The 55443-nt window shown below is 38.8% G+C and carries 73 protein-coding genes and 1 riboswitch (2 of these 74 running past the window's edge); of the genes, 48 read left to right on the forward strand and 25 right to left on the reverse strand.

Features of this window, described 5'->3' with window-relative positions; all coding sequences use genetic code 11:
* From GN105_RS09085 to GN105_RS09120, 8 genes are all read right to left on the reverse strand, one after another.
* Window positions 1-199 carry the start of a thiamine phosphate synthase gene (locus tag GN105_RS09085; RefSeq protein WP_155285086.1) on the reverse strand. It extends 434 nt beyond the left edge of the window, so 199 of the gene's 633 nt are visible here — the first part of the coding sequence; its start codon is at window positions 197-199; the stop codon falls past the left edge of the window.
* A 2-nt stretch (window positions 200-201) separates the two neighbouring features.
* Window positions 202-933 (reverse strand): hydroxymethylpyrimidine/phosphomethylpyrimidine kinase, encoded by a 732-nt coding sequence (locus GN105_RS09090; protein WP_155285087.1) that lies wholly within the window; start codon window positions 931-933, stop codon window positions 202-204.
* A complete protein-coding gene (locus tag GN105_RS09095) occupies window positions 909-1508 on the reverse strand; it encodes a thiamine phosphate synthase (RefSeq protein ID WP_155285088.1) in 600 nt (199 codons plus the stop codon). Before GN105_RS09095 ends, GN105_RS09090 begins: the two co-directional genes overlap by 25 nt.
* Before the next feature lie 11 nt (window positions 1509-1519).
* Window positions 1520-3364 (reverse strand): phosphomethylpyrimidine synthase ThiC, encoded by a 1845-nt coding sequence (thiC, locus tag GN105_RS09100; protein ID WP_173014991.1) that lies wholly within the window; start codon window positions 3362-3364, stop codon window positions 1520-1522.
* 230 nt (window positions 3365-3594) lie between these two features.
* Complete coding sequence (thiS, locus tag GN105_RS09105) at window positions 3595-3798, reverse strand: sulfur carrier protein ThiS (protein WP_155285089.1); 204 nt, start codon at window positions 3796-3798, stop codon at window positions 3595-3597.
* Window positions 3799-3885: 87 nt separating this feature from the next.
* Window positions 3886-3985: riboswitch (TPP riboswitch) on the reverse strand.
* Between the two features lie 265 nt (window positions 3986-4250).
* Complete coding sequence (locus tag GN105_RS09110; protein WP_155285090.1) at window positions 4251-4676, reverse strand: hypothetical protein; 426 nt, start codon at window positions 4674-4676, stop codon at window positions 4251-4253.
* A gap of 242 nt (window positions 4677-4918) precedes the next feature.
* Window positions 4919-5752: a hypothetical protein gene (locus tag GN105_RS09115; protein WP_155285091.1), complete on the reverse strand. Its 834-nt coding sequence runs from the start codon at window positions 5750-5752 to the stop codon at window positions 4919-4921.
* 100 nt (window positions 5753-5852) lie between these two features.
* Window positions 5853-6422, reverse strand: a complete 570-nt coding sequence (locus GN105_RS09120) for a Crp/Fnr family transcriptional regulator (RefSeq protein ID WP_155285092.1) — start codon at window positions 6420-6422, stop codon at window positions 5853-5855.
* 349 nt (window positions 6423-6771) lie between these two features.
* On the opposite strand from GN105_RS09120, the gene GN105_RS09125 reads away from it, so the two are divergent.
* The 4 genes from GN105_RS09125 (at window position 6772) to GN105_RS09140 (ending at window position 9295) form a co-directional block, all read left to right on the forward strand.
* Entirely contained in the window at window positions 6772-7686 is a 915-nt protein-coding gene (locus GN105_RS09125; RefSeq protein ID WP_155285093.1) for a cation diffusion facilitator family transporter, read from the forward strand.
* Between the two features lie 137 nt (window positions 7687-7823).
* On the forward strand, window positions 7824-7901 hold the full coding sequence (locus tag GN105_RS13120; RefSeq protein WP_227977361.1) for a PoNe immunity protein domain-containing protein: 78 nt from the start codon (window positions 7824-7826) through the stop codon (window positions 7899-7901).
* Window positions 7902-7921: 20 nt separating this feature from the next.
* The gene (locus GN105_RS09135) at window positions 7922-8344 is read left to right on the forward strand and encodes an SMI1/KNR4 family protein (RefSeq protein ID WP_155285094.1); all 423 of its coding nucleotides are present in this window, start codon (window positions 7922-7924) and stop codon (window positions 8342-8344) included.
* Between the two features lie 381 nt (window positions 8345-8725).
* Window positions 8726-9295: a hypothetical protein gene (locus GN105_RS09140; protein WP_155285095.1), complete on the forward strand. Its 570-nt coding sequence runs from the start codon at window positions 8726-8728 to the stop codon at window positions 9293-9295.
* Window positions 9296-9851: 556 nt separating this feature from the next.
* On the opposite strand, the gene GN105_RS09145 is transcribed toward GN105_RS09140, so the two are convergent.
* A complete protein-coding gene (locus GN105_RS09145) occupies window positions 9852-10682 on the reverse strand; it encodes a S24 family peptidase (protein ID WP_155285096.1) in 831 nt (276 codons plus the stop codon).
* Between the two features lie 89 nt (window positions 10683-10771).
* Here GN105_RS09145 and GN105_RS09150 point away from each other — a divergent pair, with 89 nt between their 5' ends.
* A complete protein-coding gene (locus tag GN105_RS09150; RefSeq protein ID WP_155285097.1) occupies window positions 10772-10987 on the forward strand; it encodes a hypothetical protein in 216 nt (71 codons plus the stop codon).
* 3 nt (window positions 10988-10990) lie between these two features.
* The gene (locus GN105_RS09155) at window positions 10991-11413 is read left to right on the forward strand and encodes a hypothetical protein (protein WP_155285098.1); all 423 of its coding nucleotides are present in this window, start codon (window positions 10991-10993) and stop codon (window positions 11411-11413) included.
* Here the strand turns inward: GN105_RS09155 and GN105_RS09160 are convergent.
* On the reverse strand, window positions 11382-11573 hold the full coding sequence (locus GN105_RS09160; RefSeq protein ID WP_082021027.1) for a KTSC domain-containing protein: 192 nt from the start codon (window positions 11571-11573) through the stop codon (window positions 11382-11384). The two genes, GN105_RS09155 and GN105_RS09160, sit on opposite strands and share 32 nt — an antisense overlap.
* A 173-nt stretch (window positions 11574-11746) precedes the next feature.
* On the opposite strand from GN105_RS09160, the gene GN105_RS09165 reads away from it, so the two are divergent.
* The 17 genes from GN105_RS09165 (at window position 11747) to GN105_RS09245 (ending at window position 20498) form a co-directional block, all read left to right on the forward strand.
* A complete protein-coding gene (locus tag GN105_RS09165; RefSeq protein WP_155285099.1) occupies window positions 11747-13816 on the forward strand; it encodes a DDE-type integrase/transposase/recombinase in 2070 nt (689 codons plus the stop codon).
* A 53-nt stretch (window positions 13817-13869) separates the two neighbouring features.
* Window positions 13870-14742 carry an AAA family ATPase gene (locus tag GN105_RS09170; RefSeq protein ID WP_155285100.1) on the forward strand — a complete coding sequence of 291 codons (873 nt, stop codon included), beginning with the start codon at window positions 13870-13872 and terminating at the stop codon, window positions 14740-14742.
* 31 nt (window positions 14743-14773) lie between these two features.
* On the forward strand, window positions 14774-15415 hold the full coding sequence (locus GN105_RS09175) for a P-loop NTPase family protein (RefSeq protein ID WP_155285101.1): 642 nt from the start codon (window positions 14774-14776) through the stop codon (window positions 15413-15415).
* Between the two features lie 17 nt (window positions 15416-15432).
* Complete coding sequence (locus tag GN105_RS09180) at window positions 15433-15813, forward strand: hypothetical protein (protein ID WP_155285102.1); 381 nt, start codon at window positions 15433-15435, stop codon at window positions 15811-15813.
* On the forward strand, window positions 15788-15988 hold the full coding sequence (locus GN105_RS09185) for a hypothetical protein (RefSeq protein ID WP_155285103.1): 201 nt from the start codon (window positions 15788-15790) through the stop codon (window positions 15986-15988). Before GN105_RS09180 ends, GN105_RS09185 begins: the two co-directional genes overlap by 26 nt.
* Window positions 15989-16134: 146 nt before the next feature.
* Window positions 16135-16416 carry a hypothetical protein gene (locus GN105_RS09190; RefSeq protein WP_155285104.1) on the forward strand — a complete coding sequence of 94 codons (282 nt, stop codon included), beginning with the start codon at window positions 16135-16137 and terminating at the stop codon, window positions 16414-16416.
* Window positions 16417-16435: 19 nt separating this feature from the next.
* Window positions 16436-16612 (forward strand): hypothetical protein, encoded by a 177-nt coding sequence (locus GN105_RS09195; protein WP_155285105.1) that lies wholly within the window; start codon window positions 16436-16438, stop codon window positions 16610-16612.
* A 10-nt stretch (window positions 16613-16622) separates the two neighbouring features.
* Window positions 16623-17315 (forward strand): DUF3164 family protein, encoded by a 693-nt coding sequence (locus GN105_RS09200; protein ID WP_155285106.1) that lies wholly within the window; start codon window positions 16623-16625, stop codon window positions 17313-17315.
* Window positions 17316-17328: 13 nt separating this feature from the next.
* Window positions 17329-17526, forward strand: coding sequence for a hypothetical protein (locus GN105_RS09205; RefSeq protein WP_155285107.1), 198 nt, complete (start codon window positions 17329-17331; stop codon window positions 17524-17526).
* A gap of 120 nt (window positions 17527-17646) precedes the next feature.
* Window positions 17647-17868 (forward strand): hypothetical protein, encoded by a 222-nt coding sequence (locus GN105_RS09210; protein WP_155285108.1) that lies wholly within the window; start codon window positions 17647-17649, stop codon window positions 17866-17868.
* Window positions 17865-18122 (forward strand): hypothetical protein, encoded by a 258-nt coding sequence (locus GN105_RS09215; protein WP_155285109.1) that lies wholly within the window; start codon window positions 17865-17867, stop codon window positions 18120-18122. Before GN105_RS09210 ends, GN105_RS09215 begins: the two co-directional genes overlap by 4 nt.
* A complete protein-coding gene (locus GN105_RS09220) occupies window positions 18073-18498 on the forward strand; it encodes a hypothetical protein (RefSeq protein ID WP_155285110.1) in 426 nt (141 codons plus the stop codon). The genes GN105_RS09215 and GN105_RS09220 overlap by 50 nt, the downstream gene beginning before the upstream one ends.
* Entirely contained in the window at window positions 18495-18677 is a 183-nt protein-coding gene (locus tag GN105_RS09225; protein ID WP_155285111.1) for a hypothetical protein, read from the forward strand. Before GN105_RS09220 ends, GN105_RS09225 begins: the two co-directional genes overlap by 4 nt.
* A 17-nt stretch (window positions 18678-18694) precedes the next feature.
* A complete protein-coding gene (locus GN105_RS09230) occupies window positions 18695-19195 on the forward strand; it encodes a hypothetical protein (RefSeq protein ID WP_155285112.1) in 501 nt (166 codons plus the stop codon).
* Complete coding sequence (locus tag GN105_RS09235; protein WP_155285113.1) at window positions 19192-19509, forward strand: hypothetical protein; 318 nt, start codon at window positions 19192-19194, stop codon at window positions 19507-19509. Before GN105_RS09230 ends, GN105_RS09235 begins: the two co-directional genes overlap by 4 nt.
* Before the next feature lie 66 nt (window positions 19510-19575).
* Entirely contained in the window at window positions 19576-20022 is a 447-nt protein-coding gene (locus GN105_RS09240) for an LvrA C-terminal domain-related protein (RefSeq protein ID WP_155285114.1), read from the forward strand.
* A 59-nt stretch (window positions 20023-20081) separates the two neighbouring features.
* Window positions 20082-20498 carry a hypothetical protein gene (locus tag GN105_RS09245; protein ID WP_155285115.1) on the forward strand — a complete coding sequence of 139 codons (417 nt, stop codon included), beginning with the start codon at window positions 20082-20084 and terminating at the stop codon, window positions 20496-20498.
* A 265-nt stretch (window positions 20499-20763) separates the two neighbouring features.
* Here the strand turns inward: GN105_RS09245 and GN105_RS09250 are convergent, their stop codons facing one another.
* The 6 genes from GN105_RS09250 to GN105_RS09275 all read right to left on the reverse strand — a co-directional run bounded on the left by GN105_RS09250 (window position 20764) and on the right by GN105_RS09275 (window position 31210).
* A complete protein-coding gene (locus GN105_RS09250) occupies window positions 20764-21192 on the reverse strand; it encodes a hypothetical protein (protein WP_155285116.1) in 429 nt (142 codons plus the stop codon).
* Window position 21193: 1 nt separating this feature from the next.
* On the reverse strand, window positions 21194-24937 hold the full coding sequence (locus GN105_RS09255) for a phage tail family protein (protein WP_155285117.1): 3744 nt from the start codon (window positions 24935-24937) through the stop codon (window positions 21194-21196).
* A 96-nt stretch (window positions 24938-25033) separates the two neighbouring features.
* Window positions 25034-25447: a hypothetical protein gene (locus tag GN105_RS09260; RefSeq protein ID WP_155285118.1), complete on the reverse strand. Its 414-nt coding sequence runs from the start codon at window positions 25445-25447 to the stop codon at window positions 25034-25036.
* Window positions 25448-25539: 92 nt separating this feature from the next.
* On the reverse strand, window positions 25540-29250 hold the full coding sequence (locus GN105_RS09265; protein WP_155285119.1) for a hypothetical protein: 3711 nt from the start codon (window positions 29248-29250) through the stop codon (window positions 25540-25542).
* On the reverse strand, window positions 29250-30749 hold the full coding sequence (locus GN105_RS09270; protein WP_155285120.1) for a hypothetical protein: 1500 nt from the start codon (window positions 30747-30749) through the stop codon (window positions 29250-29252). The genes GN105_RS09265 and GN105_RS09270 overlap by 1 nt, the downstream gene beginning before the upstream one ends.
* 2 nt (window positions 30750-30751) lie before the next feature.
* The gene (locus GN105_RS09275) at window positions 30752-31210 is read right to left on the reverse strand and encodes a transcriptional regulator (RefSeq protein WP_155285121.1); all 459 of its coding nucleotides are present in this window, start codon (window positions 31208-31210) and stop codon (window positions 30752-30754) included.
* Between the two features lie 254 nt (window positions 31211-31464).
* Here GN105_RS09275 and GN105_RS09280 point away from each other — a divergent pair, with 254 nt between their 5' ends.
* The 19 genes from GN105_RS09280 (at window position 31465) to GN105_RS09360 (ending at window position 43637) form a co-directional block, all read left to right on the forward strand.
* Entirely contained in the window at window positions 31465-32433 is a 969-nt protein-coding gene (locus GN105_RS09280) for an HK97 family phage prohead protease (RefSeq protein ID WP_155285122.1), read from the forward strand.
* Window positions 32434-32575: 142 nt separating this feature from the next.
* Window positions 32576-33478, forward strand: coding sequence for a phage capsid protein (locus tag GN105_RS09285; protein WP_155285123.1), 903 nt, complete (start codon window positions 32576-32578; stop codon window positions 33476-33478).
* Between the two features lie 92 nt (window positions 33479-33570).
* Window positions 33571-34056: an N-acetylmuramoyl-L-alanine amidase gene (locus tag GN105_RS09290; protein WP_155285124.1), complete on the forward strand. Its 486-nt coding sequence runs from the start codon at window positions 33571-33573 to the stop codon at window positions 34054-34056.
* 58 nt (window positions 34057-34114) lie between these two features.
* Window positions 34115-34444: a hypothetical protein gene (locus tag GN105_RS09295; RefSeq protein WP_155285125.1), complete on the forward strand. Its 330-nt coding sequence runs from the start codon at window positions 34115-34117 to the stop codon at window positions 34442-34444.
* A 20-nt stretch (window positions 34445-34464) separates the two neighbouring features.
* On the forward strand, window positions 34465-35142 hold the full coding sequence (locus GN105_RS09300) for a DUF6808 domain-containing protein (protein ID WP_227977356.1): 678 nt from the start codon (window positions 34465-34467) through the stop codon (window positions 35140-35142).
* A gap of 2 nt (window positions 35143-35144) precedes the next feature.
* A complete protein-coding gene (locus tag GN105_RS09305) occupies window positions 35145-35504 on the forward strand; it encodes a hypothetical protein (protein WP_155285126.1) in 360 nt (119 codons plus the stop codon).
* Between the two features lie 61 nt (window positions 35505-35565).
* Window positions 35566-36096 (forward strand): hypothetical protein, encoded by a 531-nt coding sequence (locus tag GN105_RS09310; RefSeq protein WP_155285127.1) that lies wholly within the window; start codon window positions 35566-35568, stop codon window positions 36094-36096.
* Window positions 36096-36557, forward strand: coding sequence for a hypothetical protein (locus GN105_RS09315; RefSeq protein WP_155285128.1), 462 nt, complete (start codon window positions 36096-36098; stop codon window positions 36555-36557). Before GN105_RS09310 ends, GN105_RS09315 begins: the two co-directional genes overlap by 1 nt.
* Window positions 36558-36640: 83 nt before the next feature.
* Complete coding sequence (locus GN105_RS13085) at window positions 36641-36766, forward strand: hypothetical protein (protein WP_262884842.1); 126 nt, start codon at window positions 36641-36643, stop codon at window positions 36764-36766.
* Between the two features lie 73 nt (window positions 36767-36839).
* On the forward strand, window positions 36840-37253 hold the full coding sequence (locus tag GN105_RS09320; protein WP_155285129.1) for a DUF1320 family protein: 414 nt from the start codon (window positions 36840-36842) through the stop codon (window positions 37251-37253).
* Between the two features lie 104 nt (window positions 37254-37357).
* Window positions 37358-38563: a phage portal protein family protein gene (locus tag GN105_RS09325; RefSeq protein ID WP_155285130.1), complete on the forward strand. Its 1206-nt coding sequence runs from the start codon at window positions 37358-37360 to the stop codon at window positions 38561-38563.
* An 83-nt stretch (window positions 38564-38646) separates the two neighbouring features.
* Complete coding sequence (locus GN105_RS09330) at window positions 38647-39879, forward strand: phage head morphogenesis protein (protein WP_155285131.1); 1233 nt, start codon at window positions 38647-38649, stop codon at window positions 39877-39879.
* 126 nt (window positions 39880-40005) lie between these two features.
* Complete coding sequence (locus GN105_RS09335; RefSeq protein WP_155285132.1) at window positions 40006-40518, forward strand: hypothetical protein; 513 nt, start codon at window positions 40006-40008, stop codon at window positions 40516-40518.
* A 4-nt stretch (window positions 40519-40522) separates the two neighbouring features.
* Window positions 40523-40858 carry a hypothetical protein gene (locus tag GN105_RS09340; protein WP_155285133.1) on the forward strand — a complete coding sequence of 112 codons (336 nt, stop codon included), beginning with the start codon at window positions 40523-40525 and terminating at the stop codon, window positions 40856-40858.
* Entirely contained in the window at window positions 40842-41174 is a 333-nt protein-coding gene (locus GN105_RS09345) for a hypothetical protein (RefSeq protein WP_155285134.1), read from the forward strand. Before GN105_RS09340 ends, GN105_RS09345 begins: the two co-directional genes overlap by 17 nt.
* Before the next feature lie 172 nt (window positions 41175-41346).
* Window positions 41347-42147 (forward strand): DNA adenine methylase, encoded by an 801-nt coding sequence (locus GN105_RS09350; RefSeq protein WP_155285135.1) that lies wholly within the window; start codon window positions 41347-41349, stop codon window positions 42145-42147.
* Window positions 42148-42502: 355 nt separating this feature from the next.
* Window positions 42503-42784 (forward strand): cyclic nucleotide-binding domain-containing protein, encoded by a 282-nt coding sequence (locus GN105_RS12985; protein WP_227977357.1) that lies wholly within the window; start codon window positions 42503-42505, stop codon window positions 42782-42784.
* A 10-nt stretch (window positions 42785-42794) separates the two neighbouring features.
* Window positions 42795-43064, forward strand: a complete 270-nt coding sequence (locus GN105_RS12990; protein WP_227977358.1) for a cyclic nucleotide-binding domain-containing protein — start codon at window positions 42795-42797, stop codon at window positions 43062-43064.
* Between the two features lie 18 nt (window positions 43065-43082).
* The gene (locus GN105_RS09360; RefSeq protein WP_155285136.1) at window positions 43083-43637 is read left to right on the forward strand and encodes a DinB family protein; all 555 of its coding nucleotides are present in this window, start codon (window positions 43083-43085) and stop codon (window positions 43635-43637) included.
* 20 nt (window positions 43638-43657) lie between these two features.
* Here the strand turns inward: GN105_RS09360 and GN105_RS09365 are convergent, their stop codons facing one another.
* Both GN105_RS09365 and GN105_RS09370 read right to left on the reverse strand, forming a co-directional pair.
* The gene (locus GN105_RS09365; protein WP_155285137.1) at window positions 43658-44590 is read right to left on the reverse strand and encodes a YeiH family protein; all 933 of its coding nucleotides are present in this window, start codon (window positions 44588-44590) and stop codon (window positions 43658-43660) included.
* A 97-nt stretch (window positions 44591-44687) separates the two neighbouring features.
* A complete protein-coding gene (locus GN105_RS09370) occupies window positions 44688-44993 on the reverse strand; it encodes a MerR family transcriptional regulator (protein ID WP_155285138.1) in 306 nt (101 codons plus the stop codon).
* Window positions 44994-45251: 258 nt separating this feature from the next.
* On the opposite strand from GN105_RS09370, the gene GN105_RS09375 reads away from it, so the two are divergent.
* Window positions 45252-45848, forward strand: coding sequence for a hypothetical protein (locus tag GN105_RS09375; protein WP_155285139.1), 597 nt, complete (start codon window positions 45252-45254; stop codon window positions 45846-45848).
* A 6-nt stretch (window positions 45849-45854) separates the two neighbouring features.
* Window positions 45855-46628, forward strand: a complete 774-nt coding sequence (locus GN105_RS09380) for an SDR family NAD(P)-dependent oxidoreductase (protein WP_155285140.1) — start codon at window positions 45855-45857, stop codon at window positions 46626-46628.
* Between the two features lie 290 nt (window positions 46629-46918).
* On the opposite strand, the gene GN105_RS09385 is transcribed toward GN105_RS09380, so the two are convergent.
* Entirely contained in the window at window positions 46919-47281 is a 363-nt protein-coding gene (locus tag GN105_RS09385; RefSeq protein WP_155285141.1) for a winged helix-turn-helix transcriptional regulator, read from the reverse strand.
* Between the two features lie 129 nt (window positions 47282-47410).
* Here GN105_RS09385 and GN105_RS09390 point away from each other — a divergent pair, with 129 nt between their 5' ends.
* From GN105_RS09390 to GN105_RS09400, 4 genes are read left to right on the forward strand one after another with little or no spacing between them, the layout of a single operon-like run.
* Complete coding sequence (locus GN105_RS09390) at window positions 47411-48010, forward strand: nitroreductase family protein (protein ID WP_155285142.1); 600 nt, start codon at window positions 47411-47413, stop codon at window positions 48008-48010.
* Between the two features lie 2 nt (window positions 48011-48012).
* Window positions 48013-48201, forward strand: coding sequence for a hypothetical protein (locus GN105_RS12995; protein WP_227977359.1), 189 nt, complete (start codon window positions 48013-48015; stop codon window positions 48199-48201).
* On the forward strand, window positions 48180-48629 hold the full coding sequence (locus GN105_RS09395) for an RBBP9/YdeN family alpha/beta hydrolase (RefSeq protein WP_262884843.1): 450 nt from the start codon (window positions 48180-48182) through the stop codon (window positions 48627-48629). The genes GN105_RS12995 and GN105_RS09395 overlap by 22 nt, the downstream gene beginning before the upstream one ends.
* Window positions 48610-48753, forward strand: a complete 144-nt coding sequence (locus tag GN105_RS09400; protein WP_155285143.1) for a hypothetical protein — start codon at window positions 48610-48612, stop codon at window positions 48751-48753. Before GN105_RS09395 ends, GN105_RS09400 begins: the two co-directional genes overlap by 20 nt.
* Before the next feature lie 423 nt (window positions 48754-49176).
* Here GN105_RS09400 and GN105_RS09405 read toward each other — a convergent pair whose 3' ends face one another.
* From GN105_RS09405 to GN105_RS09430, 6 genes are all read right to left on the reverse strand, one after another.
* Window positions 49177-49887 (reverse strand): HNH endonuclease, encoded by a 711-nt coding sequence (locus GN105_RS09405; protein ID WP_155285144.1) that lies wholly within the window; start codon window positions 49885-49887, stop codon window positions 49177-49179.
* A gap of 173 nt (window positions 49888-50060) precedes the next feature.
* Complete coding sequence (gene carB, locus GN105_RS09410; RefSeq protein ID WP_155285145.1) at window positions 50061-52913, reverse strand: carbamoyl-phosphate synthase large subunit; 2853 nt, start codon at window positions 52911-52913, stop codon at window positions 50061-50063.
* A gap of 145 nt (window positions 52914-53058) precedes the next feature.
* On the reverse strand, window positions 53059-54042 hold the full coding sequence (locus GN105_RS09415) for a hypothetical protein (RefSeq protein ID WP_173014992.1): 984 nt from the start codon (window positions 54040-54042) through the stop codon (window positions 53059-53061).
* Window positions 54043-54220: 178 nt separating this feature from the next.
* On the reverse strand, window positions 54221-54379 hold the full coding sequence (gene rpmH / locus GN105_RS09420) for a 50S ribosomal protein L34 (protein ID WP_002669412.1): 159 nt from the start codon (window positions 54377-54379) through the stop codon (window positions 54221-54223).
* A gap of 121 nt (window positions 54380-54500) precedes the next feature.
* The gene (locus GN105_RS09425; RefSeq protein ID WP_227977360.1) at window positions 54501-55193 is read right to left on the reverse strand and encodes a YiiX/YebB-like N1pC/P60 family cysteine hydrolase; all 693 of its coding nucleotides are present in this window, start codon (window positions 55191-55193) and stop codon (window positions 54501-54503) included.
* Window positions 55194-55212: 19 nt separating this feature from the next.
* A protein-coding gene (locus tag GN105_RS09430; protein ID WP_155285146.1) for a DUF4878 domain-containing protein crosses the window boundary here: on the reverse strand, window positions 55213-55443 show its 3' portion. 267 nt of this gene lie beyond the right edge of the window; the window shows 231 of its 498 coding nt (coding positions 268-498); its start codon lies off the right edge, out of view; it ends in the stop codon at window positions 55213-55215.

Genomic DNA, 55443 nt, shown 5'->3' on the forward strand with positions numbered 1-55443 from the left:
GATTGTCGTTGATGATGAGCAGAACGTTGTACTTTTGGCAATGTTTTTTTACCTCGGTAGCCAAGTCAAAAAGAGCGGTTTCATCATTGGTTTTCCACCGCAACTGAATGAGTTTTCCACCGCAATCAAGTACTTTTTGAATGTTTGCGAGTTGCTCCGAAGCGGTGCTTCCTTGTGATATGTAATAGGTGTGTTGCATCTTTAGAAATCGTAATTTCCCAAAAGGGAAGGATGACTGTTTAAAAATTTTTCGATGAATGTTTTGGCGTGTCGGCAGGCGTTTTCTAAATCTTCGCCTTTTGCTAAATAACTGGCAATAGCACTCGACAGCACACAACCTGAGCCGTGTTTGGGCGGGCAATCGGTTTGCGAGGGCAAGAGTTTTATTTTCTGCTCACCAATGTGCAAAATATCTTCTCCCTTTTCGGCTTTATGTCCGCCTTTTTGGTAAATCGCCGTTTGCAAATTGTTGAGCACCCCCATTTCCGACAAAAATTCAAATTCCGGTTGATTGGGTGTTATCAGATTGATTTCCAAAAGGGTTTCGCTAAGTAACGACGGATTTTCTACGGAAAAGAAAGTGCGTCCCGAACTGCTTTTGAGTACCGTATCCCACACAATGGGTAGTTTTTTGTCTTTGTTGCGAATGGTTTTTACAATTTCCGACAAAAAAACAGTATTGGGCACGATGCCTATTTTTACACAACGCACCGCGTAACGATCGAGCAGGGTTTCAACCGCCTCTACCACTTCCGCTATCGGAAGCCATTGCAATTTTCGGAAAGTATCTTCGGTTTGTAAAGTAAGAGCGGTAAGCACCGACAACCCTTGTACGGAAAGTCGTTCAAAGGTTTTGCTATCGGCAAGCACGCCCGCACCTCCCGAGGGGTCAAAGCCCGCAATGCTCATTACAAAAGGTCGGTTTGTTTGCATAATCGGTAATTTTTTAGCGGATGATTTCCTTGCCACACAAAGCCCAAAAGAGCGATTCCATCAATGGGTTCACTTGCCAAAAGGTATAAGTTTTCGGCAGAAATTCCCCCCAAGGCGATAAGCTCGGTAGCGGTATTGGTTCGCTGTTTTAATTCTTGAAAAACATTTTGCTTGATACCATACCCTTGTTTGGAAATACTCGCAAAAACAGGACTTAAAAAGGCGTATTGCCAAGTATCGTCCAACAGATTAAACGCGTCCATCGAATGCACCGAAGTAGAAAGCGAAAAGTGATTTTTGTACCTTTTATAAGCTTTATTTTTTCGGTCGTTTTCGGAAAAGTGAAGCCGCTGAATGCCTAACTTTTCCGCCAAGTGATGATAAGAATGCAAAACCAATCTACTTCGGTGTATTTTATCTATAGCTTCGATGTAGTCAAGCATCATTTTTTCCGTAAACTGCGGTTTGCGGATGTGAAAACAATCCAACCCTTCGTTCAAAAGACCATTCACCCAATAGGTTTCATCGGGATAGACTTTTTCAGGAGAAATAATGATGTTTTTTAGTGGAGACATTTCCTTTCGTTTTACGAATAAATTTCCTTACCTGCTTTGATAAATTCTTCCGACATATCTTTCATTCCTTTTTCGGCTACATCGCGAATTTCCTGCGTGATTTTCATCGAGCAGAATTTCGGGCCACACATCGAGCAGAAATGAGCGATTTTAGCCCCTTCGGCAGGGAGGGTTTCGTCGTGGAATTCGCGTGCAGTGTCGGGATCAAGAGCCAAGTTGAACTGGTCTACCCAACGGAATTCAAAACGAGCTTTACTTAGTACATTATCGCGGTATTGTGCTCCTGGGTGTCCTTTGGCAAGGTCGGCAGCGTGGGCGGCAAGTTTGTAAGTGATTACCCCGTCTTTTACATCTTTCTTGTTTGGAAGCCCCAAGTGTTCTTTTGGTGTTACATAGCAAAGCATTGCACAGCCGTACCAACCTATCATCGCCGCTCCAATGGCAGAAGTAATGTGGTCGTAGCCTGGTGCAATATCAGTAGTCAAAGGGCCTAAGGTGTAGAAAGGAGCTTCGTCGCACTCTTTGAGTTGTTTTTCCATATTCTCTTTGATGAGGTGCATCGGAATGTGTCCCGGTCCTTCGATGATGGTCTGTACATCGTGTTTCCAAGCGATTTTGGTGAGTTCGCCAAGTGTTTCAAGTTCCGAGAATTGAGCTTCGTCGTTGGCATCGGCAATCGCCCCCGGACGAAGTCCGTCCCCAAGTGAGAAAGCCACATCATACTTTTTCATAATCTCACAAATTTCCTCAAAGTGTGTGTAAAGGAAGTTTTCTTTATGGTGATACAAACACCATTTTGCCATAATCGACCCCCCACGTGATACAATTCCTGTAACGCGTTTTGCCGTGAGGTGAATGTATTTCAGGCGTACCCCCGCGTGAATGGTAAAGTACGAAACCCCTTGCTCGGCTTGTTCGATAAGTGTATCTCTAAAAATTTCCCAAGTAAGGTTTTCAGCAATTCCGTTTACCTTTTCAAGGGCTTGATAAATCGGCACAGTACCAATTGGTACAGGCGAGTTGCGGATAATCCATTCGCGGGTTTCGTGTATGTTTTTTCCTGTAGATAAATCCATAATCGTATCGGCACCCCAACGGCAAGCCCATACGGCTTTTTCTACCTCTTCTTCGATGCTTGAAGTTACAATACTGTTACCGATATTCGCATTGATTTTCACCAAGAAATTGCGTCCGATAATCATTGGTTCGCATTCTGGGTGGTTGATGTTTGATGGAATAATGGCACGACCTGCTGCAATTTCAGAGCGAACAAACTCGGGCGTGATTTTCCCTACAGGCGTATTGGCTCCGAAGCTGTTGCCTAGGTGCTGATTGGCAAGTCCTTTGGGTGCGTTTTGCAACTGCTCGATGCGTTGGTTTTCGCGAATGGCAACGTATTCCATTTCGGGTGTGATAATCCCCTGACGGGCATAGTAGAGCTGACTTACATTTTTACCTTCTTTGGCAACTTTGGGCTTGTGGTTATACTCAAAGTGAAGGTGTTGGGTTTTAGGGTCATTGAGTCGTTCTTTTCCGAAGTCGGAAGAAACCTCATCGAGAACATCGACATCACCGCGGTCTAAAATCCATTGCTCACGCAAACGAGGTAAACCTTTGCGGACATCGATAGTAATATTGGGGTCAGTATAAGGCCCTGAAGTATCGTACACGGTAATTGGCGGATTTTCTTCTATAGTTCCGTTGGCAAGATGCGTAGGTGTAAGACTTATTTCACGCATTGCCACTTTTATTGGGTGTATTTCCCCGTCTACATAAATCTTTTTTGAACTGGGAAAAGGGGTGGTTGTAATTTCCATTTTTGTATAATGTTTTAACTGATTATTTATATGATTCATATTTCTTTGTTCTTTTCCTTAGATGAAAAGAACTAAAAATCAAGGCTTTGGATACTTCGCTAAAAATCAATTCACTTCACTGAAAATCTCTAAACTTGCTCTCTACGGTCGCTTCGGACAGTAGATATTTTCTATGTTCCATTCATTGATTTTCTTGACGCTTCGTCTCCAATGCCGTCCAGTATCTTTGAAAATATTAGTGCATAGTGCATTTTCTGTACTGTAGCGAACTATCCCCCTTGTGTAGCAGTGATGATAAGCACATTGTCTGAAGTGTTTACAAGCGTTGCCGTCCATTGCTCTTTGGCAATTACTTTTCCGTTGAGGGCAACGGCGATACCGTTGATTTTTCCGCTGGTAAACGAAAGCACCAATTCCTCCAACAGAGGTTGTTTTTCAAAATGTACCGATTGATTGTTGATAGTAATTTCCATTTCCGATTGTTTTTAGATGAAAAGAAACGATTTTTGAACTTCGGAAATGTTTTCAGAAATATCTATTGAAAGCTATTTCAAAAAGAAGCTATTTTTTTCACTTATTCCCTACGCTATTATGAAATAGATCAGGTTCAAAGGGTAAAATCTCAGCCTGTACAAAATACAGACACCCCCAAAGTTTGGGGGCAAAGATATACTTTTTTTTAGAAATTTTAAGCAATAATGAAAAATAATTGTTTTTTTGTTATAATATTTTTATGATTTTGCGGATAGAAGATGGTTTGGGAGGAACTTAAATTAATGATATCTTTTGGAATTAGGATAAGAGTTGGATAATCATATCTTTCAACAAAAAAAGCCATCTTTTAAGATGACTTTTTAGGATAATAAACTGATTGTTTTTGGAGCTTTATCACTCATTTTTTTGTTTTAAGATAAGAGTACTTAAATCAGCGACTTTTCTTTAATTTTAAAGTAAGAGTACTTAAATCAGCAACTTTAGTGGAAGGAAATTCAATAGAAACATGACCGATACTTTTTCCCTCTTCTGGCTTGTAACCTAAATAATAATCTTTCCAATACAGCGTTCCGTCAGTAGTTTTTACTTCATAGAGGGCAGAGTAATAATTGTCATTCGGAGGTGTATTGCTTCCTGCTACGGGTTGCGGGTAAGTAATCTCGACTTCAATATCTACATAGCCTGCTTGGGAATTTACTGAAATAGTTTCAACTTTCCAACCGTCAGTATTGGTGGCGATAGGTTTAGGGGCATTTTGGTTAGGATTCTGATTTTCATCATTGTTACTGCTACCTGAGCAATTTACAAAAAAGATTGTAAGAGCAAAAATTGATAGTAATTTTGATAAACGATTCATTTTTAATTGATTTAATAGATTAACTCTGCAAAGGTATGGAAGCTCTTTAAGTTAATTACTTGACCTAAGTCAAGAAATCACTTTTTCCTAATTCGGCTTAAAGTAGAATCGGTAATTCCTAAGAAACTGACAGTGTGTTTTTTGAATCCGATTTTGTCAAATTCAAAGCCTAAAGTTTTATAGTGTTTTTTTAACTTTCCATTATAACAAAAGTGTTGTGCATTTGCATTATATAGTCATTATTATGGAAAATCTCGTTGTGGTGAGTCATAGTGTCCTGATATCATTCGATAATAGCGTTCAAAGTCACCTTCATTATACTTTGATCCTGTTTCTAAATTATAATAATGAGTGTAGTTATCTTCTCGTAATTCGATTATTATTTCTCCATTAGGAAGACGAATAATATTTGCGTTTTCTCCAGTACTGTAATTCAATTTGAATACTTGTATTATTTTATCTTTTTCAAATAATAGTTCATTTAATTCTGCTATTTGTTTGCGAGAATTACTATATTGTTGTTCAAAGTTTTTCATTTCGGTTGAGGCGATTTCTTTTTGTTTTTCAAGTTCCTCTCTCAATTTGGAAAGAAGTTCTTCATATCTTTCTTTTTCTTTATCTAAATTTGTCTCTAGTTCTCTTATTTTACTTTGAAGAGTTTCGACCATTTTGTTGTGATTGTTTCTTTCTCTAAAATCAGTCTTTGCTTCTTCCAATTTGATTTCTTCAATAGCCAATTCTCTTTGATTTTCAATAGATTGTTTTTGTTTGTTTATTAAAATACTGTTTCTCTTAATTAGTGGATATTTTAATAAAACATCAACTAATAGGTTTAAATAAGGTAAAGCTAAAACATAAAAAATGGTTGAAAAAATAGGATAAACAAATAGAAAACAAATGCTAGAAAAATTACTCTGAATATATTCTATTTTTTCTTCAATTATTTTTGGAGAAAAAATTATAAATAATATAGGTTTCCAATTAAATATAATCCAAGATGTTAAAAAGGCTCCAATAATAGGATTTTTGACTCTTTCTTCTGTTGTTCTAAATAAAGATTGTATAAACTCTTTCATATTATTTGATTATATTATGATTTTGCAAAAGTACAAACTGCCTTTGTTTTAACTATGTGTAAGTGGTTTATTTTCAGCGTTATGGATGTAAAATAAAAAATCACTTCAATTTCCTAATTCTGCTTAAAGTAGAATCAGTGATGCCTAAGAAACTGGCGATGTATTTCAGAGGTACTTCGTGAATGGTTTTGGGTTTTTCGTGTATGAGTTTTTGATAGCGTTGTTCGGCACTAAGGGTTTTCAAATCCAGCATTCGGGTTTCGGAGAGAAAGAGTTCGCGTGTCATCCAGTAGCGTCCCCATTCACGAAAGGAGGGCATTGTATGATAAAGTTCTTGCACCGTATCCCAATGGAAACGCCAGATTTTACAATCGGTAACCGTTTCCAAAAATTCGGGCGAGGGCATTCTGCCAAAAAAAGAAAGCGTTTCTATGGCTAATTCATTTTCAAAGAAAAGTCGGGTGGTGATTTCTTTGTTGTCTGAATCAAAGGTGTAGGTACGCATTACGCCTTTTTCGATGATATAATTTTCATTGGAGATTTCGCCTTGTTTTAAGATGATAGTCCCCTTAGGAACTTCCCAATATTGGTGTTTTTGGGCAAGTATGTTGAGTTCTTCAGTAGTAAGTTCCGAAGGCTGATAAAAGTTTGTAAATAAAGAAATATCCATTTTTTAACGCTTAAATATTGTTGAAAGTGCTTGTAAAGACCAGTTTTGGGACATAAAAAACCGCTTTGTAAAGCTCTAAAATAACAAAAATATCTTTTTTTAAGAAAAAACAAAATTTTTATTCTCTATAAAAGTTTGCGAACTAAAGACTTTCGTTGTAAATAGTTGAAAATTATACCTATACAGTTATATCGTAAATAAGAGTGTCTTTTCAATGATAAAATATGTTTCTTATCTTATTTATATCTGCTTATTTCCACTTGTTTAACGTGATTTGTAATCCGAAAAACAGTACCTTTGCAGAGAGAAACAAAAACCGATTGAAACAACAAACTAAAAATTTAAAGCAATGGAACATTCACACGAAGGACACAGTCATAGCGTGGCGAGTTTGGAGAACATCAACCGAGCTTTTTATATCGGTATCGGGCTGAATTTAGTGTACACGATTATTGAATTTGTAGTAGGTTTCCGCATAAATTCCTTGGCACTGATTTCGGATGCGAGTCACAACCTGAGCGATGTTGCCAGTTTGGTCATTTCGCTTGTCGGACTGAAATTAACGCAGAAAGCAGCCACGTATTCATTCACTTACGGATACAAAAAAGCCTCTATTCTGGCATCGCTCATCAATGCGGTACTGTTGGTATATATCGCCGTGAAAATCATCGTTGAGGTTATCGAACGCTTTGACGAACCGCCCGAAATGACGGGTGATATGATTATTGTAACAGCTACTATCGGGGTTATTATCAATGCCTTATCGGCTTTTCTTTTCTACAAAGGACAAAAGCACGATATCAATGTAAAAGGAGCTTTTTTGCATCTGTTGGTAGATGCTTTGGTATCGGTCGGGGTGATTGTATCGGGGGTAATTATCCATTTCACGGGTTGGGACATTGCCGACGTGCTGACGAGTTTGGTCGTTGCGGTGGTAATTTTGATTTCCACTTGGAATTTGCTTTCCGAAAGTGTGAAACTTATTCTTGATGGCGTTCCTCAGAGCATAAAAGTGGATAAAATAAAGCAACTTATAGCGCAACACCCGAAAATTTGTTCGGTACATCACATTCACATTTGGGCATTGAGTAGCTTGGAAAATGCACTTACGGCACATTTAGTGGTTGAGGACGATATTACTTTTGAAGAAATTGACACAATAAAAAAAGAAATTAAACATACTCTTCAACACGAACATATCGGACACGCTACCTTTGAAATAGAACTTTCAAAAATGAAATGCAAGTGTGGTGATTGTCATTGATAGAGTGAGCATAATATTCGAAGTGCTGAAAAGGAAAAGCTAAGATATTTTTAATAGAAGGAAACCTACAGACAGCCTACGATAGCCACAAAACAGATTTTTATTCTGTATATTATTGGGCTTGAGAAGTTGCTGCCATCGTAAAAATTTTGAAGTTGGATGACAGTGCTTTTAAAGACAATCCCTACTACCCTTACGATATAGAGTATTGCTAGGATAAATTAAAATAATATTTATGGAATTTTTACAAACAGAACAAAAGCTTACATTAGCTGATATTGATAATTTTGAAATGAAAATCGGACTAAAACTTCCGCAGGATTTTAAAGAACACTATCTAAAATTCAACGGAGGCTATCCTTCTTTCGAATATGTAAAAGGGGTAAGAAATGTTTTTACGATAAATAGTTTTGATTCAATTAAATACGGAATACTCCCCATAGAAAAACTAATAGATGACTTTAAAGAGAGTGGTGTAGATTTTAATAATAAAATTCCTTTTGCAAATGATAATGGCGATAATATCTTCTTAATTTCATTAGATGACTCAGATTATGGCAAGGTTTATATCATTGAATCGGAATTTTTGGAAGATAAGAATTTTATTTTAGTTTCTGAGTCTTTTACGGATTTTATGAATTCTTTTTTTAATGAATGATTTTTTTGAATAATACCATCAAAAAGTTTATAACTTTGATATTGTGGTAATGAAAACTATTATGTAGGCAAAGATGATTTGGTGCATAATGGGTACAAAGAAGCATTAGATAATATCGACTTTAAAGACAATACTTATCACCTTCAATACGGAACATTTAGACAAAAATTCTGTTAAATTTGTCATCGAAAATGTAGAAAAAATCAAACAAGAAATCAAAATTATTTTTTTTAGGCGGATTTGTTGTATATCATAGCTTATTTTCAATTTTTTAATAAAATAGGATAGAAAATGAACGTGATTTTGTATTTTTGAAATTGAATTCGTCCTGGCTTTTTGAAAACAAACAAGGAATTTCAATTTATGAGATGCGTTTTGACTATGCAAAATAATGATTATAAGCGTTTTGCTAATCAAATTGAGAGTCTTCTGCCAAAAATAAGAGACAAATACGGCGTTATTTGGTCTTTGGAGGCGAGGTCTTTGAGTGCTTTGCTTCATTACTATAATACATTAGGAAATGATGAAAAAGTCTCCGAATTAGAAAAAGAAATTCTAAATTTTGTCCAAATCCATCGAAATTTAAAATTTGAAATTGACGACTATAAAATATTGGTTTTCTTTATCTCGGATATGCTAAACATATATGGTTTTCATCATTTGTCGCATCGTATTCAAGAAAAATATGTTTTTAAAGAATCGCCAAGTATTTTATGGGAAAATGGGTATGAAGAAGCCGTTAAAATAGTAAAGAGCTTGACCTTATTTTATCAGGAAGATTATACGGAGTCAAAAAAAATATTTCAAACCATCGATGTAAATAAATTAAATTTTGATTTCAAAAAATATTTTAAGATTCAATATCTTCTATTGGCTTTGGGTTTTTGTCCTCAAAATAACAACACAAAACGCCATAAAATCAGAAAGCAATTTAAGGGGGTTAAAATGTAATGTACAAAAAGATATAATATAAAAAAGGCCGAAAAAGCCTTAAAAATAAGGGAGTTACAACCAAAAAAGCCCGAAAATGAAAACAAAACCAAATGTACAACAATTACTATTAACTACCATTTAATTACCATTTAAAAAGCCCAAAATTACCATATAATTTGCTGTAACTACTATTACGGAGTACAAAGGTACTAAAAACTACCATAAACCCAGTAAAACAAGCCCTTTTGGGGCTTTTTTTATGCCCAAACACTACTACTTTTGGACCCGCCAACCGACCATTTGCGTGACCTCACGAAAATGATAACTACTACCCCTAAAAACAGGTGTTTTTACGTTTGGGCGTACCTTTGGGCATACTTTTTAACCATTTTATACCCTTATTAAAATAGGGGTGCAGATACAATAAAGGGGCATTACCTATATGTTTTTAAGAATTGTAAGGGGGGTATAACCATTTGAAAAATGTGATTTATGTATGTAAAGTATTGATTTTTAATAATTTATTCATATACAATTGATTGTTATATAGGGATTATACCCATAATGGTACGTTTTATTTTACAATAATAGTTGGGGGTTGAGTTGTTAAACGCTGTAATTGTTGCTGTTGAGTAGCCATTTCCTCACGTATTTTCAGCATTTCTATTTCAAGGTCAGCTATTTTTTGATAATTGGTTGCTGGGTCCAAGAACTCAAAGGAAAGATGCATCTTACATTCCCACACTTCCTTTATATCTTGCACATTGACAGAAATATGAGGATAATCCCTATTATCTGACTTGCAATACAATGATTCATACTCCTTAAGGCGATTGATAACCCGTTTTACAATGATTCCTTCCGTGCTTGTAACAACCACATATATCCTATTATCAGACATTTGTTCCCAATTCTCAACAAACTCCCCCACCACATAGCTATTATTCTGCAAAGTAGGATACATTGAATGCCCACCCACTTGAAACATACGATACGTACCATTACGTAAAGTCGGAACACTATACGTTGGTAGCTTTTCGATATATTCAGGGTCGCCGTAGCCATTCAAATATCCTGCTTGTGCTTTAATTAGTACCAACGGAATTCGGTCGTTATCAGCATCATCAACCACTACCACTTTGGGCATTAGGTCTCTACCTTTCACTTTTGTTGGAGTAATGATTTCGACGGGAGGATGTATTTCGTTTTTAAATATATCTCCCTCTCCTGTAAGAAGCCAAATAGGGTTTATGTCAGAATAAGATGAGAGTATTTTCTCTATTTTAGAGACTCCAACATCTTTTACCTTATCCAAAAAACCATTAGAAAGCCCTGTGTCTCTATAAAAGATACTTTTGTTTATACCTTTCAACTCTATGATTTTCAATATTCTGTCAACAACCATAAAATAATTTTTAGATTTTATACTATTTTTATTTGTTTATTTAGAGTATTTACTCTAATTTTGTCCCATCAAACAATACAAAAAGGACGATGTGCAAAGGTAAGAATAAAAAATACAAGTACAATCAAAGTATTATAAATGAATTGTCTAAAAGTTACGGCGTTACGGTTGATTTTGTCCGCAAGGCGTTGGCAGGCGACCGAGTAAGTAATACAGCCGAAGACATTAAACGAGACTATTACAAAGCCGAAAGGGCTGTAAATGAAGTAACTAAAGTAGTATTAAATAATGTTATAAATCAATAAGGTATGAAAAAAATAGAAAGAAAGAAAGATTTACAAATAGGGCATTGTTACAGAACTACGCAAGATTATTTTAAGGTAGATAGTATAGTGAACGGAGAACCTTACGGGAGTACTTACGACATCTATGAGCCTACTCCTGTAGTTGTAACTCATTACTCTTTGTCTCTTTACGTTGAAGAGATAGGCTGTATAGAGATAAGTGAGGAGGAGTACGAAGAAACGCTACAAAGGATGATTATCAATAATCAAGATACTACTCAAATAGACGATGTAGCAAAAGAATTGGAACGGCTAAAATATCACGAAGCCACTACCGTAGGGCTTTGGGCGATAGACAGGGACCCTAAGGAAGTACCTTACAATTGGATTGTAAAAACTGCATTTCAGATAGAGGCTACTCGTACCTTCCCCGAATGTAAGTGTTGAAATAGCTGCCTTTTGAGGAGGCTCTCAATAAGCCTCTGAAAATACTCTCAGGAACTCCATAATAAACATAGGTATATCCTGAATTGAATTTAATAAAAAGTTGCTTGGTAAGTGGATTGTAATCCACTGCTCTTATCACAGAAGACCTAACAGAAATCATATCACTAATTTTTAAATTTTTGACGAGGCAAACCTAACGAAGTGGTTCGCCGAACACCACTAAAAAATAAACGTTAGGTGAGGCAAATTTAGTGAAAATCCTGAAAAGCATACACCCCGAGGCAGGTACGGGGCAGGAACAAAGTTTAAAAACCATTTAAAGAGGGTTTAAAAATGTTTGAATATGTAGAAAATATATTATGCGTCTCGGCTTCGTGGCTTTACGGAGATGGTGAAATAATGTCTAAACCAAACTACGATAAAATGGTTCGCAACAACAAAATAAAACGCATTGGCGTTGCGGGGCAAGGACGTATGGTTTGGATTGTGTATGCCTCACTTCCCGAGCGGTTTAAATCCAAAATAGAGCAAAACCACAATCCGTATAAAGAGGTTAAAACCCTTGTTTTCGAGGACTATATCAAACCCGATTACGATGCCGAACGCTTTTTTGAGCAATACCTGTTGGAGGACGAAGATGGCACGGAACACCTACCCGCCGACCGCATCCGAGAGTACAGCGACAACGCCAAAATACTCAACGCTTGCCACTTTATCGCAACGAATGTAGTGGTGCAACGCAAGTTCGGAGGCCGCAAGGAAATGTGGCAAAAAATGGCGGAAATTATCCAACAATTGCCGTCAAAGGAATACAAACACAAACTGCCGAGCAATTACCGCGATTTAAAGGCTAAAACAATGGCGTTTAAAGAAATAAAAACCTGCAAACGCTACCCGACCAAAGGCTACGAGGGGTTGATACACAGCGGATTTATGAATAAAGTAGCCGCTAAACTCGTAGGGGTTTCGGCAGAATGGACACTCGCCCGCTGGTGCAATCAAGTGAATGTGTGCGTAAGTCTTTCGCAACTCCACGCCGAATACAACGACAAAGCCGTTGCCGAAGGTTGGAAACTCATCAAAAACGAAAAAACGTTCTATAACTTTCTGTATGCCGAAGATGTGCAACCGCTGTGGTGGGGGCATCGGTACGGCGAACTTTCGTACAAGGAAAAATTTGGGTTTCAGCACAAAACCAAAATGCCCACAATGCGGGACAGCCTTTGGTACTCCGACGGTACGAAGCTCAATTACTACTATTTGGACGAAAACGGCAATATGGCAACCTGCCAAGTATATGAAGTGATGGACGCATATAGCGAGGTGCTTTTAGGCTATCACATTAGCAAAACGGAGGATTACGAAGCCCAATATCGAGCCTTTAAAATGGCGGTACAAACGGCAGGATTTCGCCCATATCAAATAGCCCACGATAACCAAGGCGGACACAAAAAACTCAAAACTGGCGATTTTTTAAGCAAAATAGCCCAAGTGCAAACCGCTACTAAGCCCTACAACGGAAAATCAAAAACGATAGAAAGTGCCTTCGGGCGATTTCAAGACGGATTTTTAAAACGTGATTGGTTCTTTACAGGAATGAACATCACGGCAAAAACGCAGGAAAGCAAGGTAAATATGGAATTTATCCTCGCCAACAAACAAAGCCTGCCTACGCTGGACGAAATCAAAGAGCGATACGCCCAACGCCGTAGGGAATGGAACGAAGCTCCGCACCCCAAAACAGGCAAACCACGCATTGAAATGTATTTGGAAAGCCAAAATGCGGAAACAAAGAAAGTGGAGATTTGGGATATGGTTTCGCTGTTTTGGATTACGAGAAAAGAACCGATTACCTGCGATGCTTACGGAATTTCGTTTCAAGAGAAAAAAGTCAAATACGACTATATGGTATATACACAGAAAGGGTTGCCCAATGTGGATTGGCTTGAAAAGAATATCGGCAAAAAGTTCGTTATCAAGTTCGACCCCGATAATATGGAGCTGATTTACTTATACGAGGACACGCCTTTGGGTCTGAAATTAGTAAACGGTGCGGAAATTAAGAAAGAAGTACAACGTAACATTCAGGAGCAGGACACTTTCGACGCTCAATACATCCGCCAAGTACAGCAACTCACGGACGAAAAACGCATCACACGCCGAGACGAAACCGAGGAATTGTTAGAAAAATACGGAATGACCGCCCAGCAACAAGGATTGAATTTACCGAATATCAAGGGGATTGAACGCAAACGGAAAACGCCCAACGGCAAAAAATCCCAACAAAATGACGATTTTGGAAAATATCAAAAAGTAATGAACAACACCGATTGGGACGACGAAATGGAGCTTGTATCCATAGAACAACCCCGAAAAAGAACCAAAATAAGCGGTTTAATATAGCGGATAGCTTCCGCAATGAAAAAAGAGACGTTTAATTTCAAAAATACAAAAATATGACAACGCAGGAAAAACAACAGATAGCCAATGAATTAAAAGTGTTTTGCGACCGTAAAGGAAGCCAACGCAAAGGAGCGAACTCATTAAAAGGCGTTTCGGAAGCTACCGTAACGCACATATTGACCAACAAATGGGATAAAATCGCTGACCGAATGTGGCGGGGCGTAAAGGCTCAATTGGAAATTTCCCGTAGGGATTGGGTTTGCGTGGAAACCTCTATTTATCAGACCTTAACGGAGCTGATAGAAGATGCCCAAGACAACAGCCAAGTACACGCTATTGTCGCCTCAGCAGGAACGGGCAAAACGCAAACAATGAAGCTATACACCGAAAACCACCCCAACGCCTTTATGGTGCAATGCAATGAGTTTTGGAACAAAAAAGCCTTTATGGCGGAATTGCTTTCGGCAATGGGGCGAAAAAGTGGCGGAATGACCATACACGAGATGGTGTATGAAGCCGTAAAATATTTAAAATCAATTGAAAACCCCGTGATTTTGCTGGACGAGTTCGACAAAGTGAATGACCAGATTTTGTACTTCTTTATCACGTTTTACAACTTATTGGAGGACGATTGTGCCATTATTTTGTGTGCAACGGAATTTTTGCAAAAACGCATTGAGCGGGGCGAAAAACTCAACAAAAAAGGCTATCGGGAAATTTACAGCCGTTTGGGCAGAAAGTTTGTCGATTTGGGCGACATTACCCAGCAGGATTGTATTTTGATTTGTGCCAACAACGGCATTACCGACAAGCAGGACATCAAAAGCGTTTGGCAGGAATGCAACGGCGATTTACGACGTGTGAAAAAGAAAATACACACCTTGAAGCTCGAACGCATTGAAGCCATTGAAACCGAAACGACTTAATCCCTAACCACTAACCCCTAATAACTGAACAATGGCACAGGCTTATACACCCAAACAAGCAATAAATAAAAAATTCAAACTACTACCTTTTGAGGGGGCTTGGAAGGACTTTGTCGGTTGCCCCGCACGAGGGTTCTCTGCTATTATTTGGGGAGCTTCGTCCAGCGGAAAATCATCGTTAGCAATGCAGTGGGTAAGGTACTTAACTGAGTTCGGAAAAGTAGCTTACAATTCTTTGGAGGAGGGCTTTTCGCATACAATGCAAATGAACCTCAAACGTAACTATATGGACAGTGTGGAAGGGAAATTCCTGCTGATAGACAATGAACCTTTTGATGAACTTTTGGAACGAATGGAAAAACATAAATCGCCCGACTTCCTAATCATTGATTCCGTGCAATATATGCAAACCGACAAAGAGGAATACAAAAAGTTAAAACGATTGATGAAAGATAAGAACAAAGGCTTAATCCTCATCAGCCAAGCCAATGGCAAGGAACCCAAAGGCGAGCTGGCAGATTTTGTTCGCTACGACGTGGATTTGAAAATACGGGTTGAGGGCTATAAAGCCTTTCCGGCAGGGCGAATGAACGGTGGAGGCAGTCCGTTTGTGATTTACCCGCAAAAAGCCGCCGAATATTGGGGCGACGTAAAGCAAGACGATAACGAATAACCTTTAAATCTATAAAAATGACAACCATAGCAAAACAAACCACCTTCCGCCACAAATTGGCGTACTATGCAGAATTGAGCTATTTGCAATACGAGAATCTTCGGCATCAGTACTTTTTGGATTGGTGCGGAAAAATAGCACATCAAAAGTACATTCCGCTCAAATGGCTATCAAAAAATGACTACCTCAAAAATTGGTTTGATGACCAATGGGTGGCATTAGTTGAGGGAGGAATAAAAAGGCAGTACAATACCGAATTAGATGCGGGTATTTTTGATAAAGACGATGTGCTGCTGATGTTAGATACCTTTTACCTTGACTTGCAATATTTCCCGAAAATTTTAATCGAAAAAATAATCAAAGCACAAAAATATGAAAACCAAGAAAGTAACCCGTGAGTATTTGGAACACAAAATCAATTGCATCAATACCGACCTTATGAATTTCCATCACGAAACTAAAGAACTTCAACAACTGGAAGCCATTCGCAATCAATACGTTGAAAAGTTTATCGAAATGGAAAAATATGATTTACAAACCATTGAAATTGAATGCTATGAAAGTAACTCGTAAAGAACTGCAAACACAAGCATTGCAACTTGAAATGAAAATTGCGGAATGTGTAAATGAAAAGGAACGTGAGGCGTTGGAAGTGGAGCTTTACCAGCTCTAACACCTTCTCTTAAAAATGAATAAAAGTTTTTTAAATGAGATAGAAAATGAGCCGATTAATTGAATACATAGACGTTTTAAAGTTAGACAATTTTCTGCAAACTCTAACATTTGAAGAACGCCTACAACTGAGCCAATACCGAGCGGGACGCACTGACAGTGTTCCCCAAAAAGTAGAAAAACTCCAACGATGGATTGACAAATCTCGCTGGAAATCACCCGAACTGAAAATATCGCAAGATAGAGAGGTTTTGTGGTTTGATTTGGAGAAACAGATATTTCAACCACTCAAAAATCATCCGTTGTACAAACAAAGAGTTTACATATAAATTTACAAAAACGAATACTATGTCAGAAAATTGGTTATATCACGAAAATGACATCAAAAGACATCAGGAGGCGTTGAAATTCTTTGAAAAACACAAAGAAGAATTACAGAAACGCCCTGTAAAGAGAGTTCCAATGGGATTTTCGTACGAACGAGAAAAGATGAAAAAAAAGAGCAATAAATTAATTAACAAATAATAATTTAACAATGAGCAATATAGATTTATCGCAACTATCGGCACAGGAGCTACAAGCCGAATTGCAAAAACGACAAGACGCACAGGCGGAAAACCGCAAAGCCTACAAAGATTTGGTAAACAAGAACTTGTTCGGGATTGTCGAACAACTGAAATTACTTTCAGACGATATTAGTAAGAAAAAACTATTTATCTTTCAATCGCTTAAAACTTTTTTAGATTTAAAAAACGAAGTGTACGAAGTCAAAGGCGAGCAACAGAGCCACACTTTTTCCGATGATGATGGCAACACCATCACCTACGGTTTCCGAACCATTGACAACTGGGATGACACCGTGAACGCAGACGTTGAGAAAGTACGAGACTTTATCAGTTCACTGGCGAAAGATGACAATTCCGCTAAGCTGGTGGACGTGATTAATCGACTGCTTCGCAAGGATGCCAAAGGCAACCTCAAAGCTTCCCGAGTGCTGGAGCTGAACAAAATAGCGGAAGAATTTAACTCGCCCGAGTTTACCGATGCTGTGAAAATCATCGCACAAGCGTACAAGCCTCAACAGTCGGCATTTTTCGTAGATGCGAGCTATACGGACGCACAAGGCAAAAAGGTAAGTATTCCGCTCAATATTTCGGCGGTAGATTTTCCAGAGGGTACAAACATAGCAGACTTGTTTCCCGTTCACGAGAAATACAATAACCTTTAAAAACGAATAGAAAATGGAAATAAAAGAAAAAGTATTAGAAATAATGAATAAAACGATTGCCCACTTAAAGGCAATACGAAAATTGCAGGATGAAAGTGAGCGTATGCAACAAGAACTTGGGGAAGAATTGGAGCAACTTTTATATAAAGATAAAGAAGTTCAAGAACTTTCAGTAGAAATGGGAGAATTAATTAACGAAGTAGGGTTTTAAAATGGAAACAAACGAATAACACGCCGACTAAGGCACTATCAGAAACCTGAGAATGGTATCCGCACTGGCAGGCATCGGGGTTCGAGCCCCCGAGCGGAGCTAATTTTAAAAAGATTTGAAATGGCAACAAAAACAGGTAAAATGTTAAAGAAATTGGAAGATTTGTGTCTTGCCCGAGATTGGAACTTCAGTGTGTCTTGGCAACGAATTACAGGATATACAGTTGAAATTTATACTGGCTATATTGAAAATTATAATGGGATTTATTACGACGAAGCTTCGTCATTGTATAAAGTGATAAAGAAAGGAGTGCAATTCATCGAAAAACGACAAAGAGAATGACAATAGGAGAAAAACTAAAAATAATAGATGAGATAGTCCCAAAAGAAGACGCAAGTATTGAACATTTAGGAGGTCAATCAATCAAAATCACTCGCAAATGTGGTTGTACCTTAGTGGAACACTTCTTAGACAATCAGTCTGTTATTCAAACAATGACAATGGAAAAGCGTTTTTTTGTTGAATTATGTAAAGAACACAAGAACTATGATAACCACAGACCAAATCAAAACCATTCAAACAATTTTTTCAAGTAAGAAAAAATTAGACAGAGACGAGCGTTTAGCCTACATCTCGGGCTTTTTTCAGCAAGATATTAAAAGCCTTAAAGATTTAACCAAAATACAGGCAATACACCTCACACGGCATTTGAACGGCGAAGAAACGAAACAATTTCAGATTTACGCCTATTTCGACACTCAAAACCCGCAACACCGAGCCTTACTTGCCCGATGCCACGAGTTGGGTTGGGTGCAAGATGATAATCCCAACTTTGTGGACTTGAACCGTCTCGGGGCTTGGCTGATAAGTAAACGTTCGCCCGTGAAAAAGGCACTTCAGGATATGAGCCATAAGGAGGTCAGCAAGGTGATTTTCGCTATTGAAAATATGATAAAAGGAAAATACCAATGAACAACGAAGCAATTAACGGTGAACAATTAAACAATGAACCCAAGGAGGATACAACGCCTGTCTGTTTGCACGAAAATACGCACGTGCTAACGATTGGTTGGTATGCCACCTGCGAAGTTACAGCAATTTTCTGTAAAGACTGCGGAAAACAACTCAGCGAGGAACAATGGGACTGCTAATTTAAAACTAATTAGTAATGATGATAATGACACGAAGTGCGTACGAGTTTTGGAAAGGAAAAAAAGCCCCGCCTGAGGTACATTCTTTTGAAAAAAATATTTTAGGACAATGGACGACAATCACGTGGCAAGAGGTTTTTCAAAAGCGTAAGGCAAAGCAAGATAAAAATTTATCCTTTAAACGTGATTTATACGAAAAAACAACACCCTGCTATGTTTGGGTTTTTCATAACCAAAATCGGTTTCCTTTTGGCGGTTGGTACGTTTATGTTGTAACCAAAAACAAGGAATTTGCGTTGAATTTCAGACCTCAATCGAATTACAAAGATATTCTTTTAGAAGTGATGAATTTATTTCCTTGTGGTGTACTTCCGTTGCACGAAAATTTCACATTGTGGTGTGAGGCATTTTGTAGGCAGTTTCCTAAAAAATCAAAAAAACGCCCAACCGAAGGGGCTAAAATCTGTTACGCAGAGTTAGATAAATATAATTACCTTAAAAAAGTTATCACAAAATGAAAATCAGTATTAAAATAAGCAAAGACGGCTTGGATAGTCTGAATTTTGTACTTCAAAAGTCAAGTCTTGTACGGTCAATTACAAGAGAAGAACGCACTAACAAAAGCATCTTGGAGGAGGTTGCCAGAAAAGTATATCTGATGCACGGCAATTTTACGGGCAATAAGCCTAAAAAGTTTAACTTAAAATACCATCAGGCATCAGTATTGGAATATTGGCTTAGAAGTATTTTACCTTCTGTTAGTATGATTAACAATGATTACTATTTACAAATCCACAAGATAGCCAACGAATTACATCAAGAATTGGTTTAAAATATCCCCCGCCCTTCGGGCTTCCCCCTTCAAAGGGGGATTAAGGGGAGTGTAAAATTGAAAAATATGGAACAACTAACCACCTACCGAGTGATGGGCAAACAAACGGCAATTTCGTTCATTTTTAAATACGATTTAAATGGTGAATTAAAAGTATTTGAAATCGTGGGCGAACCACTCAATGAAGCTCAGAAAGGTTGGCTTTTCGGGGCGTACCGCTTTCCCATTGATGAAGAAAAAATCATACTTTGGACAAAAATGCCCGAGTTTATCGCCAAATTTAAAGTAGAAAAAATCCCTGCTGACTTGAGTTTCGACCGACTATGGGAAGCCTATAACTACAAAATGGGCAAAAAAGATGCACTCAAAGTCTTTAACAAACTCAAAGAGGCGGAAATAATTAAAGTCTTTTTGTCGCTAAAAGGCTACGAAGCTCACCTCAAACGCACCGGACAAGCCAAAGCCTACTTGGCTACGTATATTAACAAGGAATATTACAATAATGAGTACTAACGCTTGGATTTTTCAAGTATTTTTTTTTACTTTCGCCGAATAATCATAATTTTTTAACAATGAAAAGAATACTACTATTATTTGTAGCACTTACTCTTGCGGTGGGGTGCTCCAAAAATGACGAAAATTCACAAAAGGAAAAGGTTACACTTGAAATTCAGTTGCGACCTTCAAAAAATGGTTTAACCGTGAGCCCTGTATACTTGTTTTACAGAACCGCTGAAACGGAGAAAGTTATGAATAGCGGAAAGTATGAGTTTGATTTTAAACGGGAGGGCTTTGTTGAATTATCAACGGGAAAACTTGTGAAATATCACGACAAACAAGAAGTTAATGCCAACGGACTTGTTATTTTTCACAATGTTCCAAAAGACTACGTTTATTTTGGTGTTCGGTATTCTTCAACATCCGGAGAAGTGTCATTCGGTGAATTACTTAACCTTAATGAGAAGACAAAATACGATTTTTCCAAATAAAAAACATTTATTAATTTTGCCGTAATGAATACTACGGCAACACATAACAGGAAAGCGTACCGCAATGAAAAATTGTCGGCACGCTTTTATTTTTATAACAATCTCATAGGGTTGAAATTCTCCCGTTGCCTGCAACTTCTTGAACGAGAATTTGACATTTCAGAAAGTACAATTTTAGACATCATTGCCGAAAACAATCATATCATTGCACACCTTGAACGCAAACAATTTTCCGCCAATGATTTGAAAAAAATATACCCGTATTTTAGCTGGCAGTATAATCTTCAAACGCCGTTGCAAACTGCAACTCAACTGTGTTTAGCCCTCTGAGGTTGCGGAATTGCACGCCCGTACACTCGAACGGATAAAACTGCTCACTTTCAAAACCTTGCATTTTTTTATAAATTTCTTCAGCTAAGTCTAAGAATTGCAATCCTGTACTTTGCATCGGTTCGGGGGCGTGGCTGTTGGTTTCGCCCATTGTAGGATAAACGAGGGTAAGACTAAACGAAGCCTGTACACGCTGAGTATTCTCTCCCAAATCCTTACAATTTAACGAGTTAACATTTATCAATACCGCAGGGTATGCCAATGGTGGCATTTCCTGTTGTAGTTGTCCGGTATTCAAATCTACCCACTTGATAGCAGGTATTTGCTTTAAAGCGTCTAAAATGGTTAAGTATAATTGTTTCATATTAAAGTATTTTTGTTTCTGAATTGTTTGTGATGCGGTATATGCCGTCAGGAGTTATTTTTATGCCTTTGGTTTGCTCGCCAAAATGAGTTAATGTCTTTTCACTGAGAACAATGTCATTGCAAGTCATTTTTACTTTCCGTTCTGTGTAGAAGTTTGTCAAATCTTGATATACTCTTCCTATAAGTTCAAACACATCTGTTTTTAAAGTAGCCCCAAAAGAAGTCAATCCTGTACTTATTTGTTTAATCAATCCCGTTTGAGATATGTCAAAGTCTCCAATTTTCCCACTTGTAGCTGTAATTTTACCCGTGATTTCCGCATTGGTAGCATAGAGTTTCCCATTATCCAACACTCTGAAAGGAGCATTTGCCCTGTTGGCAAAACTACTTCCCGCCCAAAAACGTACATCTGTGCCGGAAAGCCCCGTACCATTAATCCCTGCATTGCCACCTAATGAATTTCCGACCATTACCGCTCCCGTAGCCACCGTGTTTCCGTTGATTTTTGTATCGTTGAGAAAATCTGTTTTCTCTGAAAGTCGTTGTGTTACGGCTTTAATGTTCCGGTCTTCTGCTTCAAGTAGGCGTTTGGCATTTTCAAGGGCTGTTTCCAAGTCGGTACGGACATTGGCAGCGTATAACTCAGCATCTTCATAAGCGGGAGACCAATCAGAAGATTTATTATTTTTTTCAACTTTTGGCTTACCAACTTTCACTGAGGTTGCAGAAAATTGAACATACGCTCCTAATTGAGAAATAGTTTGTATCTCTTTATCGTGAACTATTATTGTATTCGAAAAACGCTCTTTAATTGATTTTCCTATATCAGAGCTACTTATATTCTTCCAAGCATTTATCCATTGTCTGGTACCATCTGTGAATAAAATATTGAACTCAATGCCTACACGTCTTCCTCCTATAACATTATTGACTTCTAAGTCGAAAGATAGTGTAACAGGCTTACCCCTCAAATCCTTAGAAAAATCAGCGGAAAAAGGAAGCAATTTGTATTCTGATGTTATTTCAAAATTACTTCCTAATACGTAATTTCTATTCGTAATCTGCAACTCATTTACTTTCTGCTCAGCAAATGTTTTAGCTTCTTGTAACTTTTGCGTAGCATTAGCAATTTGTCGTTGCTCGGATTCGGATACTTTACCGTCAGCATGAGCAATGGCGAGGGTTTTGACAAGCTCAGATTGTTGATTCGAATAATTTTGGTTTGCCGCACTCGCTTCGTTGATGGCTTGTTGCCGTGCTTGTTGCTCGGCAGCGATTTGATTTTGCAAATCCTCAGGAGCGGGCGAATAATCTACTGTTTTATTCCCTTTTTTAAGTTGAATTTTTTCTATATGAGCCACTCCTGACCCGCCTTGCCCGACTTCTTGAAAAACACAAATTCCCGTCCAAGTATAGTAAGGATTAACGACAATTTCATTGTATCCGTTAGTTAGCCATAATATGGACTGTCTTGCCTGTCCTTGAATATCTCTGAAATAGCACCATAGAGGCGTATTCCCTTCTGAAAAACAAGAAAAAATATATTCTTTTCCTACCTCCATAGGCTCAGAGAAATCCCAATACAACCCCATATATCCGTTGAGAGTCCTTTTTTCTTTTGATTTTAAAATCAAATTCTTAACTCCCACCTGCAAATCATTTACTTTTTGCTCCGAAAACGCTTTCACCCTATTCTCCAAGCTAAGTAAATCAGGGCTGATACTTTGCTTAATTTGGTTGATGTTACCGTCGGTAATGTGTAAGTTTCCAACAATGTTAATGCGGTCGTGCAACAACTCAATATAATGATTGCCACTGGGCGGGGCAATGCGTCCGGTGGTGATTTCAAACGGATTGATTTGCGTAAAGCCGTGCGACATCCGAATGCGACGTTGCCCGTTTTCCACACTTCCCAAATACCCTGCCTCAAAATGGTAGAAAGCTACATCGCTATCTACTGCAATTTTCTCGGGCGACACAAAAACAGAGGCATTTGAGCCGATACGCTGTGCCTTGATATAGATGTAGTTAAAGCCCGCAGAAATACCCGTTTGCGTATTGGCAGCAATTTGCCATTCACGAGGGTGTTCTTCCAATGTGAGATGCACGATTTTTCCTTGCGTATTGCGTACAGTGGTAGCATTTTCCACCGAAATAACCACGTCAGGCAGGGCAAACTGTTGCATCCGTGAACCTACACTTAATAGTTTGGTTTCAATGGAAAGCGGTTTGATTTTCTCCGTGTTAAAATAGCCCTCACCGTCAAACACATTTTCGGATATTTCCTGCCCAAAACGATACGCCCGCAGTGCCATTTCAGCGTTGAATTTGTCGGCTTGTACCAAAGCGGTTTTGGCTTTTTCCTCCTCAAAATATTCCCGAACGATGTACGCAATTTCAGCACGTTCAGCAACTTCAAACTGCACATTGTACGGATTCTGCAAATCTTTGGTAAGACGAATTACCCGTAAATTATCATCTAAATTAAAGTCCGTATCCACCGCCCGAATGGTCGAACCTAAGGCGATATTCACGTTTTGTGCCTTGAAATATAACGGGTCAGTTACCATTGCATAAATCACCCGCTGACAGCTGTTTTCGTCCAAATATTGTTGTGTCTTTTGTTGGAGTTCTCGTTCGGCGTTGGTAACGTAACTTTCGGGCATTATCAAATCCGTAAGTACGTAGCGGTCGCCAATAGCAGGACGCAACGTATCGCTCGGAACTTCAATGGCTTTTTCATCTTGGTTTTTCAGCAAAGTAAAGGTTTTGGTCGCCGAATCGTAGCCGTATTGTTTGACCTCAAAAGTGTATCCCGCCAATTGCCCTGTGTTGAACGTAACCTTGACAGGCACGCCATTAATAAGGTATTTGGTATTGCCATTTTCTCGTTCGTTAAGGTCGAAATCCATTCCGCTGTCGGTAAACTGCAACGGATTGGCGGGATTTACAGCCGTAACCGTTCCCAACCTGTGCGGAAACACATCAAAGGTTTGTGAGCCTTCAATAATGCCGTAGATGTCCGTGTTTTTTTCCAAATACGGAACATTCATTCGGAGTTTGGATTGCCCACCCCGATAGTCTCCCGCAATGTTTTTTTCCGAACCAAAAGCATACAGACGAGTAACTACATTGCTCCCGTCCAACGTCTGCCGAGTGAGTGATTTTAGTCCTTTGGCTTTGCCGTATTCAAAGGAATACCCGCTAACAGATTTGCGTTCGGTTAGGTGTATAGATTTATCTCCATCTACCCAATATTCCAACTTAAATTCTTGGGCGATTTTTGATAGGACAGCCAAGCAGTTTTCAGCCGAGAAACCAAGCTGTTTGGCTTCGGTTTCGTCCACCGTGCCAAGCGACCAACCTTGCCCCGTACGGTTGGCGTTTTTTACTAATAAATCCAACATCGTACGAGCGTTTCCCATAATGTGAAACTCCGACAGATTTAATACATTTTGAGTATCGGGGAACAGATACTGCACCTTACCCAATTCGTATTTTATGCCTTGAAATTCCAGTGAATAACGGAACTCCCGAGAGCTGATTTTCTCTACTTGTGGTTCGGTGGATAAGTAATATATGTTGCCGTACACTTCCACCGTGTCGCCCGCTTGGAAGTGAATGTAATTTTTGAGCGAAAAAGTCATTGTTACGATTTCTTCGCCCATTACACCTGCCTGTAATTGCCCCTCAGGACGAATTGTGGCGATAATGCTGTTGTTGCGTTTGATTATGTATTTCATTGTTATTTAGTAATTAGAGGTTAGGGGTTAGCAATTAGAGGTTAGTAGTTAGTGTATAGATGTTAATTCTATCCGCTAATTGCTAACCACTATTCACTATTCGCTGACCACTAAATTAATTTCAAAACTCACGATGATTTTACTCACGTTTTTGATGCGTTTTGTCAGCTTTACAAAATTTTCCGTTTTTCTGTAAAAACATTGGTATGTTTTGGAATGGTCATCAATGTAAAGGTTCTGCCAACCGCTTTTCTGCCATTCGGCAAAAAAAGCGTTGTAGCCTTCCCAAAATTTCGCTTCATTTTCGGCGATAAAAAGGCATTTGAGGGTAGCCTCTTTATCGTGAAACTTGGGAGTTTCCAAGTCGTATTCTTTGCCGTTTTCTTCCGCCCAGTCATTCGTAAGGCTTTCTTTCCGCTCGGGAAAGGTAAGAAGCTCGGCAGTGTTGGTCTGAATAACGCAATGAAATTCAGTCCAAAGGTTTTTGTTGTTTAATTTGTCGTTGTACATTTTGCTAAGGGATTAGTGGTTAGTGATTAGCAATTAGCTGTTGGCTTTTGGTGGGCGTAAGCATTACGCCCCTACTATTGCCTATTGCCTCACTACGGTTTAATTCCGTTACCTTTTAGGTCATTTTTATTGGATTTAACCGATGTTTCAATATTTTTTAAACTCTCTTTCATTGCTTCGGTGTTATCAGCAGTACGTTTTGTATTGTGTTGAATTTCCAACTGAATGCCTATCATCTTGCTGGTTTGTGCCATTGTCTCGGCAAATCCTTGTTTGTTGATTTTGTTGGTTTCCAATTGTGCTAACCGAAGTCCTCCGAATTGACCCGCCAATAGGTCGGCTTGCTGTTCGGTGATGCCTCTGACAGCACCTTTGAGGGAGTTGCGGGAGGCTTCCGCTCCTTTATTGTCATATAAATTAGTACCGAGTTGCTTTCCGAGTTGCTCTAATTTGGCGTTGGTATTTTTAAACGTATTTTCAAACTGCCGACTTACTGCCTCTATCTTATCCTTGTCTAAGGTGTCCACGCCCTCGTTGAGCAGGTCGCCCATTTGTTCGTATAGGGGTTTTAATTGTTCACGCAGGTATTGATACTTAAAGGCATTGAATAGGGACGATTTTATTTTTTCTTCGGTAAACTCTGCAAACTGAGCAACATTACCCTGTGCTTGGGCAAGGGCATTAGCGAAATTATTCACGAAACCGTCGAAGTTCTCACCCATTACCACTTGTCGCATTTCGTTCTTTAGGTCAGCAAATTTTTGTTGTAATTTTTCAACGTCTTCTCCTGCTTTTTTCCATTGCTCATAGAACTGTTTTACATCGCCGTGCAACCATCCACGTTCATTGAGCATTTGAAAATAATCGCCCATCGTTTCCGATTTATTGAGCATTTCCAAAACTTGCTCAAAAATGGGTCTGTATGCTTCATCGCCGTTTTTTATTAGCTCTCGGTAATATTGTTTCATTTCCTCCATACTACCTCCAATCATCTCGTGTACTTGTATTGAACTCAATGAACCTGTTTTAATTTTACCCGTGTCAAATCTGGATTCAGCAATTCTGTTATAAAGCTCTTTTTGCGTTTTTTCGGAACTTTCCGCTTCCTTTTGGTATTCTTGAAGCATTTGTAAGTCATAGCGAAATTTGTTTTGTATTCCGTCTTGTGCGATTACTCCATCTTTGATAAGTTTATTGCGGAGTTCCAGTTGGTTGTTATATACCGAAAGTTCACGGACATTTTCTTTCAAGGCTAAATTTTGCTGACGAATGGTACGCAAGGCTTCAATATCGGCAAGCATCATTTTTACCTGTTGTTCTCGGGCTTTTTGTCGCCAACCTGTTAGCTGCTTGTAAATGGAACCAATTCCACTGAGCGAGCTGGTAATTCCGCCTACAATATCTCCCGAAGCTATCCGAGCAATCCCCGAGCCCAAGTCAAACACTCCACCGGTAAGTTTGCTGATGTTATCCATCGCATCACGTACGCCATCGCCAAACACTGCTGATAAGCTATCGCCCCAATCTTTAAACGTTCCGATGGACATTTTAACGGATTGGTCTAACGTATTCAAAGAAGTAGTAAGCCCGTCTGTGTCGCTTTCCTTTGCTGATTTTATGATTTCCTTAAAGGAATCTACCACTCTGGAAAAAGGGTTCTTCTCCCGTAAGATTCTGTTGAGTTCTTCTGCTTTGGCTTTGATGCGTTCAAATTCGGCAATGGTAATATTACTTACCCGTTTGACCACTTCGCCCTGCTCGTTGATTTGGTCGTACTCAATACGCACCATTGTTTTGCCGTTCGTAGTGTTGTACGTCTTTGCCGAGTTTAGTACCTCGCTGGTATATTTTGCGAAGTCTCGGAGTGTTTTATATCCTTTTTGAGATAGGTCGGAAAACAGTTTTTGATAGAAATCCGAGCTTTGCAAAATGGTAGCTTGTAAGTTACTTAAATCCTCTTCATATTTGGCTTTACGCATCTTTATAGCTTCGTTCACGGCATCGGCGTTGGCTTCATTACGTTGCTGTTCCAATAATGAAATATCATTGTTATACTGCGTTTCAAGGGAAATACGTTTCTGATTGAATCCTTTGTATTCCTCTAAAAGGTCGGCGAACTTGTTACGGTCTCGTTTATTTTGCTCCTCGTTGGCGAGAAGTAACATTGCTTGAAGTTCTCGCAGACGTTCCATTTTTTGAGGGCTATCGGGGTCGGCATTGGTTTTGGTAATCGCCTCTTCCAACGCTTTACGATAGCTTTCAACGCCTTTTAAATCGTTTTTAAATCGTTCTTTGGCTTCTTTTTCGCCTACCTTAGTTTTGTAGGCTTCGTACTCCTCGAATAACTCCTTTTGTTTGCTGAGTTCTTTTTTGAGATTTTCCGTTTCGTGGCGATATTTGAGTGTTTCAACGGCTTTGTCCTCCAATGTGTTAAGTTGGTCGATTCCGATTTTCAGCTTACTTTTTTTGTTAAATTCTTCCACCAATGTACGTACTTTTGCGAACTTATCTTTGAGGGCTTGTACCTCCATATCGTGCTTGTCAAAGGATTGTTTGCTGTATTCTTTGTCAAGTTCGGCGATTCTTTCAAGGAGTTTTTTGTATTCGTTTTCGAGTTTAGAGCTATCTGTTTTACTCCCTTTGAATCCCATTTCTTGCTCTAATTTTTTCACTTCTGCTAAGAACTCATTCGCTATTTTTTGATATTCATTGAGTTGCTCTTCTGCTTTTTCGAGTTCTTTTTGTTTTCGTTCTTCCCCTGCTTTATCAACATCTTTTAAATACGCATTGAAATCAGAATTATTATGTGTGGAGGGTAACCCAGCCGTTCCCGAAGGTGCTGAGTGTGTCATACTCGCTATGACTTTATCCCAAAAGGAAGCACTTTCCCTTGCCGTTTTTTGGGATATATCTTGCTTTTTAAGCAATTCATCTGTCGCTTTTTCTAAGATTTTATTAGCCGCAGATTTGTAGAGCATCATTTGAATATATCTATTTTTATGCTTATCCATCCACGCTTCTAATTCATCGTAGGTTTTTAGTTTTCCTACTGTTTGCCCTAAGGTGTCATTGTATTGATTCAGAGCCTCTTGCTTTGAAAATACCCCTTTTTTTGTGAGTTTTAAAGTTTGCTCTAAATGCAATAAATCTTGTACACCTTTTCGCACACTATTATCTCTTAGGGCTTCGTTTAACGCACCAATTTTGGCTTTTGCCTCATCTAATGCTTTTCCACCTTTGAATAAACTTATGAGCCATTCACCTATTTCATCGCCATAAACTGTTAGCAAGGTAATCCCCACCGATAGTAAGGAGTTCCAACTAAATAACGAACCGATGAGTTGTTTCCACACGGGCGTTGTCTTTTGCCCCGAAGCCTTTAATGCTTCGTTTTCAGCACGGAGTTTCGCCATTGCATCGGTTAAAATGGGAATGTTGTTGGCAATCGCCATAAATCCCGTTTGTGCCGAATACGTAAAGGCGGGCAACTCCCGTGTGATTTGGTTCACGGAATTGCCTAAGGAGTTGAATTTATGTGTGCTTTTGGTTAAAGCATCATTTTGTTGTTTTGTGGCTTGGGTTTGTTTTTGTGTAGCTTCTGTTTGTTGTCGAGTGGTTTGTGTTTGTGTTTTTTTGGCTTGGGTATTCCTGTTTAGTTCTTCCGTTTTCTGTTTAAATTTCTTTTTTACGTTCTCAACGGACTTGTCTAAATCTTTCAAGGAACCATCCAAGTTTTGGCTGTCATCAATGGCTTTTGTCACTTTCATAGCCACTTCTATTTCAATAGGGTCTAAATCTTGCATTAGTATCTGTTTTTATTGGTTTGTTTTGCCCAAATTTTAGGCGGGGCAACGTCTTGTTTGTTTTTGTGATTGACTTTCCAAACCGCACCTTCTACGGCATCGGGGGCATCGTCATTGGCTCGGCTTTTGGGTGATAAAGCTAAAAACTGAAACTCAACTTCTTTCATATCTTTTGTATCCTTTAAACGTTCGTCAAAGATGAGTTTTCCGTTTCGGTTGAGCGGTTCTAACGTGCTTTCGATACGGAAAAACTTTTCGGGCTTTTTGCGGTCATCGGCACGAAGCGGAAGTGTTAGGTTGTGCTTTTGTTCGCCCTTTTTGATTTCCATTTTCAGCGGTTCGTCCACCCACGGATATTCAATGAATAGATACACCGCCGTTTTTCCGTTTACGAAATTCAACACGTCGAATTGCCATTCTACCATTTCGGAGATGGACGTTTTTCGGCAACGAAGCCAAAGCACGTGATATTCGTCTTTGTATTTGCCTACCAATGCCGTTGCCTTGTAGTCGCCGTTCTTTTTGTAGGACGGGTCGGTATAGGCTATTAGAAATTTGTACTTGCTGAGCGGTTGAACTTTACCGTAATTCAACTCTTTAAATACTTTACCGATAGTTAGCGGATTGTTAAAATATTCGCCTTGTACGGCTTTTTGGCTAATTTTGGATAACGCTCGGTCAATGTGTTCTTCGCTGTTTTTACTTGCCCACGTACTTTTGCCGTTCTTATCACGAATGTTGATGATTTCGTGATGCGTACTTCGTTCAATGGCTTTTTTGATACAACAATAATCGGCAATGATGTTTCCGTTGAAAATCACTAATAACGGCTTATGAATAGACCTTGCTCCGTAAAGGGCTTTTTCAAACCAATCCCATTTTTTGTCCACAATGTCGGGGTTTCGGCAATCCTCATCCGTGTCGAAGTCGTCGACCACAATTACGTCGGGGCGGGCTTCTTTGTTCCTTGCCCCACGTGGCGACTGCCCCGCACCGATAGCCAAAAAAAGCGTTCCGCTGTTGGTCAAAAAATTGTCTTCTGCCCAATTGCCCCAATTGGCTTGCTCGCCGTAATCGTTACTGATTCGGGGGTTTTGTTCAAAGGCTTGTTTGAGCGGTGCTAACAACCGCACGGCACTTTCTTTGGTCGCCGACGTGTAAATGACAAACTTCTTTTTGCCCGTGAGTGCCAAATAAGCAATTTCCATCATTGTACGTCCCGATTTTGCCAACTCCCGAGACCACGCCCGCACCTCGTACCATTCGGAATTGCCCAGTACCCTTTTGGTTGATTTTTTATGAAAATCAGCGGGTTCTGCGGTGCAATATTCCCGAAAGTAATATTTAAACCACGCCTCGGGGTCGGTTTCTAATTTTTTAATCCGTTCGGCTTTAGCAATGGGGTTTTCGTTTAAATCAACGGTATCCTCACGCAACAAATTCTTATAAAATTCCTGCCATTGTCCAAAGGCTTTTTTGTCGTCTGCGGATAGTTTCATATTTATTTCATTTTATCTTTAATATACACGTCCACCCAGTGCGATACCTCTTGGGCTTTTTCCAAGTTCTGCGACCGCATAAAATTCAAAAAGCCCGTAAGAGCGTTGATTGCCTCGCTTACGCTTGCTTTGGTTTCCAACTCTTTGATGTCTTTAATCAGATTTCGACGGATGTTACTTTCTTTATAATCGGCATATCGTTTGCCCTGTTCTTTGTTTTGAATTACGCTGTTAAGTTCCTCCAACTCCTCCAACAGCAATGCCATTTGTTCGTTGCGTGTCAGCACCAAATTACGCTTGTAGCGTTCCCAATTGCCATCATTTATCCACTGGGCAATGGTTTTGACCGTAACGCCCACCTTTTGAGCCAATTCCGTTTGTGAGGTGATGTTTTCACGAACGTAGAGGAGTTTAGCGTACTCCTGTAATCGTTGTTTCTCGTCATTTGTTAGTCTTGCCATTTTTTTTGCTTTTAGCTTTTGGCGATTGGCTAATAGCTAAAAGCCAACTGCCAAAAGTGTTATTTCCACTGCAAAAGTCTTTCATATAAATAGCCTACTAAAACTGACGAATTTTTTTACCCCTATTTTAACGGTATTTTACCCCCATTTTAAGGGTAAAAAAAATCACCAACTTTTCAGGATGAAAAACCCGCCACAATTTTGCACCAACGAAAATCGGTACTCCCGATGTCGAATTACAAACTATCAAAACAATGAGCAACGAGTTAGAATTTATATTGAGTGATGAGAGTGTAGCCAATTCGTATGGCTTCCACGTACTTACTGAAGGAATAAACCTCCAACGATTCAATTCCAATCCTGTGATGTTAAATAATCATAGAAACGACACAAAGGATGTTTTGGGTTCGTGGAAAGACTTACGAAAAGAAAACGGGAAGCTATACGCTAAGCCTGATTTTGATACTGAAGATAACGAAGGCAAGGAAGTAGTACGTAAGGTACAGCGAGGAAAAATCAAAGGGGCTTCCGTTGGAATTATATTCAAAAAAGAAGCTATGCAGCTCCAAAACGGCAAATTGGTACTAACTGAATGTGAGTTGTTAGAGGCTTCCATCGTAGCCGTTCCCAGCAACGCTCACGCCATAACTCTTTATCACGCCGAGGGGAAACCTTATACCGAGGCAGAAATACAAGCGTTATGCTTAAGTGTTCACCAAAATAGTAATTTAAAATTTGATAATACAATGAATAAAGAAATTTTATCACTGTTAAAATTGGCAGATAATGCCAATGAGGATGCCGTAAAAGAGGCAATAAAAGACACCATTGCCAATCTTTCGGCGGTAACCGCAGATCGGGACCAACTTAAAACCGAAGTGACCAACCTACGAGAGGCACAGACCCAACGCCAAACTGCTGAATTTTCAGCCGAGTTGGAAAGAGCCATTAAAGACGGTCGCATTGATGCCGACGGAGCGGAACCGGTTAAGGAACTCCAAAAGGCTAACCACGCCCAAGCGATGAAGTTGTTGGCTGGGCTCAAACCGCACGCTTCTGTGAATGACCAAATCAACAAAGGCGATTCAGCCAGTGAGTTGGCAAAGCTTAGCTGGGACGAACTTGACAAACAAGGCAAGTTGGCTTATCTGAAAGCAAATGATTTTACCCTTTATGCGGAAAAATTCAAAGCTAAGTTTGGGAAAGAACCGAATGCGAATTAGCGAATAGGAGTTAGCGAATAGCGAATAGCAATTAGTTTATTAGCAATCAGAGAACTAACCACTAATTGCTAATCACTGACCACTATACACTATACGCTAATCCCTAACCACTAAATTAGTAATCAATTAAAAATCAATAAAAATGGCAATTCAAAAAGAAATCTGGATACAGGCTATTGTAGAGGCGTTTTTTGCCGATGATAGTTTCGTATCAAAATCGTACAACGCCGATGTATTTGTCAATCAGGGCAAATCGGTACATATACCCAATGCGGGAGCTCCGTCAGGCGTTGAGAAAAACCGAACCACATTTCCAGCACAGGTAAACACACGTACTGATGTGGATTTGAAATTTGACTTGGATGAGTTCACTACCAATCCAATTCGTATTCCGCACGCCGACACGGTGGAGCTATCGTACGACAAACGCACAAGCGTTTTGCGTCAGGACAAATCCGCTCTTATCAACAGAGCCAGTGAGGCGATTTTGTTCAGTTGGCTACCTGACAACGCCCACACCATTGAAACTTCGGGCAAGGCTGTAACCGCTCACAGCCCATCAGCAACAGGAAACCGAAAAGCCTTTACCAAAGAGGACGTACGTAAGGCAATGGTTAAGTTCAATGCTCAAAACGTGCCACAAACAGGACGTTATTTGCTTGTAGATGCTGAAATGTACGGGCAGTTATTGGATAGCTTGACCACGCAAGAAGCAATGGCATTCCATAATACGGCGAATGTGCAAAAGGGTGTTTTAGGGCAACTGTATGGTTTCCAAATTCTGATGCGTAGCCGTGTGGGAGTTTATGCTAACAACGGAGCGAAAAAAGAATTTACGGCGGTGGGAGCCGCTACCGATGTAGCGTGTGCGTTGGCTTGGCACGAGGACAGCGTATGCCGTGCAATGGGCGAAGTAGAAATGTTTGACAACATTTCCGACCCAACTTACTACGGCGACATTTATTCCTTCTTGGTGCGTTGTGGCGGACGTGCAATGCGTAACGATGTAGCCGGATTGTTGGCAATCAAACAAGCAACAGTGTAATAGGCAATGGGCAAAAGGTATTAGGCAATAGTTGGTGCGACACAATTCTATTGCCTGTTGCCTAACCCCTAATGTCTCAAAAAGAAAAAGCTATGAAAAAGAAACTGTTGTACTTGGTTATCCACTGCACGGCAACCCCCGAAGGTCGGGAAGTATCGTCCGATGAGATTCGGAAGTGGCACTTATCACCCAAGCCACAAGGGCGAGGCTGGAAGCAGGTAGGTTATACCGATATGATTCACTTAAACGGAGCGATTGAGCGTTTAGTTCCCAACAACGAAGACGCGTTTGTGGACGAATGGGAAATTACCAACGGAGCAAAAGGTATCAACAGCGTGGCACGTCATATCGTCTATGTCGGCGGGTGTGAGCCACACGGGCAAACAGCAAAAGATACCCGAACGCCTGCACAGCGGGAGGCTTTAGCAAAATTCGTGAGAAATTTTGTAAGTAAAAATCCCGATGTGAAAGTTGCCGGACACAATCAGTTTACTGCCAAAGCCTGTCCTTCGTTTGATGTTCCGAAGTGGCTAAGAAGTATCGGTATTCCCGAGAAAAACATTTATAAAGGTAAATAGGCAAAAAATACTAAAAAAACTATTTCCTATTACCTAACTACTAACAACTTAAAAGAAAATGAGACTACCGCAACCGTTTAAAATTACGGATATACAAAAATACCCAAGGGCGGTAGTGATTGCACTGCTTATCGGATTCCTATTGATTTTTTCAACTGTTATAGGGCATCTGTACAATCGTAAGGAAGTGATTGCCGACAAATGCGAAGCTGAAAAACAACGCCTTTATGAGGTAATCATCACCGAACGCAACGAGCGGATAAGGCTGTACGAATCGCTGATTTTCTACAAGAATGAGGCGAATAGTTACAAGAGGCAATCCGATAGTATGATGCAACAAACCAAACCTTTGGTAAGTAAAATTTTGGCTGAAAAGCCTATTAAATAACATTTAAAATTGATTTAAAGATGAGAATTAAAGTCTTTTTGGCGGTTCTGATAGCCGTCTGCCTAACCAGCCTTTCGCTCAATTGGCGACAGTGGCTAAACAAGAAAAAATCCGACGAACGGATTGCCGAATTGGTAGAACTTGGCGGGAAAGCCCGAATCGTAACCCAATACGTACGGGATAGCGTTCCGCATACGGTGTTCAAAGAAGTATTTGTCAGGGACAATGCTACCGAAAAACGATTGGCAATAACTAAAAGCTATGCTGACAGCCTCGAACAGGCGTTGCGAATATCCATTGACAAAATGAATCAGGTAAGCAAAATTAACGGAAAGCTCACCGCACAACTCAAATTGCAAGCTACCCAAAACGAGGATAAACATTACAAAGACAAGTGGCTTTCACTCACTTATAACCCTCGCTCGGACATCGTTAATCTTGATTACGACGTGAATTTGAATTTAGTACGTTATTCCGATAAGCGTTGGTTTGGGGGCGTTAAGAAGCATTACATTGATGTTTTTTCGGACGACCCAAGAGTAAAAATTCACGGTCTGCAAACCTTTCAAATTGCTGAAAAACCACCTTCAAAAATGGCTCTGGCATTACAAGGCGGATACGGAGTTACGCTGAACAATCCGCTAAAAATAGCCCCGTACATTGGCGTAGGTCTATCGTACAATTTAATTCATTTTTAATTATGAAACCATTAGAGCAAGAAGCACAGGAAATATTTGAAGTACATCCAACATTGAAAAAGATATATATCACTTCGGATGGCATCGGTTACGAGCGTGAACACGACGCCAATCAACACGCCAAAACGCTTGAAGATAAAAAAGTAACCAAGTTTGAAAGGTTTGTGCAAGAACCAAGTAACAAGGATAAAAATCCAAGTAACAAGGAGCAAGAAACAGACGACAACGGAGGGCAAACCAAAGACGAAGGTAATGACGAACTCAATGAGGGCGATGTGAATAAAGAACCAAGTGGCAAGGACGAAAATCCAAGTAACAAGGGACAAGAACCAAGTAACAAGGATAAAAACAAGAAAAAGTAAAACCAGCGGTTGGCGATTAGCTAATAGCCAGAAGCCAACCGCATAAAGCAAGATTAAAACAATGGCAAAAGAAATTAGAACATTCGGGCTGAAAGCCTTACGTTTTGGAGCAGTCAAAGAAGACGGCACCGCTCCCAAAACTTCCGAAATGGAGGAACTCGTAAGAACCAAGCGAGATACCTGCAAAATCTCGGAGGATGAAACCCAAACCACACCACTCTACTGCGACCAAGAGGACGACCCCATCGAAATTTTTAAAGGCGAAAAGGGTGAAAAAACTATCGAAGTGGATACGTTTGATTACAATCCCGAAACGCTGAAAAAACTCAAAGGCGGGACCGTAACACAAATAGAAGAGGACAGCCAGCAACTCAAAGTTTGGAGCGAGTCCACCACAGGCGAAGACATCTATAAGTCCGTTGAGCTTGAAACCCGTACAGGGGTAAAATTCCGCTTCCCGAAATGCCTTGTGTTGGCAAAATTGGATGCAGAGTTTAAGCGTGAGGAAGTGTTACTACTTCGTTTGAAAATTAAACCTGTGTCTCCGGCTAATGGCAAACCAGCTGTGTTAATCGTTTCAAAAGCTGAATAATGGAGGGTCAAAACACTGAATTTCAATCGGCAAATCTGCTACTAAAAAAGGGGGTAAGGATACAGCTCCTTGCCCCTTTTCTTTGGATTTTCAAACGAAAAAAGTCGCTGATTTTGACCGCCCCGACGTTGGAAACACTCCTAAAAGTGGCACGGTTGTATTTGACCATTCCTCCCGTCGGAAAGGAGGTCGGCACAACCGAAGCAATGGGTGTAATGGCGTCGCACGGAAAGACGGTAAGTCTGATTTTGGCGGTAACACTCCGCAATGGCAAAGAGGGTTGGCAAACCCGACGACTTGCCAAAGTGTTGCGTAAAAGCCTGTCAGCGGAAGAAATCTTTTATCTGTTTCAACTCATTGTCATTCACGGCGGTGTGCAGGATTTTATAGCTACTATCAGATACATCGGGGAGCGGAGGATAACCGCACCGATGCTGAGCCAAAACGAGAAAACGAGTTAAAAAGTGAGAGCTTTCATAGCGTTTTCGGGCTGATTTTCCACATCGCTAAAGAAACTGGTTGGAGCAAAAAAGACATTCTACAAATGCCTTTTACTGAACTAACCTTAATGCTTGCCGATGCTCCCCGATTAGTGGAACAAGGTAAAACCTCCGTAGCAGAGAAAGAATTTGAATCCGATGAGGAATTGATTGAATATATGATGAAATGATAAATGAGGCAATAGGCATTAGGCAAAAGGCAATAGAGCTACTGCCTAATCCCTATTCCCTAATGCCTAAACTATGTACTTAGAAATAACCGAACTCAAAACCCACGCCTATGCTCACGAGTTGCAGGCGATTATCCAAGGCGATGAAACCATTGCACTGGCTTCGATTGATACGGCAATTGAATTTGCCAAAAGCAAGCTGATGAAAGCCTATGACGTGGAGGCTATTTTTAGCACAACGGGAAGCGACCGCAATCCGCTACTCCTTAAAATCGTGAAAGATATAGCCGTGTGGGAGCTTATCGGCTTGGCGAATCCGTCCGTTGATTATGCCGATAAAAAATATAGGTATGAACAAGCGGTGGATTGGCTCACGGCGGTTTATAAAGGAATGCCCGCCAATCTGCCCGTAAAGATAGAAGCCGATAAAAGTAACTCAAAATCATTTAGTTTACACAGCAACCCCAAGCGGGCGAATTATTTTTAATGGAGGCAAAAGGCAATAGGCAAAAGGCAATAGGCAGTAGGCTTTTGACTATACGCTAATCACTATTGCCTATTGCCTAACCCCTATTGCCTAAAACAAACGTAATGAATAAATCAAAACAAATACACAGCATATTAACCTATCGCCCGCCTGTACGAACCCCGCAGGATATTAACAAGTGGCGAAATGCCATTCGTTCAGCGGATTATGGGCGGGTGTGGCAACTTGTCGAACTCTTTGATGATTTGCTACTTGACCCCGTTTTGAGCAACGCCGTTGAAAAGCGGATAATGGCAATTACCAACGCCGAAATTGTGTTTTCCAAAGGCAATAAGAACGTTCCACAGATAGACGATTTAATAGATACGCCCGAGTTTGAAGAACTATTGCGGGAAATCTTATTGTCGAAATTCTATCCGAAAACGGTTTTGGAGTTCGATTTTTCCGACGGGTTCAAAGTGGTTTCCCTTGACCGCCGACATTTCAACGTCAAAGACAAAATTATTTTAAAATCGTTGTCGGATACTGACGGAATCCCTTATGAGGGCAACGATTTTTTGCTTCCGCTGGGAAAAGAAAGGGAATTAGGTTTGTTTGTCAAAACCGCTCCGTATGCGATTTTTAAACGCAACGGAATGAGCGATTTTGCCCAATATTGCGAACTTTTCGGGATTGATACGCTGGTGGGCTTGTATGACCCCGACGACGAAAACGGACGTGCCGAAATGGAAAACGCCTTTAAAAATCGGGGAGGTTCGGGAAGTATGACGATGAGCAAAAACAGCGACGTGAAAACCATTGGAACGCAAAGCACGGGAACAGTTGACATACACGAGCGGTTTGCCAACAAATGTGATGAACAAATGCTTATTGCCGTGTTGGGGCAAACAATGACGACAAAGGACGGTAGTAGCTACTCGCAAGGCAAAGTTCACGCCCAAACCGAAGACGATATTAACAAAGCCGACCGCCGTTTTGTACAGCGTATTCTCAACACCGAAGTATTACCACGTCTCGCAAAACGAGGGTATGACGTTACAGGCGGATGGTTTCATTTTGCTGAGCAAAGCGAGAACCTGACCAAAAAAGAACAGTTGGAAATCGCCGAGCGTGTCAATGCCATTGTGCCGATAGATGAAAATTATTGGTATGAAACCTTTGGCGTTCCCAAGGGGAAAACTCAAGTGACAAGTAACAAAGACGAAGAACCGAGTGATGAGAAACAAAAACCAAAACAGCGAAAAGTAACTACCAAGAAGCTATCCTACTGGGAGCAGTTTTTGGATTTTTTCGCTGGCGCTCCTCGATAGAAATTCAGCTATACGAGGAGCTAAATTGGTCAGAACTTGAAAGGGAATATCAAACGCTATGTTGCGGGCATTCACACGCTGAATTGTCGTTTGCAGATGATTTGGAGGACTTTTTTAGCAAACTATCGGAACGTTGGTTGTATTTAGTTCGCTCTATCTATAAAAATAAAGGGTTACCCGATGAACTCATTTATGAGCCTATCGTAAGGGAACAAGCCATTGAACAGGCTTTTGATGAGAGCGGTTACGACACGCCTGACTATAAAATGCGGGAGTTTCTGAAAAAAAATGTTTGGGAATTTTCCGTTGCCAAGAATTACAATGACAACATCGCACTCAACAATTTGCTCTTAAAGCCCGACGGGTCACTGCGGAACTGGAACGATTTTAAGCGGGAAGCCCAAAAGGTGGTTGGCAATTCCATTCGTTATTTGAAAACCGAATATAACACGGTTGTTTTAGGTGCTCAAAATGCAAGTTTGTGGGCGGATATTCAGAAGTACAAGCACCTGTTTCCGTTTTTACAGTTTGATGTAGTAATGGACGGGCATACGTCGGATATATGCAAGCCTTTGCACGGTGTTATTGTTTCAGTAGATGACCCAATGCTTAAGCATTATTTTCCACCAAACCACTTTAATTGTCGTACTACGGTACGGCAATTACGAAAAGGGGTGCCTACGGAAAGTTATGCAGTTCCTGATATACCGGATGCATTTAAAAATAATCCCGGTATCACAGGAAAAGTGTTTACCCAAAAAAACAGCTATATCGCCAATACCCCCAATGATGTATTGATTTTAGCTCCTTCGTTGTATAAGGAAAACGAAAGAAACAAACGTTATGAAGGTATTGACTTTGAAGTACATAAAATAGGTAAGGGAGTTGTTGAAATCTATAAACTCGAAACATTACAAGGGCAACAAAACAAACAGAAAAAGAGTGAATTTGTTAAAAATAAAGAGGCTTTAACACTTCTTGCAAAGCAAGGCGAAAAATATAGAATGTTGCCCATTGTTGAAGACGGGCAAACCAACCCCGATGCGTTCAATTTAAAAATGTCTCAATATACAGACGTAAAAGTAGCTGAAAGTAGTAACGGAAAAAATGTTATTCAAAGTGCCTTGAAGGAAGCAAATAGACAGGGGGTAAAGGAGGTTATTATTCAGTTTACAAAAGAATTAACGTCCAACCGTGATGCTTTTGAAGCATTGAAAGCAACCTTTAAACAAGGGCGGGCAAAGAATATTGAAACCATTACGTTTATAATGTATGACAAACGGATATTAAGAGTTAATACCGCTCGATTTAAATAACAAAGGGGCAAATTAGCGAACTAACTTGCCCCTCGGGGGGGTGCGAACTTGTTCCCAGCTCTTACGTCTGGGGTTCCCACCAAATATTTATGCAAAGATACAACATAAATTCAAAATAACAACACTATGGCTACATTTTCAGGAAACTTTAACAAAATAATGGAGACTATAAATCAAAAGATAAGGGATGATATTCCGCCAATGTTGGCTATAACCGCCCGAAATTTTGTATTAGACAACTTTAAAAAAGAGGCTTGGCAAGGTGAAACTGAAGAGCCGTGGAAACCCCGCAAAGACACCAATAACAAAAAGAAATTATTGATAGCTTCGGGAGAAGGAAAAAACAGCATTCAAGCCCATTCGGAGCCATATAAAGCTATTATCAGTGTGGGTGGCGGTGATTTTTCCTATATGAAATACCATAACTCAGGGAGCAATGAAACGACTGTGCAAAACGTAAAAGCCTTTACACGAAAAATCAAAAAAGGCAAACACAGAGGCAAAGAGCAAAACGTACGGGCTTTTACCCGCACCGTGCGATATAATCTGCCAAAACGACAATTCATAGGTAGGTCGCCCGTTTTGATAAAAGAATTAAAAGAAATAATAATAGAGGAATTGAATAAATTAAATAAATAGAGCAATGAAAAAAAACAAAACAAACTTAGAAATCCTAAGTCGTAGGGAAAGCATCACGGCAAAGGGAATTATCAAGAACAATACCGTAACATTTGCTTATGACAAAGCAAACGGACAAGTACAAGCTGTTGCGTTTTCAGTGCAACGAGTTACGCAAGGAAGCTCCGAATTTACGGGCGTAGAAGCATTTAGGGGCACTGTGTATGGTGAAGCGTTTAATGTGGAAAATAACGCTTATCGGACAAGTGATTCTCCTGTTTATGATGAAATTTACAATGTCTGCCAAAGCATTATGAACCCCGAACCTCAAGAACCTCAGGAAGATGATACGAGTGTGTAAATGGCTTGTCCCGAAAGGGTATCGGGCGATAACCTTGTACCCTTTCATTTTTCTGCGGGATGAAACAGACAAGAAAAATCAGGTACTTGTCAATCACGAGCGTATCCATTTAAAACAACAGGCTGAATTGTTGGTGATTTTCTTTTATCTGTGGTATTTCATTGATTTTTTGTCGAAGTACAGAAAATATCGCAACTGGGATAAAGCCTACCGAAACGTAATTTTTGAGCGGGAGGCATACGCCAATGAAAGTGATTTGCTGTATTTGAAAACGAGAAAACGTTTTGGATTTAAACGATTTTTAAAGAGTGTTTAAATGAAGTCTCAAGGAGGGCGAGACTTAAAAAATGTCCTCCGTTTTTTAAATATTTTCTCAGGACATTTAAAAACATAAGCACAAAGGCTACGGAGGACAAATATGTCTTCTGTTCCTTTGTGCTTTTATGTTTATGTCCTGAGAATTGCAAAAGTACTAAAAATCTAATATTATGAAAAACGAATCATCAAAAAGTTGGCAGAGAACGCCAATAAGTTACTACGGAGGGAAACAAACGATGTTACCTCATATTTTACCACTCATTCCGGAGCATCATATCTATGTAGAACCTTTTTTCGGAGGCGGTGCCGTGTTTTGGGCAAAACCACCCGCAAAGGCGGAAATTATCAACGATTTTAACGCTAATGTCGTGAACTTTTACGAAGTATTAAAGTCAGATTTTGAAACTCTTAAATCACTCGTTGAGAAAACCATTGTCAGCAGAGAGACATACAAATCGGCATTGGTAATCTATCATTCGCCTTTTTTGTTTTCGCCTGTGAAAAGAGCGTGGGCGTTTTGGTATGCTACCAACTGTGGGTTTTCTAACCAAATATTAAACTGTCGATTTGAGCGTACGGGTAAAAATGTCAAAAACTTAAATAACAAGATTTTAGAGTTTTCAGAAAGTTATTCCAAAAGGCTAAAACACGTCCAAATCGAAAACAACGATGCCTGTGCAGTGATTTCTTCACACGACAGCCCTAACAGCTTCATTTATTGCGACCCTCCCTACGTTGGAGCGAACCAAGGGCATTATGGCGGTTACACGCAAGAGCATTTTAACGACTTACTTAACGCATTATCAAAGGTTAAGGGGAAGTTTTTATTAAGTTCGTATCAGAATAACGAGCTATTGAAGTGCGTAAAGGAGTTTGGCTGGTATCAAAAGGAAATCACCTTGCATTTGGGAAGTAGCAAAACCGCTGGTAAAAAGCGTATTGAAGTGCTGACAGCGAATTATGAGTTGTAACAAAAAACACGGCAATTTAGCCGTGTTTTTACGTTTTTGTATATCTTTGCTGGTGTATTACAAAATCCTCAAAAAATGTACATTTCATTTTGAAAATTGGTACATTTCATTTTGCGGATTATAAATTGGCACATATAATTGATGAAACAGGATTGATTTATTTCGAGAATTTTTTGAAAGGTACATTTGAAAAACACTCATTTTCGACTAAAACATAACAGCAATAAAATCAATATGTTAAATTTTGAGGTTTCAGCAAAAGTAAATCGTTTTTGTTAGATACTGAAATATTTAATCTCTTGATTTCAAAACCATTCAAAACTTGATACCTTTGCAAAAAAACAGCTAATCGAAAATGAATCTCCATACGATTTTTACGGAAAATTTTTCCTTAAACAAGGAAATCGTTATCCCAAGAGGAGCGTTTTTAAAAACGCCCGATACGAAAGATACGCATATTTATTTTGTGAAAGAGGGAAGTTTGAAAATCGGATTTTTTACCGAAAATGAAGAGAAAATACTAAGGTTCGGGTACGAGAATGATGTAATCACGGCATTGGATTCTTTTATCACGGAACAGAAATCCAAAATTGTATATTCAGGCAATCAAAAAGTGTCGTTTGGCGGTGGTCTCTAAGTCGGATTTTATGGTATTTGTCCAAAAATCTTCCGAAAACTTGTGGATTTATACCAAAATCTTAGAAAAACTACTTGTTGACCAATTGGAACGTGAACAAGATTTGCTCTTACCCTCGCCCAGAGAACGCTACCAGCGGGTTTTGAAACGCAATCCCCAACTTTTTCAGCAAATTCCGCACAGGCATATCGCCGTGTATTTGGGAATGACCGAAGAGACATTTTCCAGACTCAAAAAAAACATTGACGCCAATCAAGATTTAGCACCTCCATTTTGCTGACCTTTGCCCTCAAAAAAGATGGATAGAAAACAATTGTTAGACACGCTTACGCAGATAACGCTTGAAAATAAAACCTTTGCAGAAGAACTGCTACTAAAATCCGAAACAGAGTTCAGCCATAGCCCCAGTGATGATGCTTGGAGTATTTTGGAATGTATCGAACACTTGAATTTGTACGGAAATTTTTATCTGCCCGAAATAGCTTCGTGTATAGCAAAAGCTGATGAAAGCAACCGCAACCTGTTCAAAAGCGGATTTTTAGGCAATTATTTTGTGAAACTTATTCAACCTAAACCTCGGCTCAACAAAATGAAAACCGCTACTAAAATGAATCCCAAAGGGCGTAGGCTTACAAAGAATTGTTTAGAAGTTTTTATCCGTCAGCAAAACCAACTCCTTGATTTACTACAAAAAGCCCACACCGTAGATTTGACTAAATGCAAGACCAAAATTTCCATTTCCAGATTCCTGCGTCTTCGCTTGGGCGATACTTTGCAATTTGTAGTTTACCACAATCAGCGACATATGAAGCAGGTGCAGGATATTTTGGATGCAAATAAAAAAAACACTTGAAATTGAGGATATTCAAAAGCTTAGCTCATTTCACACACCATTAAAAGCCCTAAAAGACTAATCCCAATCCATAGTAAAACAGAGAAAATCAAGGGTTTTATACCTACATTGCGTAGTGTTTCGCGAGAAAGTGTACTTCCTATAAGAAAAAGCGTAAGGTGCAATCCTGCTTTTGCAGCAAAGATAATTGTATTTATAACTATTTCAGGAATAGGAAGATATGTATTTATCAATATGGCTAATACAAAACCGCCAATAAACCAAGGGATTTTAATCTTATTGCTTTTGTCTTTGAGCATCAGCATTGTAAGTAAGCTCAACGGAATAATCCAAAGGGCTCGAGCTAATTTTACCGTTGTGGCGATTTTCAGGGCTTCTTCGCCATAATTATTGGCGGCACCCACCACCGAACTCGTATCGTGAATACCTATGGCACACCACAATCCGAATTGTTCCTGACTGAGTCCAAGTAAATGTCCCACAGGAGGATAGATGAAAAGGGCAACGGAATTGAGCGTAAAAACAACCGCCAAAGCCACCGAAATTTGTTTCCCATTGGCTTTGATAATTGGCGAAACAGCCGCAATGGCACTTCCTCCACAAATTGCCGTTCCAACGCTGATGAGGTAGCCCAGTACTTTGTCGAGTTTGAAGAATTTACGCAGCAGCCAACCCATTGTAAGCACAAAAGAAATGCTGATAACGGTAACGAAAAATCCGCTTTTTCCCGCGTTCAGAGCTTCATTTAGTTGTAAACCAAACCCTAATCCTATGATAGAAAATTTTAACAATCGATGAATGGTAGGATTGATTTTAGCAAGCGGGAACGGTGTTTTCAGTGTAAAAGCAAAAGCAATTCCTAATGCCAAAGCGATGGGTGAAGAAACCCAAGGGAGTAATGAAAATACGGCGAGCGTCAAAAAAAGGAGCTTTTGAGGAGTACTATTTTTCATAAATGAATCACTTTTCATTTGCTTATGATGATTTTTGGCACAAATTTCAGTAGTTTTTTGTTATCAGTCAAATTGAAAAGAGCATTTGAAATTCTGATTACTTCTTCAATTTTCCGAGCATTTCGCTAATCATTTCCATTCGTTTTTTAACTTTTTCAGCCGAGGCATCAAGAGTGTAGCCTTCGTCTAAAAGTTCCTTGATGAGGAGCATTTTTTTGATGTTTTGGTAATCGTAGCGGCGGTTTTTACCCTCCTCTTCGGTCAGACTTTTGATGATGCCTTTATCTTCCCAATAGCGGATTTGTCGGGTAGGAATGCCTGTAATTTGCGACACTTCACCGATACCTACTACTAATTTTTCCAAAAATTCAAAATCAAAACAAAGGTCTTTATTTTCTTCCATTTTCCTGAAATTATTAACATAAGATGTTGCAAATATATTTTGTTTGAGTATGTTTTACAAATACATTACTTGATTGAATATTTAAGTGTTTTATAATCAGTATTTAATAAAATAAAATTGTAAATAATTTTCAATAATTGTTGTATATTTAAAAATAAAGCCTTTATTTTGCAATTGTGAATAATTTGCAATTGAAGCTATTTTTAAACAATTTAAAACGATAAGAAAATGAAGTATCTAATTTTAATTTTGACAGTTATGAGTACATTTTTTAATCAAGCAAACGCACAGAAAGTCAGCTTGGAACAGGCTAAACCGTATTTGGAAGCTTTTCAAAAAAGTATTGAAATCCCGAAAGAATATCAATTTCATTCGGCAGAAAAAGTCAAAATCGACAAGGTAGCGGCTTATTTGTTTCGTTACGAAAAGACAGAAAATAAAGGAATGCGTGGCGAACATTTTTCGTTTTTGGTGCAGGAATCTGATAAAACGATTTTAGGATTTATCAATATGGATAAAAAATATGCCAACACTAACCTGCCCACTAAAGAAAAAGCCAAAGAAATTTCACAAAAATTCTTACAAAAGGTAGATGCCAAATTAGCGGGGGAACTTAAAAATCAATGGATTGACCGACACGATGATGTTATTTTGGTTAACGGAGAAGAAACTACGCTTGCCGTAATGAAATACAAATGTTATCGTGCTTCAAAAGACGATTATGCGTGGGTATATGTCGGGTTTGACGGGTCTGTTCAAGCTTTTGAAAGAAATACCAAATGGAATATGTTTAAAAGACAACGACACGCAGAGCAATGGCTACACGATGTTTGGAGAATTAAAAATAATAACTAACTCACAATGAAATTATTAAAAAATAAAAATGCAGTCATCACAGGCGGAAGTGATGGCATTGGTTTAGGAATTGCCCGAGAGTTTGCTAAAAACGGAGCGAATTTAGTCTTAATAGGTAGAAGTACAGATAAACTGGAGAAAGCGAAACTACAATTAGCAAAATATCCTATTGTAATTCATTTAATATCAGCTTATTTAGATGATACAAGTCAAATTACTTGGATTTCAGAAGAAATTACAAAGCATTTCTCAAAAGTAGATATTTTGGTCAATAATGCAGGAATTGGGAAGTTTGTACCCTTTTCTGAAACCGATGAAGCTCTTTTAGATTTGCATTTGAACCTCAATGTAAAAGCTCCTTATCTGCTGACACAGAAGCTCTTACCTCAACTTGTTGAAAGTAAAGGGAATGTAATCAATATCTCGTCTTATTTTGCACACAGAATGTTAGTGGGGCGTACTACTACGGCATATTCTATAACCAAGGGTGCAATAAATTCTTTTACAAAATCTTTGGCTTTTGAAGTTGGAAATCTGGGAGTTCGGGTCAATGCCATTGCTCCGGGCAGTATTTCCACACCACAGTTTGACCGTAATTTGGCAAGTTTACCAACCGAAAAGCAAGTCGCTTTTCACGAAATGGTAAAAAGTATTTATCCGCTTGAAAAAATCGGAAATGTGGAAGATATTGGTAAAATGGCTGTTTTTCTTGCCTCGGATAATGCCAATTGGATTACAGGGGCAATATTTGCTGTGGATGGTGGACTTACAACAAATTAAAAAACAATCTACAATGAAAGAATTTAAAAAAACACTTCTGTTTGTGTTCTTCATAGCCACACCACTTTGCTTGGTGAATAGTATTATTTTTAATGGAAACAATTGGTGGTCAGCTTTTTATCTAAGCTATATAATATCTGTTCCTCAAGCGATTATGTATGTTTCCATTATTAAATGGATAACAAGAAGAAATATGAAAAATAATACGATTTTGAAATGATAAAAAAATAACATCATTATACAATGAAAAACGCTCCTTAGTTGGGGCGTTTTCGTGTTTATTATGTAAATCAATTGTTTAAAGAACAAGCGTTTTTGGAAAATTCTTCCGATTTTGCCATTTGCTTTTCGCCCCATTGTCGTAAATGGTCAATAAACGGAATGAGTTCCTTGCCCATTTCGGTAAGTGAATATTCCACTTTGGGAGGCACTTCGTGATAGACTTCACGGTGCACAAGTCCGTCTTCTTCGAGTTCGCGAAGAGTTTGTGTGAGCATTTTAGTGGTGCTGTCGGATAATTTCTTACGAAGCTCTCCGTATCTGAGCACGCTATCTTTATGCAAATACCATAAAATGCGTCCTTTATATTTGCCACCAATCCTGCGGAAGGCGTAATCTACGGAACAAACGGGGGCTGTTTTATCTTTTTTCATTTTATTTTAATTCAAAAAATATTGATTATCAATAATAGTTTCTTTTTGGTGCGTAGGTTACTAAAAAGTATATACTTGACGCAAATATACAAAGATTCTATTTTTGCCCTAAATTTTAAATATAAAACTATGAAATTTTTAACATTAGCAAAAAATCAATATACTACAAAAATATATCGCAACGAGAAAATTTCAGCAGACAAAATTGCTGAATTACAACAGATTTTACGACTTTCTCCATCGTCTATCAATAGTCAGCCTTGGCAATTTGTTTTCGTTTCCGATGAAAAAATCAAAAACCAATTGGCAGAAGTTTCGATGATGAACCGAGAAAGGATAATGCAATGTTCCCATTTGATAGTGTTTACAGTAATTGATGAAATAGCTGACTTTGAGAAACAAATAGAAAGTTCGCTTCCCGAAGGTGCCGTGAATTATTACAAACAGTTTGTGAAAATGAAGTCCGAAACGGAAATAAAATCGTGGCTTAAATGTCAGGTCTATCTTTCGTTGGGATTCTTTTTAAGTGCTTGTTTTTCAATGGGAATTGATAGCACACCAATGGAGGGAATTTTACCAAAAGAATACGACCGAATTTTAGGTATAGAAAAAGGATACAAAACCCTTTTCGCCGTGGCAATCGGTTACCGAGATGAAAAGGATGAAAATCAACCTACAAAAAAAACGAAACAACGATTACCATTATATAAAATTATTAAATTTGTTTAAAAATGAAAAGAAAATCTATATTTATGGCAATTATTTTAAGTACAATTACTTATGCCCAAAAAAAAGAGATTAAAAAGCCTGAAAAACAGGTATATATTGTTCACGGCTATTATGTTCCATTGATAGTCATTGGTTTAAATGGCTTAGTGAAGAGCTTGAAAACAAAGGGATTAAAACACATCGATTGGTAATGCCTACACCTGCCCAGCCCAAATCGGAAGAATGGCTTGAAAAAATGAAAAAAGAGGTGAAAATTAATGATGAAACCGTCATTGTAGCCCATAGTTTAGGAGTAATTACTACACTTAATTTTCTTTCTGAAATAGAAGCTTCTGTGAAAGTAATGGTTTTAGTATCAGGGTTTTATGAGCCTGTTTCAAAAGAATTAGCATCTCTAAATCCATTTATGGAAAAATTTGATCAACGCAAAAACGAACCCAAAGTCGGTAAAGCAATAGTTATTTCATCCTTAGACGATACTATTGTGCCTCAGCAATTTAGTGATAATCTTTCACAACTTCTCAAGTGCGAATTTATTCGGTTACCTGAAGGAGGTCATTTTCTTGATAGAGAAGGTTTTACGACTTTCTCGTTAGAAAATGCCAATCGCATTCGCTGAATCCATTCCTCCATTGAAATATGCACATTTCGCTTCTTCGGATTTGGATTTTGCTCGCTTTGATTCAGATTTTGGTCATTCTGATTCAAATTTTGTCCGTTTTGATTTAGATTTTCACTCATAATAATTGTGTTTTTGCTGTTAAACTTTTAATTTCCTATTGATTTTATAGATTTTTACTTCCAGGAAATGAATTTTTACCGGTCAGAATCCATTTATTGTTGGTCAAGATTGATTTCCTGTTGGTCAGAATCCTTTTCCTATTAGTAAGAATTCATTTCCTGTTAGTAAATACTGATTTCTTATCAGTCAGAACTTATATAATGTAGGTAAAACCTTGCTTCCCTGCTGTAAGAATGCTTTTCTGTACGGAAATTATCAAAATCATACAAGTAAATATTCATCTCTTACAGGGATTTCTTGTTATATATGCAGCAATATCCGTGCCGTAAGTGGTAAAAATTCAGCGGATTAGTATTAAAATGCTGTTAAAAAGAAAAGACGCCGTGAGAGCGTCTATGGGGGTGGAGTTGTGTTGGGTGAGAATTTAAATGTGTTTTTTTGGGAGAATATTTTCGTTTTTCAATTCTTTTTCTAAATCTTCTTCATTAATATTTAGCCTTTCAATTAATTCAGAAATTTTTCGAATCGGATAATATTTCATACCACCATAAATAAATTCTGAAACTATCATTAATTCATCAGATGTCAAATCAGCCATTCTAACTCTTAATTCCATTTCTATCTTTCCTCTTTTTTTGTGACAATCACGACACAAACATCTTAAGGAGTCAAACGGATATTGCCACGGTTCTAACCCAAACTTATAATAACAGTGATGAACCTCCAAAGCCTCTTTACTTCCACAATCTTGGCACATATAATTTGCTCTTTCTTTGACTTTGTCTCTTTTTTTCTGCCATCTCTCATCTTTCAATTTTTCTGAATATGTTTTTTCATCTGAAGTATCGTTTCCTGAAATTTTATTATCAAAATAAAACCCATAACTCCAACTATGTCCCATTTCTATGAAGTATCCAAATGATTCAATGAGATCATAAAAATCCTCACAATCACCATAATTTAGTATTGAGTAAAGGCCTCCCTCAGAAATTATTACAAATTCACTATCATTAAGGTAATCTTCCCCACGTTCTTTCCATTCTTCAATAGTATAAAGAGTTGTATGACCATCAAGATCATTTTTCCTTAAGTATAGAAAAATACTTTCAATTAACTTTTCTTTGTTATTAATCATATGTGTAATATATTATAATTTTAAATGGTTTGTAAAGACAAAAAAACATGGACAACAATTCTACTTCCAATTATCAATACTAAGTATATAGTAAAATAAAAGAGTTTTTCATTACAAAAAAGGGACGAAAAAATTTTCGCCCCTACTATTGTCTAATCCCTATTGCCTATTCCCTACTTACTCAAATACATCTTCCTTCTTGCATAGAGTTCATAGAATTGGTCGTCTTTGAGGTCGTCTATGAAAAGGATGCTCTCGCCGGTGGATTTCATTTCGGGTCCCAGCTTTTTGTTTACGTTCGGGAATTTGTTGAACGAAAACACAGGCTGTTTGATGGCATACCCGTCCAATTTCGGTTGGAAGTTGAAATCGGTTACTTTTTTCTCACCGAGCATCACTTTGGTAGCGTAGTTCACGTATGGCTCACCGTAGGCTTTGGCGATAAACGGAACGGTACGCGACGCCCGCGGGTTGGCTTCGATGATGTACACCGTGTCGTCCTTAATGGCAAACTGAATGTTTATCAGTCCCACCGTGTTCAGGGCTTTGGCTATTTTGTGCGTATGGTCTTTGATTTGTTGCATCACGAACTCACCGATGTTAAACGGCGGAAGTGTGGCGTTACTATCGCCCGAGTGTACCCCACAAGGCTCGATGTGTTCCATAATCCCGATGATGTACACGTTTTCACCATCGCAAATGGCGTCGGCTTCGGCTTCGATAGCTCCATCTAAATAATGGTCAAGCAACAGTTTGTTATTCGGAATTTTACGAAGCAAATCCACCACGTGTTCTTCGAGTTCGTGCTTGTTGATAACGATTTTCATTCCTTGTCCGCCCAACACATACGACGGACGCACCAAAAGCGGAAAGTCCAACTCATCGGCTAATTTTAAGGCTTCGTCGGCAGTTTCGGCAACACCGAATTTCGGATACGGAATGCCCAATTCTTTCAATAACGTGGAGAATCGTCCGCGGTCTTCTGCCAAATCCAACGCATCAAAACTCGTTCCGATGATTTTAATGCCGTACTTGTGGAGTTTTTCAGCCAATTTCAATGCGGTTTGTCCGCCTAACTGAACGATAACGCCTTCGGGTTTTTCGTGCTGAATGATGTCGTAAATATGTTCCCAAAAAACAGGCTCGAAGTAGAGCTTATCTGCCGTATCAAAATCGGTAGAAACCGTTTCGGGGTTGCAGTTAATCATAATGGTTTCGTAACCGCACTCGGCAGCCGAAAGCACCCCGTGAACACAACAGTAATCGAACTCAATTCCCTGCCCGATGCGGTTAGGTCCCGAGCCGAGAACTACTACTTTTTTGCGATCGGAAACTACGCTATCGTTCGCCGTGAAAAGATTGCCGTTCGCATCACGAATCGGAGCTTCAAACGTAGAGTAATAATACGGCGTTTGTGCTTTAAACTCGGCGGCACACGTGTCCACCAGCTTATATACGCGGTTGATACCCAATTCCTCACGTTTTTTATGCACTTCACTTTCCCAACAGCCCACCATATGTGCGATTTGTCGGTCGGCAAAGCCTTTTTGTTTGGCTTCCAATAGTAAATCCTTAGGAAGAGATTCGATTTTATAAGTAGAAATTTCTTTTTCAAGAGCGTATAATTCTTCATATTGCTTCAAAAACCACATATCTATTTTGGTGATTTCGTGGATTCTCGAAAGCGGAATACCCATTGCGATGGCATCGTAAATCACAAAGACTCTATCCCAACTCGGATTGGTGAGTTTCTCGATGATTTGCTCGTAATTCTTGTACCCTTTGCCGTCGGCTCCCAATCCATTGCGTTTAATTTCAAGTGATTGCGTGGCTTTGTGAAGTGCCTCTTGGAACGAGCGACCAATTCCCATAACTTCACCTACGGATTTCATTTGCAGACCGATAGTTCTGTCCGAACCTTCGAATTTATCAAAATTCCAACGCGGAATTTTTACGATAACATAATCCAACGTAGGCTCAAAAAGTGCCGAAGTGGACTTGGTAATTTGATTGCTGAGTTCGTCCAAATTATAACCGATAGCCAGTTTCGTAGCAATTTTAGCAATCGGGTAACCCGTTGCTTTGGATGCCAATGCCGACGAACGCGATACACGCGGATTGATTTCAATAGCGATGATATCTTCTTTTTCATCGGGAGAAACGGCAAATTGTACGTTACAACCGCCGGCAAAATCGCCAATACTACGCATCATCTTGATTGCCATATCTCGCATACGTTGGAAGGTTCTGTCGGAAAGCGTCATCGCCGGAGCAACGGTAATGGAGTCGCCAGTGTGGATACCCATTGGGTCCATATTCTCAATGGTACAGATAATTACCACATTGTCGTTTTTATCACGAAGGAGTTCCAACTCGTATTCTTTCCAGCCCATTAATGCCTTGTCAATCAACACCTCGTGAATGGGAGAAGCTTCCAAACCGCGAGTGAGAAGCGTGTCGAAATCCTCTTTTTTGTACACCACAGAAGCACCCGTTCCGCCCAAAGTAAACGACGGACGAATCACGAGCGGAAACCCAAATTTCTGAGCGATTTCTTTCCCGCGAAGGAAGGAATTTGCCGTTTCGGAAGGTGCCATCGGAATACCGATTTTGTCCAAAAGCACACGGAACTTCTCGCGGTCCTCGGTGATTTGGATAGCGTCAATATCCACGCCGATGATTTCCACGCCAAAATCTTTCCAGATGCCTTTTTCCGCAGCCTCAATACACAAATTCAGAGCGGTTTGCCCTCCCATTGTAGGCAAAACGGCATCAATATTGGGATGTTTTTTTAGGATTTCAACAATGGATTTGGTGGTTAGTGGCTTGAGATAGACGTGGTCAGCCATTGAAGGGTCGGTCATAATGGTTGCGGGGTTGCTGTTGATAAGCACCGTTTCGATGCCGTCCTCACGAAGCGAACGCAACGACTGCGAACCCGAATAATCAAACTCACACGCTTGACCAATAATAATAGGTCCCGAACCAATTAACAATACACAATTTAAATCTTTACGTTTTGGCATTTTTTTACGATTTTTATTTTTAAAATTTTTCTCTTCAATCCATTAGCAAAAATTGTAGAGAAAGATTTATTTTTTATGATTTATCTGTAAATTCTAAATTTAACTTATAAATAATGTAATTACACCACACAAATTTAGGTGCAACTTACAAATTTTCTTTTATGTTTGCTGTCAAATCCTCAGCAAATTTATCCACATTTTTGAAAATATATTTTCTATTTTCAGAATATACCTTTTCAAAAAGTTCGACTTTTGGTATTTTGGCATTAAAAATTCGATTCATATAATCCAATTTTGGTGGATAGATGTAGAATAATTTTCCTTTCGGAAACTGATTTTCCCGTTGCCAAATTTCAAACTCTTGAAAAAAACAGTCGTGTGTTGGCATCTTAATTTTGTCAAACAAATTCGCATCAAGCTCACGCACCAACCGGTACAACCCGTGAATTTCTTGAGCAAAACATTTATCTATTTTTTCTCGTGGATAACCCAATTTTTGATACGCTACACAAAGCTGCTGCAAACAATCCGATGCGTTTTGAGCATCTTTTTCTACCAACGACACAAAATACAGTACCACAAATTTTTCCCAAGCCGTTACCTTCTTTTGCATAAATTTTTCAGCCCTTTGCAAGGCTATTTCTTTCAAATGCTCTTCCTTAAAATAAATCGTTTTCAACAGATTAATTGCATTTTCAGTATAAAATTGCCCTTTTGAATATGGTAATTCTTTCGGAAAAAGATTTTCTATTACCTCAAAGTCATTGCAAGCAAAAGCCGACAAAGCGTCAAAAAAAACATTACAATGGTCTGTGCCACTTGCTGTTATAGAACTCAATAAAATTTCACGTCGTGTAGTTTGATACAAAACATTATTTAAAAGTTCAAAATTTTGGTTGCTAAAAGCCTGATAAAATCCAAACTCTTTTGTATTGTTTAACAGACTGATATACGCTTTTGTTTTGCTGATTTCATCACTTGAATCTTGTAAATATTTCTCAAAAGTATCTTGATTCCATTTTTCAAATTCCTCCCAATTGCGAGGCGGATAATAATATCCCCATTTTTTGAAACTTTCGTCACATTTCTCGTGATATAACTTCAGATATTTTTTGATGTTTTTCATCATTTCAACCATTCTGTTTCATTAAGGTTTTTGGAATAAACGATTTTTTTTTTACAAATTATCAAGCAAATAATAAAAGAGACTACTACTTAGATTTATTGAAATTATAAATTTATTTAAAAAAAAGGTGTTACCTAAAAAAGATAACACCTTTATATATTGTAAAATTCAACCATCGACATTATTTTTTGTGTCTTGGTTCAGAAGAAACTGTCAATTTTTTTCTTCCTTTTGCTCTTCTTCTCGCTAATACTTTTCTACCGTTTGCAGTAGCCATACGCTCTCTGAAACCGTGTTTATTTCTTCTCTTTCTTTTTGATGGTTGAAATGTTCTTTTCATTGTCCTAAATCTTTAAAATATCTTATTCTCAAATAAAATTTATAGAAATTTTCTCTACTTAAAAGTGGGGCAAATGTACGATATTTTTTTTAACTGACAAATATTACATCTAATTTTCTTATCAATTTTTGCTTTTCTTATTCTTTTTAGGATATTTATTTACAACAATATCGAAATATTTATCATCATAAGTCCCTGTCATAGAATAAAATAAATCCTTTCGTTGTTTTGAATCTTTCGGAAGAGAAATCAGCTTTAAATCTGTTTCCAAAATTTGCCAAATAAGCTCTGTACAATACATTTGCGAAGATTCATCAATGATGCCCATTCTATCAAACGGAATTCTTCTTTCTAAATAATATTTTGCCTGATTTACAATATGTTGTCCTTCTTCTACGTTTATATTTTTAGGGCGTACAACAATAATTTTTTCAGGCATTGAGCTTTTCAAAAACTCCTCAAGTGATTGCTCTTGCATTCCATCCGTATCGCTTGCATCCGATGAAAGTGAATGAATTACCCACCATTGATTCCCTTTCAAATACAAAATTCCAGAGTGAGTAACATCAAAAACGGAGTCATTTAACTTTTTGGCTATCAAATCACTAAAAAAGCCGTATCCTCTTCGTAAAATGATATCACCCTGTCGTATTTTCTTTAAATCTTCTTGAGTAAGGCGAGTAATTGTTTGATTTTGTTTTATGAGCTTATTCTCCTGTTTTCGGTCTATCCAAAAGAAAAAATGAAAGCCTATCCACAAAAAAAAGATAAAAAAACTGAAAAATAAAGCTATTTTCTTAAAATATGTCTTCATTTTTCAGTTTTTCTGTAATTTATTGCTCTGTTGTAGCAGACACAGCGTCTGATTCCATATCTTCAAGCTCCGTTCCCATATTTTCATCACTTGCCTCATCGCCAGAATCCATTGAATTTGGCTCTGCGTTAGGAGTTTCTTTGTTCGCATCCTCTTTATTGAAAGAAACTTTCCATTTTCCGTCAATCTTCTTTAAATCAATGCTTTGTTCTTTGCTTTCTCCTTCAATCTCTGTACTTTCAATAATGTA

Source organism: Capnocytophaga felis, assembly GCF_009684755.1.
GTDB classification, from domain to species: domain Bacteria; phylum Bacteroidota; class Bacteroidia; order Flavobacteriales; family Flavobacteriaceae; genus Capnocytophaga; species Capnocytophaga felis.

Coding starts and splice junctions, on each gene's coding strand:
- GN105_RS09365 (WP_155285137.1), bottom strand. CDS start 44,590: ATGAAAAATAGTACTCCTCAAAAGCTCCTTTTTTTGACGCTCGCCGTA.
- GN105_RS09265 (WP_155285119.1), bottom strand. CDS start 29,250: ATGCAAGATTTAGACCCTATTGAAATAGAAGTGGCTATGAAAGTGACA.
- GN105_RS09375 (WP_155285139.1), top strand. CDS start 45,252: ATGAGTACATTTTTTAATCAAGCAAACGCACAGAAAGTCAGCTTGGAA.
- GN105_RS12990 (WP_227977358.1), top strand. CDS start 42,795: ATGGTATTTGTCCAAAAATCTTCCGAAAACTTGTGGATTTATACCAAA.
- GN105_RS09220 (WP_155285110.1), top strand. CDS start 18,073: ATGATAACCACAGACCAAATCAAAACCATTCAAACAATTTTTTCAAGT.
- GN105_RS09250 (WP_155285116.1), bottom strand. CDS start 21,192: ATGAAACAATTATACTTAACCATTTTAGACGCTTTAAAGCAAATACCT.
- GN105_RS09315 (WP_155285128.1), top strand. CDS start 36,096: ATGGAGGGTCAAAACACTGAATTTCAATCGGCAAATCTGCTACTAAAA.
- GN105_RS09325 (WP_155285130.1), top strand. CDS start 37,358: ATGAATAAATCAAAACAAATACACAGCATATTAACCTATCGCCCGCCT.
- GN105_RS13085 (WP_262884842.1), top strand. CDS start 36,641: ATGCCTTTTACTGAACTAACCTTAATGCTTGCCGATGCTCCCCGATTA.
- GN105_RS09300 (WP_227977356.1), top strand. CDS start 34,465: ATGAGAATTAAAGTCTTTTTGGCGGTTCTGATAGCCGTCTGCCTAACC.
- GN105_RS09090 (WP_155285087.1), bottom strand. CDS start 933: ATGCAAACAAACCGACCTTTTGTAATGAGCATTGCGGGCTTTGACCCC.
- carB (WP_155285145.1), bottom strand. CDS start 52,913: ATGCCAAAACGTAAAGATTTAAATTGTGTATTGTTAATTGGTTCGGGA.
- GN105_RS09205 (WP_155285107.1), top strand. CDS start 17,329: ATGGAAATAAAAGAAAAAGTATTAGAAATAATGAATAAAACGATTGCC.
- GN105_RS09385 (WP_155285141.1), bottom strand. CDS start 47,281: ATGAAAAAAGATAAAACAGCCCCCGTTTGTTCCGTAGATTACGCCTTC.
- GN105_RS09290 (WP_155285124.1), top strand. CDS start 33,571: ATGAAAAAGAAACTGTTGTACTTGGTTATCCACTGCACGGCAACCCCC.
- GN105_RS09255 (WP_155285117.1), bottom strand. CDS start 24,937: ATGAAATACATAATCAAACGCAACAACAGCATTATCGCCACAATTCGT.
- GN105_RS09175 (WP_155285101.1), top strand. CDS start 14,774: ATGGCACAGGCTTATACACCCAAACAAGCAATAAATAAAAAATTCAAA.
- GN105_RS09295 (WP_155285125.1), top strand. CDS start 34,115: ATGAGACTACCGCAACCGTTTAAAATTACGGATATACAAAAATACCCA.
- GN105_RS09280 (WP_155285122.1), top strand. CDS start 31,465: ATGAGCAACGAGTTAGAATTTATATTGAGTGATGAGAGTGTAGCCAAT.
- GN105_RS09425 (WP_227977360.1), bottom strand. CDS start 55,193: ATGAAGACATATTTTAAGAAAATAGCTTTATTTTTCAGTTTTTTTATC.
- GN105_RS09240 (WP_155285114.1), top strand. CDS start 19,576: ATGGAACAACTAACCACCTACCGAGTGATGGGCAAACAAACGGCAATT.
- GN105_RS09165 (WP_155285099.1), top strand. CDS start 11,747: ATGTTTGAATATGTAGAAAATATATTATGCGTCTCGGCTTCGTGGCTT.
- GN105_RS09170 (WP_155285100.1), top strand. CDS start 13,870: ATGACAACGCAGGAAAAACAACAGATAGCCAATGAATTAAAAGTGTTT.
- GN105_RS09200 (WP_155285106.1), top strand. CDS start 16,623: ATGAGCAATATAGATTTATCGCAACTATCGGCACAGGAGCTACAAGCC.
- GN105_RS09190 (WP_155285104.1), top strand. CDS start 16,135: ATGAGCCGATTAATTGAATACATAGACGTTTTAAAGTTAGACAATTTT.
- GN105_RS09310 (WP_155285127.1), top strand. CDS start 35,566: ATGGCAAAAGAAATTAGAACATTCGGGCTGAAAGCCTTACGTTTTGGA.
- GN105_RS09335 (WP_155285132.1), top strand. CDS start 40,006: ATGGCTACATTTTCAGGAAACTTTAACAAAATAATGGAGACTATAAAT.
- GN105_RS09145 (WP_155285096.1), bottom strand. CDS start 10,682: ATGGTTGTTGACAGAATATTGAAAATCATAGAGTTGAAAGGTATAAAC.
- GN105_RS09320 (WP_155285129.1), top strand. CDS start 36,840: ATGTACTTAGAAATAACCGAACTCAAAACCCACGCCTATGCTCACGAG.
- GN105_RS09125 (WP_155285093.1), top strand. CDS start 6,772: ATGGAACATTCACACGAAGGACACAGTCATAGCGTGGCGAGTTTGGAG.
- GN105_RS09160 (WP_082021027.1), bottom strand. CDS start 11,573: ATGATTTCTGTTAGGTCTTCTGTGATAAGAGCAGTGGATTACAATCCA.
- GN105_RS09230 (WP_155285112.1), top strand. CDS start 18,695: ATGATGATAATGACACGAAGTGCGTACGAGTTTTGGAAAGGAAAAAAA.
- GN105_RS09275 (WP_155285121.1), bottom strand. CDS start 31,210: ATGGCAAGACTAACAAATGACGAGAAACAACGATTACAGGAGTACGCT.
- GN105_RS09150 (WP_155285097.1), top strand. CDS start 10,772: ATGTGCAAAGGTAAGAATAAAAAATACAAGTACAATCAAAGTATTATA.
- GN105_RS09120 (WP_155285092.1), bottom strand. CDS start 6,422: ATGGATATTTCTTTATTTACAAACTTTTATCAGCCTTCGGAACTTACT.
- GN105_RS09270 (WP_155285120.1), bottom strand. CDS start 30,749: ATGAAACTATCCGCAGACGACAAAAAAGCCTTTGGACAATGGCAGGAA.
- GN105_RS09360 (WP_155285136.1), top strand. CDS start 43,083: ATGGATAGAAAACAATTGTTAGACACGCTTACGCAGATAACGCTTGAA.
- GN105_RS09260 (WP_155285118.1), bottom strand. CDS start 25,447: ATGTACAACGACAAATTAAACAACAAAAACCTTTGGACTGAATTTCAT.
- GN105_RS09215 (WP_155285109.1), top strand. CDS start 17,865: ATGACAATAGGAGAAAAACTAAAAATAATAGATGAGATAGTCCCAAAA.
- GN105_RS09245 (WP_155285115.1), top strand. CDS start 20,082: ATGAAAAGAATACTACTATTATTTGTAGCACTTACTCTTGCGGTGGGG.
- rpmH (WP_002669412.1), bottom strand. CDS start 54,379: ATGAAAAGAACATTTCAACCATCAAAAAGAAAGAGAAGAAATAAACAC.
- GN105_RS09370 (WP_155285138.1), bottom strand. CDS start 44,993: ATGGAAGAAAATAAAGACCTTTGTTTTGATTTTGAATTTTTGGAAAAA.
- GN105_RS09195 (WP_155285105.1), top strand. CDS start 16,436: ATGTCAGAAAATTGGTTATATCACGAAAATGACATCAAAAGACATCAG.
- thiC (WP_173014991.1), bottom strand. CDS start 3,364: ATGAATCATATAAATAATCAGTTAAAACATTATACAAAAATGGAAATT.
- GN105_RS09135 (WP_155285094.1), top strand. CDS start 7,922: ATGGAATTTTTACAAACAGAACAAAAGCTTACATTAGCTGATATTGAT.
- GN105_RS09225 (WP_155285111.1), top strand. CDS start 18,495: ATGAACAACGAAGCAATTAACGGTGAACAATTAAACAATGAACCCAAG.
- GN105_RS09390 (WP_155285142.1), top strand. CDS start 47,411: ATGAAATTTTTAACATTAGCAAAAAATCAATATACTACAAAAATATAT.
- GN105_RS09380 (WP_155285140.1), top strand. CDS start 45,855: ATGAAATTATTAAAAAATAAAAATGCAGTCATCACAGGCGGAAGTGAT.
- GN105_RS09350 (WP_155285135.1), top strand. CDS start 41,347: ATGAAAAACGAATCATCAAAAAGTTGGCAGAGAACGCCAATAAGTTAC.
- GN105_RS09185 (WP_155285103.1), top strand. CDS start 15,788: ATGAAAACCAAGAAAGTAACCCGTGAGTATTTGGAACACAAAATCAAT.
- thiS (WP_155285089.1), bottom strand. CDS start 3,798: ATGGAAATTACTATCAACAATCAATCGGTACATTTTGAAAAACAACCT.
- GN105_RS09115 (WP_155285091.1), bottom strand. CDS start 5,752: ATGAAAGAGTTTATACAATCTTTATTTAGAACAACAGAAGAAAGAGTC.
- GN105_RS09405 (WP_155285144.1), bottom strand. CDS start 49,887: ATGATTAATAACAAAGAAAAGTTAATTGAAAGTATTTTTCTATACTTA.
- GN105_RS09340 (WP_155285133.1), top strand. CDS start 40,523: ATGAAAAAAAACAAAACAAACTTAGAAATCCTAAGTCGTAGGGAAAGC.
- GN105_RS09305 (WP_155285126.1), top strand. CDS start 35,145: ATGAAACCATTAGAGCAAGAAGCACAGGAAATATTTGAAGTACATCCA.
- GN105_RS09345 (WP_155285134.1), top strand. CDS start 40,842: ATGATACGAGTGTGTAAATGGCTTGTCCCGAAAGGGTATCGGGCGATA.
- GN105_RS09095 (WP_155285088.1), bottom strand. CDS start 1,508: ATGTCTCCACTAAAAAACATCATTATTTCTCCTGAAAAAGTCTATCCC.
- GN105_RS09400 (WP_155285143.1), top strand. CDS start 48,610: ATGCCAATCGCATTCGCTGAATCCATTCCTCCATTGAAATATGCACAT.
- GN105_RS12985 (WP_227977357.1), top strand. CDS start 42,503: ATGAATCTCCATACGATTTTTACGGAAAATTTTTCCTTAAACAAGGAA.
- GN105_RS09415 (WP_173014992.1), bottom strand. CDS start 54,042: ATGATGAAAAACATCAAAAAATATCTGAAGTTATATCACGAGAAATGT.
- GN105_RS09155 (WP_155285098.1), top strand. CDS start 10,991: ATGAAAAAAATAGAAAGAAAGAAAGATTTACAAATAGGGCATTGTTAC.
- GN105_RS09285 (WP_155285123.1), top strand. CDS start 32,576: ATGGCAATTCAAAAAGAAATCTGGATACAGGCTATTGTAGAGGCGTTT.
- GN105_RS09210 (WP_155285108.1), top strand. CDS start 17,647: ATGGCAACAAAAACAGGTAAAATGTTAAAGAAATTGGAAGATTTGTGT.
- GN105_RS09235 (WP_155285113.1), top strand. CDS start 19,192: ATGAAAATCAGTATTAAAATAAGCAAAGACGGCTTGGATAGTCTGAAT.
- GN105_RS09110 (WP_155285090.1), bottom strand. CDS start 4,676: ATGAATCGTTTATCAAAATTACTATCAATTTTTGCTCTTACAATCTTT.
- GN105_RS09140 (WP_155285095.1), top strand. CDS start 8,726: ATGCAAAATAATGATTATAAGCGTTTTGCTAATCAAATTGAGAGTCTT.
- GN105_RS12995 (WP_227977359.1), top strand. CDS start 48,013: ATGAAAAGAAAATCTATATTTATGGCAATTATTTTAAGTACAATTACT.
- GN105_RS09180 (WP_155285102.1), top strand. CDS start 15,433: ATGACAACCATAGCAAAACAAACCACCTTCCGCCACAAATTGGCGTAC.